The following is a 57,271-nucleotide window of genomic DNA, read 5'->3' as shown; positions in this document are numbered from 1 at the left end:
AGTGAACGGGCCTTTGAAGAAGAAGTGCCAGTTCAATTTGTTCAGGGAAATATGCTAGATTTATCTGAAGTGGGACAATACCAAGCCATCACTTGTTTTTCTGATTCACTGTGCTATATGGCTAATCGCCAAGAAGTACAACAAGTGTTCGATGAAGTTTATCAAGCGTTAGAAGAGGAAGGAACGTTCATTTTTGATGTTCATTCTACTTACAAAATTGATTCAGTTTTTCCAGAATATAGCTATCATTATCAAACAGAAGAATTTGCTTTTCTATGGGATAGTTACGCTGGTGAAAAAGAACACAGCATCGAACATTTCTTAACATTTTTTGTGAAAGAACAGGAAACAGATGAGCACTTTGTTCGGTATGATGAATTGCATCAAGAACGAACCTATTCGTTAGATAACTATTTACGAATGTTAGAAAGTGCTGGTTTCATGAATGTCAAAGTTTATGCAGACTTTACAGATGAAGCACCAACTGAAACAAGTGAACGCTGGTTCTTTGTTTGTCAAAGAGATTAATAAGATTTGGCTTATGAGCTTGGGACAGCGCTTAAAAACGTTTGTCTCTTTGCTGATAAGTCCATTTTTTTATAACGGAGGTGGCTAGAGTGAAAGCCTGTGGCATTATCGTGGAATATAATCCCTTTCATAATGGACATCGCTATCATGCCCAACAAGCTCGCCAACAAAGCGGAGCTGAAGTAGTGATTGCTATAATGAGTGGAAATTTTTTACAAAGAGGAGAACCAGCCTTACTAGATAAGTGGGCCAGAGCAGAAGAAGCTTTGCAAAATGGTGTGGATTTAGTCATTGAATTGCCGACAGCTTGGTCGGTACAGTCTGCGGATTACTTTGCCAAAGGCGGTATAAAGTTATTGCAGGCGTTGCAATGTGAGAGCTTATGTTTTGGAACAGATAGTACAAGCGCAATTGATTATGCGGCTTTCGGCCAGTTTGTCCAAGAAAATCAATCCTTAATTGATCAAACGTTCCACGCATTGACAGACAAACAATTGAGTTATCCACAAAAAATGACTGCTGTTTTTCGTCAAGTATATCCTGAAAGCAGGTTCGATTTTTCTTCGCCTAATCATATTTTGGGGATGAGTTATGCAAAGGAAAATGCCACGTATCCAACCCCGATGACGCTCTACCCAATTGCTAGAAAACAAGCGGGCTTTCATGATGCAACGATTTCTGGGAAAGTTGCTAGCGCCACGGCGATTAGGCAAAGTGTTTTTCAACAAGAAATAACGCAAGTGCTGCCAACGGTTCCTTCTATAACCGCACAACATTTACAAACACAGACAATGATTTCATGGGAAAACTACTGGCCCTTCCTAAAGTATAAAATTGTTCAATCCTCGTTAGAAGAGTTACAATCCATTTACCAAATGACGGAAGGACTTGAATATCGACTAAAAGATCAAATCCAAGCAGCAGGTTCTTTTCACGAATTAATGGAACGTATGAAAACGAAGCGTTATACTTGGACAAGATTGCAACGATTAGCAACCTATATATTGTTAAATATGACCAAAGAAGAAGTTGAAACTGTTTGGCAAAACAGTTATCTCCATGTGCTAGGATTTACGCCAAAGGGACAAGCTTATCTAAAAGAAACCAAAGCACAGATTCAATTGCCGGTAATTTCCAAAGTATCTAAAGAAAACCGCGCAATGCTTTCGTTAGATATTCGCGCCAATCAACTATACCAGATGGGAGATTCTTCTTTAAAAGAACAAAATTTTGGTCGGTTTCCCTTACGATTTTCGCCAGATACCTAAAAAATACTTAACAAAAATCAGTTTCCCCAGTATAATAAACAAGGGATAAGATACTAACAACAAATCAGAGAAAGCGAAGTGAGAATATGGGCCGTAAATGGGCAAATATTAAAGAGAAAAAAGCTGCCAAAGACGCAAACAATAGCCGTGTTTATGCAAAATTCGGGATTGAAATTTACGTAGCAGCGAAGTCAGGAGACCCTGATCCTCATGCAAACCAAAAATTACGGTTTGTAATCGAACGCGCCAAAACATACAATGTACCAAAACATATTATTGATCGCGCTATTGAAAAAGCAAAAGGTTCAGCAGATGAACAATATTCTGAATTACGCTATGAAGGATTTGGGCCAAATGGTTCAATGGTCATTGTTGATGCTTTAACAAACAACGTGAACCGAACAGCAGCAGATGTGCGGGCCGCATTTGGTAAAAACGGCGGAAACATGGGTGTCAGCGGTGCTGTTTCCTACATGTTTGATAATACAGGTATCATTGGCTTTGCTGGTGACGATGCGGATGAAATTTTAGAATACTTAATGGAAAAAGACATTGATGTTCGCGATGTTGTTGAAGAAGACGGTCAAATTATCGTTTACACAGAACCAGAAGATTTCCACCATGCACAAGAAGCGTTAAAAGAAAAAGGCATTGAAGAATTCACGGTTACTGAGTTAGAAATGGTTCCACAAAACGAAGTAACATTAGAAGGCGACGATTTAGCGAACTTTGAAAAAATGTTAGACGTTTTAGAAGATTTAGAAGATGTTCAAAAAGTTCATCATAATGTAGATTTACCTGAATAATCCATTTGTTCGTTTGTTTTAAGATTTAGAAAGTGAGCCATCGGTCATTTTGACTGATGGCTCACTTTTTTTCATATAATACATAGAAAAAAGAAAGTTGATTGATAGGTCCATGTGACACAAAGCATTCAATGACAGGTTCAACTTTTGTCTGTTCCATAAATATTTGTCTAAACAGTTGAATTAATAGTACAATAGTCTAGTAAGATAGATCATTGAACGGGGTGAATAGGCGTGAAAAAGGGAATGCTAGCGTTTTTTGTCGTGCTAGCGGTTTTATCATTAACTGCTTGTCGGGAACCAAAAGAAAAGAAAGTAACCGCTTCAACGGAGGCATCCTCTAAAGTTGAAGAGACGAATGAAAAAACGAGTGAAACAATTGATAAGACAAACGAACAAGCGAGCAGCAGTGTCGAGTCTAACGAATCAGTGAAAAATGAAGAGCCGACAGCTGATGGAAACAATAGTCAGCTAACTGTAGCTGATTTAGATACTACAGCGATTAATGCTGGCGATTTTACTACTTTAGTTGGAACATGGAAAAATGGTAAAGGAGAGAGTTTGATCATTCATTCTGATGGTAGTACAAATACCGGAGGAATGATTACGAAGGATTCACCTACTGATGAGTCGCGACCAATTACAAGCTTAAGTATTAGGTGGGGGCCTACTGGTGCTGCGTTATTATTATATAAAATTGGTGTTGAAAATCCTAACGGCGACCAATCGGATAAGACGAAACCGCGATTGTTAATTACTCAAGATAGTGGAAATTATCCTGCGGAAGAGTATTACTATCGTTCTTCTGAAGAGGAAATTCAAGACCAAAATGAAGAGGCAAAAATCATCGATACACAAGAAAAAGCAGAGGCATGTATCAGAAGTACACTGACTGATGCAGAAAATGATGATACGAACCTTGGATTTTTTGGTATGAATGGAAATGACTTCTTTTTTAGAGCCCAATCGAAACAGATGGTTGCAAATGGAGGGACTGGGACTGTCGGTTTTTTCAGAGTAACACCACAAGGAGCAGTCAGAATAACGGATGCACAAGGCAACTAAAGATAGTCTCGTGGCAATCTATTTAATTCCTATAAAAGTAGCAAAATAAGAATGAAATGATCACAAAATCTTCACATTTAGTTTGTAAGATATAAGCATATCAACAAACAACCTTAACAACACAAAACACTTTTTCATTTTTAACTCCTTTCCCGTCCTTACCCAAAGGGCGGGTCTTTTTTTGTGTAAAACTATTCGCTCAAGATACCAAAAAGCCAGCTTGTAGTAAGCTGGCTTTTAACTCTTTACATGTTGGCGCTTGTAGACACGAGATAATAATTAAGGTGTTGGAACAGTTGGTGAATAGTTCGTTTTTCGACCATAAAGCTCTTGTGTCGCCGCCGAGATATACGCAGATGAATCTTTTCCTGGGAGGTTATACATTAGATAAATACCATATTGCTCCGCTTTTGTACGTTTGGCATATTGCGCAGCTAGATTTTGATTGACACCAACTTCAACGGCAGAAGCACCTAAACGAGAAGCAGGCATACCTGCAATTTGTGGCGGATTCCAGGTACTATAATAAGGGTTCCAAGCATAATCAATTAAAGAACTCATTTGAGGATTAGCTGAAGAGTTCGCAGCCGCTGGTCCAATATTATAAAAAGTAATTAATTTATCATTGCCTAAGCGATTTCTTAAGGCTTGAAGTAACCAAATGAACGAAGAATTATTTGGTTGAGGCGTCCCATTTTTTCCGTATTCAGCATACTCATCATCAAAATCAATACCATCTAAATGATACGTATTAACGACTTGTTCTAATTGAGCTGCAAAGGCATCCGCACTTTCGTAAGTTGGGAAGTTAGCAAAGCCAGCGCCTTCATGGTTGCCTAAAATAGACAATAGGACTTTAGTGCCGCGTGCTTGAACTGGACGAATTTGTGTTTCAGCTTCGTTTAAAGTTTGTTGGACCCGTTCATTTAGATATAAGTAAGGTTTTTTATTGACCGTATCATAATTAATATTGGCTGCAAAAATAATCCCCATATCAAAAGCAGGTTGATTGGTTCCAGCTAAAGTATATTTTCCCACATTGTTAAAATCGTGGTTGTTTACTTCTACATACATGACTGTTTTAGGTGTAACAGTTGATGCTGCTTGTACTTCAAATGCAGGTAGTGCAAACAGTAACCCACCGACTAAAAGGATCAAACTTAAAAAAGTTGAAATAATCCCTGTTTTCTTGTTAAAAAAATGAGTGCTCAATTGATGCCCCATAACTTTCTCCTCCTATAAAATAAATATTATTTGTAAGCGCTAACAAAGATATGTTATCATTTTTATAATTTAAACACAAGAAGAAGAGAACAAAAGTGAGCAAATCCACAGAATATAAAAGCGTCCTTCGCAAAATGGTCTTGCGAAGGACGCTCTTTTACCAATCAAAGAGTAAGGCATAGCCTAAAGAAAGCAGCTCTCGACCAAAATTTTTGATATCTTTTGGAAAAGAAGAAGCCGCAGTGATGCCTGAAACATTTGAGATGCCTGCTCGCTTGGCTAAAAGTTGCGAGCGGTACATGTGAAAGTCACTAGTAACAATCACTAGCCGTTTAAAAGAAAGGAGTTTTTGTGAATTGACAATATTTTCTTTGGTGCGTGTGGCACGATTTTCTAAGAGAATCTGTTTTTCTGGAACACCTTTATTTAGCAAGTATTGTTTCATAACCGCGGCTTCCGTAGCCGGCTCATCTGCTCCTTGCCCTCCGCTAACAATAACGGGTGTCTCGGGGTGTTGTTTAATATAGGGGATAGCCACATCTAACCGAGCTTGCAAAACACGGCTGGGCAGTGCGGTTTCTTTAGACGTCCCTAAAACACGGGCCCCTAAAATTAAAATAGCATCTGGTTTATCGGTGGGTTGCGTATTTTTGCCAGTAAAAATAAGTAGACCTAAAATCAAAAGAATACAAAAGCCAAAACTGACAATGGATAAACTTGTTATTTTTAACCAATGCATGAAACATCCCTCCTTGTAATGTTAGTGTATACGAAGTACCATAGAAAAAGCGATAGAAAACAAAAGACTTATAAAAAAATCTATGTTTTAATAGAAACTTTTGAAGAGAGGGAGCGAATGCATGCGTACAGAAGAAGAAATGTTTCAACTTATTATGGATGTAGCAAAACAAGAAGAACACATTCGAGCTGTGGGAATGGTGGGTTCTCGCACGAATGTGAAAGCGCCAAAAGATAGTTTTCAAGATTTCGACATTGTTTATATTGTAGAACCATGTGCTGAGTTTTTTGAAACAGCAACGTGGATAGCAAAATTTGGACAACCATTAATTATGCAACGTCCCAAGGAAATGACCTTATTTCCCACAGAACCGAAGACGCGGGAAACATTTTTAATGTTATTTGAAGATGGCCAACGTATCGATTTAACATTGTGTCCTCTCGCAGAAAAAGATAATTGGCATGAAGGCGATTCTTTAGCAATTATCTTGTTAGACAAAGATGAAAATTTGCCGCCTTTACCTGTAGCATCTGATAAAAATTATACAGTAACAGTTCCGGATCAGCAGCAATTTAACGATTGTTGCAATGAATTTTGGTGGGTTAGTACGTATGTAGTTAAGGGGCTTTGTCGGAATGAACTATTTTACGCTGTCACACATCTCTATGAATATTGTCAGCAGGAACTGTTGCGCTTGCTTTCTTGGCAAGCGGCTTGGCAGGAACCGGAGCCAATTTCTGTTGGGAAACAATTTAAGTATCTGAAAAATTATGTCACTCCTGACACGATGGATCAATTAGCATCATTGCTGGATTTTTCTAGTAAAGAAGCTTGTTGGAACAGCTTAATAAAGACACAAGCCTTTTTTGACGTCGTCGCTCAGGATTTTGCTAAAATGGCCCAGTTTACGTATCATTTACAAGAAGCAAAAAAAGTCACAGAGTATACAAATTCTTTAAGATTAAAGGATTTACAAGGAAAATAAGCTGAAAACAACGTAAAAATAGTGTATAATTGAAAAAATTAATCTGCGAGAGAAAGGGAACCTTTTTTGATTGTAGATCACCGCAGTTGTTTGTTGCCTAGTCTCTAAGAAATAAACCTAAAATTATTGATATAAAGGATGAACAAATGAAAAAAGAAGAAATGCAAATGCGTAATACACGTCGTCAAAAATCAGGAAAAAATAATAAAAAGAAAGTAATTATTACTTCTTTGGTTGGACTAGCTCTGGTTGCTGGGGGCAGCTATGTTTATTTTCAAAGTCACTTTTTACCAACCACAAAAGTAAATGGAGTTTCTGTAGGCTGGTTAAATGTAAATGCAGCGGAAGAAAAATTAGCGCAAGTTAATCAAACCGAAGAAGTTGTGGTTCAAACGGGGACAAAAGAAGAAAAAATTCAACTTCCTAAAAAATACCAATTGGATCAAAAATTTTTAAAAGACCATTTACACAGTAGCAAGGTGAAGCTACCGTTAAACGAGGCATTCAAAAAAGAACTAGAAGCCAAATTAGCGACTTTAAGTTTTCCAGAGGGGAAACCAAGCAAAAATGCGAGTATCCGTAGAGGCAATGGCACTTTTGAAATTGTTCCCGAAGAACAAGGCACAGTAGTGGACACACAGCGCTTAAATCAGCAGATTATTGCGGATGTTGAAGCGGGAAAAGGCAACTATCAATACAATGCCAAAGATTTTTATAAAGCCCCTGAAATTACAAAAGAGGATCAAACGTTAAAGGCGACATTGACAACGCTCAATAACAAGTTAAATAAAACAATTACAGTTGATATTAATGGTGAAAAAGTAGCCTTTGATAAAACACAAATTCAAAACGTGCTGAATGATGATGGCACAATCAACAAAGAAAAACTAACTACTTGGGTGACACAATTAGAAACAACATATGGTTCTGCTAATCAACCAGTTTTATTTACAGATGTTCATGGCACGACACGTCGTTTTAAAAACAACGGAAGTTATGGCTGGTCGATTGATGGGGCCAAAACGCAAGAACTACTAGTAAACGCGCTGAATAGCCAAGAACAAACGAATGCAATCACTGCTCCGTTGGTTGGTGATACCAAAGAAAATAGTAAAATTGCCAATAATTACATTGAAATTGATTTGAAAGATCAAAAAATGTATTGTTTCATTGATGGCAAAAAAATAGTCACCACAGATGTCATTACTGGCAGATATAACAAAGGAACTGCAACAGTACCAGGATTCCATACAATTTTATATCGGACAACCGATGTGAATTTAGAAGGTCAAATGCTTGATGGTTCTCGATACAGTGTGCCAGTAAAATATTGGATGCCGTTATTAAGTCAAGGGGGCGTTGTCACACAAATCGGGATTCATGACTCCGACCATAAATTGGATAAGTATGGCGATAAAGAAGCCTTTAAAACCGATGCTGGTAGTAATGGCTGTATCAATACGCCAGGAACAGAAGTTTCAAAAATCTTTGATGTATCCTATGACGGAATGCCGGTAATTATTTATGGACATATCTATGATGATGCACCAGGTGAATTTGATAAACCTGTAGATTACGGCGAAGAAGTATAAAAAGAGATATTAGGCAAGACCGCACTTTGGTCCAACTATGTATCTGAAAAATAAAAATTGGAGACGTCAACCGTAACGACTGACGTCTCCAATTTTTTATTGACAAGCGTCATAACCCGCTCTATGATACAAACAGAACAAGCAATTTAAATTGGGGGAACGAAGATGCCATTTGTACATGTAGAATTAATTGAAGGCCGCACAGAAGAACAGTTAACTAATATGGTCAAAGATATTACAGAAGCTGTGTCAAAAAACGCTGGTGCACCAAAAGAGAATATCCATGTGATTGTCAATGAATTGAAAAAAGACCGCTATGCACAAGGCGGCGAATGGAAAAAATAAGTTTTCAGAGAATTTCTGTTGAATCACTTGCTTTTTCTGAAAATAAGTGGTTAAATAAGTGCATAAATGATTGATGAGAAAGACAACTGAACTTGCCCGCGATCTATTAGAGAGGAAAATCTTGGCTGAAAATTTTCCAGATTGGCACAAGGGATGACCACTTTCGAAACCTTTGTTGAAACAAAGGCGGTCGCACCGTTAACACGCTAGAGGAACACAGATTATTTGTGTTCAAAATTAGGTGGAACCACGATATTTTCGTCCTAGTATTCGTTAGAATACTAGGACTTTTTGTTTTTTAACAAGGGGAACAGGTGGCTGTTTCGTTTCATTGTGAAAAACAGGAACACAATGAAACGCTTCAAATCAAAAAAATTAAAAGGAGAGAATTTTATTATGTCTATTCACATTACTTTTCCAGATGGCGCTGTTAAACCGTTTGATTCTGGGGTTACAACATTTGATGTTGCTAAAAGTATTAGCAACAGTTTAGCCAAAAAAGCTTTAGCTGGTAAATTCAATGGTGTTTTAATCGATTTAGATCGTCCTATCGTAGAAGATGGTTCGCTTGAAATCGTGACACCTGATCATGAAGATGCTTTAGGAATTTTACGTCATTCATCAGCTCATTTAATGGCTAATGCCTTACGTCGTCTTTTCCCTAACATTAAATTTGGCGTAGGTCCTGCGATTGATTCTGGGTTCTACTATGATACAGATAATGGGGAATCCCCTGTGACAGCGGAAGATTTACCTGCAATTGAAGCCGAAATGATGAAAATTGTGAAGGAAAATAACCCAATCGTTCGTAAAGAAATCTCACGTGCAGAAGCGTTAGAATTATTTGCTGATGATCCTTACAAAGTTGAATTAATTACAGATTTGCCAGAGGATGAAATCATCACTATCTATGATCAAGGCGATTTTGTCGATTTATGTCGTGGTGTTCACGTCCCTTCAACAGGACGGATTCAAGTCTTTAAATTACTTTCAGTAGCTGGTGCTTATTGGCGCGGAAACTCTGACAATCACATGATGCAACGGATTTATGGCACTGCCTTTTTCGATAAAAAAGATTTAAAAGAATTTATCAAAATGCGCGAGGAAGCCAAAGAACGTGACCACCGTAAATTAGGAAAAGAATTAGATTTATTTATGGTTTCACAAGAAGTTGGTTCAGGGTTACCTTTCTGGTTACCAAAAGGCGCAACCATTCGTCGTACAATTGAACGTTATATTGTGGACAAAGAAATTAGCTTAGGTTACCAACATGTGTATACACCAATTATGGCAGATGTGGAATTATACAAAACATCTGGTCACTGGGATCATTACCATGAAGATATGTTCCCACCAATGGATATGGGCGATGGCGAAATGCTGGTATTACGTCCAATGAACTGTCCACACCATATGATGGTTTATAAAAATGACATTCATAGTTACCGCGAATTGCCAATTCGAATCGCTGAATTAGGGATGATGCACCGCTATGAAAAATCTGGCGCATTATCAGGGTTACAACGTGTTCGTGAAATGACTTTAAACGATGGCCATACTTTTGTTCGTCCTGACCAAATTAAAGACGAATTTAAACGTACTTTGGAGTTAATGGTGGCAGTCTACGCTGACTTTAACATTACGGATTATCGTTTCCGCTTAAGCTATCGTGATCCAAATAATACAGACAAATATTTTGATGATGATGCGATGTGGGAAAAAGCGCAAGCGATGTTAAAAGCTGCCATGGATGAATTAGAATTAGATTACTTTGAAGCAGAAGGCGAAGCTGCCTTTTACGGTCCGAAGTTAGATGTTCAAGTAAAAACAGCTTTAGGAATGGAAGAAACATTATCAACCATCCAATTAGACTTCTTATTACCAGAACGTTTTGACTTAACTTATGTTGGCGAAGATGGTGAAAATACACATCGCCCAGTTGTTATCCACCGTGGTATTGTCTCAACAATGGAACGATTTGTGGCTTACTTAACAGAAGTTTACAAAGGCGCTTTCCCTACTTGGTTAGCACCAATTCAAGCAACTATTATCCCAGTTTCTGTAGAAGCGCATTCTGAGTATGCTTATGAAATCAAAGAACGTTTACAAGCACAAGGCTTACGTGTTGAAGTCGATGATCGTAACGAAAAAATGGGCTACAAAATTCGGGCCTCTCAAACCCAAAAAGTACCTTATCAATTAGTGGTCGGGGACAAAGAAATGGAAGACGCAACGGTGAACGTCCGTCGTTATGGAAGCAAAGAAACGTCTGTCGAAGATTTATCAATTTTCATTGACAGCATGGCTGCTGAAGTTCACAATTACAGCCGTTAAAAAAAGGGAAAAAGTCAAAAGGACTTCTGAATTCAGAAGTCCTTTTGACTTTTTTCAACAACAAAATAATTAAATATTTCCTTAGAGCTGGGAATAATCCTGATTTTTTGACTATTTTTTGTTACAATGAGAATGCGAAACTTTTTAGTGAAGGGACTAGAGGTATGAAGAAAAACTCATTTATAGATAAAATAAAAAAAACAGATGCCGCAGCAAAGAGTCAACGAGGTAGAAAGCCACATATTCCTTTTCGATTGAACTTATTATTTTTTGTGATATTCACTTTATTTGTTTCATTAATTGTCCGTTTAGGGTATTTACAGATTGTAGAAGGAGAAGAGTTTAACAAAAAAATCACTGCCAATTCTTCACTACAAATCACGACACCATCCCCTCGAGGACAAATTTATGATTCACAAGGAAAAGTCTTGGTTTCTAACAAAGCCAATTTAGCAATCACTTACACACGAGGAAAAAATATTGAAGGAAAAGATATTTTACCGATTGCGAATAAAGTTAACGAACTTATTAACGTTCCAGTTGATCCAAACTTAACGGATCGTGACAAAAAAGATTATTGGTTAGCGAATCCTGAAAATTTAAAAGCAGCCCAAGCCCGTTTAACCGATCAAGATAAAGAAGATGAAAAAGGCAACAAAATTACGGACGAAGGCACATTATATGCCAAAGCAGTTGAAAAAGTCACCCCTGAAGAAATTGCGTTTGATGACCGAACCTTACAAGCAGTAACGATTTTTAAACGAATGAATGCAGCGTCACAAATGAACACGGTCTTCATCAAGAATGAAGGGGTAACAGAAGGTGAAATTGCGACAATTGGTGAACACACAGCGGAAATATCTGGTGTTTCAACAGGGACTGATTGGACGCGTGATTATTCTCAAAGTGGCGCATTACGTAGCCTGTTGGGCACCGTTTCAACTGAAAAACAAGGATTGCCAGCCGAAGAAGTCGATGAATATTTGAAAAAAGGCTATGCACGAAATGACCGTGTCGGGACTAGCTATTTAGAAAAACAATATGAAGACGTACTACAAGGTAAAAAAGCAAAATCAGAAGTCGTTTTAGACAATAACGGAAAGATTGTTTCACAAACCCCAATTTCCAAAGGGGAAAAAGGCTCCAACTTAAAATTAACGATTGATTCAAATTTCCAAAACAAAGTTGATGAAATTTTACAACGAAACTATTCACAAATAGTCAAAACCATTGGACCATACTCAGAAAATGCATATGTCGTTGCTATGAACCCTCAAACAGGTGCTATTTTAGCGATGTCCGGATTTCATCATGATTTAGCAACTGGAGAAGTCACACCTAATCCTTTAGCACCTATTTTGAATTCTGAAGTTCCTGGATCAGTTGTGAAAGCAGGTACTTTAACAGCTGGTTATGAAACAGGCGTCATTAAAGGCAATGACGTTTTAACAGATGAAGCTATTTTACTAGCAGGTAGTAATCCAAAAGCTTCTTGGTGGAATGCTTCTGGCGGAACAACCATGCAATTAACTGCGGAGCAAGCGTTAGAATATTCTTCGAATGCTTATATGATGAAATTAGTCTTTAAAATGATGGGTGTGAATTATTATCCCAATATGATTTTCCCTTATGAAGTAGGAGATGACACTGTCTTTAAAGAATTAAGAAAAGCTTTTGCAGAATATGGTATGGGAACGAAAACTGGAATTGATATACCAGGAGAAACAACAGGAATTCAAAACAAGGACTTTAAGGATTCGTCTTCTGCGCCACAAGGCGGTAATCTTCTTGACCTATCTTTTGGGCAATATGATACCTATAGCGCCTTACAATTAGCACAGTACGTTTCCACTGTCGCAAATAATGGTATCCGCGTGCAACCCCATGTGGTAGAAGGAATCTATGGCAATGATGAAAATGGAGCTTTAGGAAAAATTTTAAAAGAAATTGAACCAAAAGTTTTGAATAAGGTGAATATTTCTGAAGACCAGATAGGAATTCTTCAACAAGGTTTCTATAATGTAGTAAATGGAACTAGTCCTTTTACAACTGCACGTGGTTTAAAATCAGACAAGTTTTCGATTGCTGCTAAAACAGGGACCGCCGAAACGCAAGCAACAGATGCTAATGGAGTAAACCATACAACGGTTAATAGTAACTTGGTGGCTTATGCGCCGTACGAAAATCCTGAAATTGCAATTAGCGTTGTTTTACCACACTTAAATGATGAATCTTCCAAACCAAATCAAACGATTGCCAAAGAAGTTTTAGAAGCGTATATGGAAATGTACAAAAAATAAAATTTGTAAAGTAGAACTACTTTACAAATTTACCCAAAAGGGTAGTCAAATGACAAAAAAAATGGTATGATATTCAAGTCTAAGAAATCTCTTGGAAAGATCAATTATTAGTAGGAGGGGAAAACATGCGCGTAAACATCACTTTAGAGTGTACTTCTTGTAAAGAACGTAACTACTTAACAAATAAAAATAAACGTAACAATCCTGATCGTTTAGAAAAACAAAAATATTGCCCACGTGAAAGAAAAGTTACTTTACACCGTGAAACTAAATAATTTATTTAGATAGAGCCTAGAATCCTTGTTGTGTAAGGGTCTAGGCTTTTTATCTTTTGATTCATTACATGTTCATTTGTAGATGGAATGTAGAGGGAGGATTACCCAAGTTTGGCTGAAGGGGACGGTCTCGAAAACCGTTAGGCGAGTAACATCGTGCAAGGGTTCGAATCCCTTATCCTCCGTACTGAGAAGCAGTTGAGTTATTAGTTGCAAATAAAACGACAGAGACGTACACTTAAAGTAGAAAAATACTTAAGAAGAGGTGTCTATTATGTCAAACTATGAAGAAAAAGAAGCGCAAGCATTAGTAAAAATTGCCGACGTTTTGAACAAATTGGATGCAAGTTTAGAAGAGTTGGCCTCGCTAGATGAGGATACAAAAAAACATAGTATGAAGAAATGGATTGTTGAAAAAAAAGCCATTCATGAGATTAAAAAAATTGCACACGAAGCTGGTAAGTATGACAAGTATGATGAAAAAGAATTAGAAAAAGAAATGGATCTGTTGGAAAAGTTTATGTAAAAAAGCGCTAGCTTTTGTTCAACAGTTATTTAATTTTGAGTCTAGAATTAATCGTTTTGATTTTTTCTAGGCTTATTTTTTATGAAGTAAGCAAATCGTATCGTGAGAGGTATTGAATTAAGAAATAAAGCATGTATTGATTCAGAAAAAAAGTTGTAGTAAAATGTTCGTCACAACTACTTTTCTTCTGATTTCATAGAAGGAAAAGTTGGAATAATGAATTGAGAAGAGTCGATTTTTAGGAGATGATTTTAGGTGACTTTTTATCAATTATTGCAGTTAGATCCATTTATTTTAAAACAAAAAATTCATCAAGCGGATACTAAAAAACAGCGGAGATATTTTTGGCGCGCCTTGTTAATAAGGGATATCTTATTAGTTTCGTTTGCGATTTTATGGGTGTCGACGATTACTTTTTTCTTTGGAAAAGCTGTAGCGCCTTTTTCAATTGTATTATTTTGTTTGCTGTTGAGTATCCGTTTCGTCTCATATGGCTACAGGGAAAAACAGGCCTTGCTTAGTTTAGGAATCGTGTTAACAATTCTAGGTGTTAGTCCATTAATTTCACTGATTTCTGTATCATTTTTACAATTGGGCCTTCATTTTATCTGCTTGCTGGCATTGTTTTTCTTAACTGGTAAAAACCCTAAAATGGGTAATCCTGGCTTGTATACGTTCTCCTACTTATATTTAGTTGGCACGGTTCACTATCAATCGTTTCAGCAATTAGAACAAACTTTCTTTGTATTAGTGTTTGCTTATCTACTTTTAGCTTTTGTTTATCATGTGAAACATAAAAAATTGGATCAAGAGATTACTTTTATACAGATGGTTACAGAAAATGGTTTTTTTAATCAAAGAAATATTTGGTTTGGTTATTACGCTTTAGGCATTAGCTTATTACTTTTTATAGGAACGCACCTTCAGATTGACCGCTTTATGTGGGCAACATTTGCTAGTTCGTCATTATTTTCTGGGTATGATACGTTTAAATTGTCTGAACGAGCCAAAGAACGAATAATAGGGGTCGTTATTGGTTCTCTAGTATCGGCTATCTTGTTATTTTATATACCAACGAACCTACTTGGTATTTTAGGAGGACTTTGTTTAGGCTTATGCACATCTTATAAAAGTAAAACGATTTTTAATTGTGTTGGTGCTATCATGGCAGCTTCTATGATATTTGGGCTAGAAACAAGTCTTTACTTAAGAATTTTGTTAAATATGTTGGGGCTAGCTTACGGTTTGCTTTATCATTTTGTCTTTGTAAAAACTATGTCCTATTGCAATCGCAAGGAGTGGCTGAAATTGTCTGAATAAAAGGAGCCTAACATTCTTTCTTGAAAGAATGTTAGGCTCCTTAGACATTTTTGTGTATATTCCATATTATCAAATTATATGCATGCTGTTAATCAATGCCCAACTGCTATATCAAATGTCGCAATTTTTGCTGAGCCAGTAGGTACAAGGTCTAGTTCCACTTCGTCAAAACTATTGCCATCAACTGGTATCCCAAGTAAATGGTAGATGGTCCAGTTCTACTTTTATAGACTATTATCTATTAGTATACCTAAATTTCTATTTAATTCGTAATGACTGACCAGGATAAAAAACAGAAGTTTCAATGCCTGGATTTAACGCTAATAATTCTTCCAAGGTTAAACCATTTCTTTCGGCTAACTGTCGCCCACCTTCACCACTTCGTACCGTATCGTATATAGGTTGGTCTGATTTAGAATTTTGTATTTGTTCACTAGAATCAGAGTTTTGTGGTGGTTGCTGTTCAGATTGTTCAAAAACTTGTTGAGTTTGATTATTTCTTTCAATTAATTGTTCCAACGTAATATTACCTAGATAAGTGTATATTTGTCCATTAACAGTTAAAGTACCATCATTATTTTTCGTTACTGTTCGGGGCATATTATTCAAAAGAAACGTCATTGTTTGATTACCATTCTCATCCACAGAAAAACTTACATTTTGAAGAGGAACATTCGATTGAGTTATGCTAGTGAGTGTTCCGTCAGCATTTATAAAAAATAAGTTATCACTTTGAGGAATACCCCAACCGCCTATAAAATCAGCTAAGCTAACTTGTGGCAGCGGTTCTTTAGTAGTAGATGAAGAGGTAGATTGGTTTGTTTCAGATGAGACGTTTTGATAATTAGAGCTGGTTTCTTCCGTTTTATCTTTTTGAGTGGAAGAATCAATACTTTTCTTTGTGTAAGGTTTCAAAACTAGTTTTGTTTGGTTATCAGAATTGTTTGTCTTAGTAGGAGTGAAAAGTAGATTTTGCTTTTCTTTTTTTATCTTGTAAGCCACTTCTTTTCCTTCATTTTCCCAACGAATTTGATTGTTTTTTAGATGGTATTTGACTTTGTATTCTATTTTATTTGCAATTTGTTTACCTAATTCTTCGCCTGCTTTTTCCAACTCATTTTTTGCAGTTGATGTGTGTTCATCTGTATTGATTTTGAAAGTAGCGGTATCTTCGCTGAATGATACAATCATTACTACTTCATCAACGTTGGAGTTTACGGCCCACTCGTTTGCCATTAGCTCTTTTGTGGTCACTTTATTTCTGCAGGAAGTAAGGGTCAGTAAGGATAGAAAAACAATCAACCCCAGCAAACTTTTTTTCATTTTTAACTCAATCCTCTTTTCTATTTTACTATTTTTTTGTATCTTCGAATCTCTCTCAACCCCAGCCAACCACTCGCTGATAACAAGTACCAAAACGGCATAAACTGGATTAAATAGCGAGAGCGGCCGCCTTCAAAGAGCAATAAATACAGAATAGCTCCAATGAAAGCTAATTTTAAAATCGCGTAGTTATTTTTTGAATCTTTTAGAGGGATACTGAACAATAGACCTAGTAATGTGAGTAAATAGAAAAAATGCATATAAATTCGTAGATAGTTACTTTTTTGATTTTGCGGATAATACAGTGACCGCAAGTGTTCTTGCCAACGATTTTTAGAAGGTGTTTCTGGGATTAAATCACCGCCATCCCAACCCCAGTCAAAATCACCATTGGCAGTATTATGACGATTTTTTTGAGCCAGAAAACGAAGATAACCGAAGAATCCTTTATTTTTTAAACGGTCTTGAATCATTTTTATGGTATAAGCTTTTTTGGCTTCTTGTGTAGGCAACTGATTTACTGCTTGTGTATCTGCATCATTGTAACCGCCAGTTCCAGTCAAACCCATCATTACAAAAAGTGTCCAAGGTTTGGCTTGTTCTTTATCGATTTCCGTAATCGTTTGTTTTTCCACAAAAAATTGAAAACTATAATATGCGCTGGCGAAACCAGTCAGTAAAAAGAGAGCAACCACGGTTAATTTTACGATAGACTGTTTGTTCCGATTTACTAAAAGAAGTTGCAGCACTTTTATACAACTAAATGCAATAAAAAAGATAATAGACGAAGGTTTCATTAAAAAACACCAAGCTAGGCCAATTCCAATAAACAGTAATAAACAATATTTTACGAAGGGAGGGGAAACTTGGTCAAAAAGGCTATATGCAAAAAAGACTAGGTTGATGAACAATAAGACGGCCGTATCTGTATAAGGCGTGAGTAACCATGGAGACAATCCGAAAGAAAGAAAAAATAAACTATAAGCAACGAAGGCCGTTAATGGATTAAAGACACGCTTAGAGGCATGATAAAAGAGAAATAAACTGCTATTAATAAACAAGCAATTAACGACTTGCCAACTAAACCAAGTATTGCTCCAGCTCCCTGTTACATCAATGAAACGCAAAAATTTATTCAGGTAATACATCATGAAAAAGAAAAATTCGTTATTGGGGTTTAAAGAAAGTACGATTTTTGAATAATCCCTATTTTCAGTGGTAATACTATGAAAGTTGTCAAAAACATCCCAGCCAATCGGCACAGTAATCTGCGTCAGGAGTAAAAGTTGCAGTAAAAATAAACTGACCAAACTACCAATAATAACCACACGATCATGGGTTTTTATTAAGTGCCAGAGCGCTTGAATCTTAGTGTAAAGAAATTTTTTGTTTTTATAAATAATCAACAATAGAATAATTAATAGAGGAAGTAAAACAAGCAAGTGCTTAGGCTTTCCCAAAAGAATTTTTACCAGCGAATAGGGAGAGTTAATTGCGCCGTAAAAGACAAATAAAATAAAAAAAGTAAAAATATAATTTTCTAGATTCAGAATCCGTTTAAAAGTAGCCATATTTTCTCCTTCCATTTTTTTAGCTAGACTAGTTCTTATTTTATCATAAAGATTTTAAAATAAGAAAAAAGCCCTTCTTTTAAAAGAAAGGCTTAAAACTTTTCCTTACTTCACTTCTTTGTAACGGAAGAAGAAGCGTAAGACGCTATTTTGGCTAGTTGTTGTTAGTTTATCTGTCGGTAAGACTGTTAGTAAGAAGAAAAACAGACTAATCACAAGAGTGAAAAATAAGAAGACGGGACTGCCACCTGTTATCACAGTATCTGTTTGAACATCATATTTCAGTGTTGACATAACAGAGAAAACTTGTGTATAGCTACAGGCAATAGAAAGTAGATATAAAACAAGCACGCCCCAACCTGTCATCCCAGCATCACGATAACGACGGACACACATTGCCCACGTTGGTAATAATAAAGCTAACCATAAAACAAGTGCAAAAAGCATCAACGGTAATAAGTTCCCAAAATCATAGGTTTCAAAATATTCAGCTGCTAAAATTGCTGACACAGCTTTGCCGACAATGGCAATATAAAAAATAAGTGCTAAAATGCTTAATACCAATGTCATCCACCAATAACCAGCACGTGTGGTCCGACCTTTAAAATCAACATATCCACGAAAATAATCTTTAAAAGCTTGTCCAAATGTTACTTTACCTTTTTCCTCAATTTTAACCATAAAAACACCCCTTTGTATTTAATAAAATGATTATAACGGAAAGTAATAAAATAGGAAAATGCGAATTCGCATATTTTGTGATTTTTTTGATAAATCATATAAAGAGCAGGTTTTATCAAAAAACGGTAAAATAAGAGAAGATATTTTATAATGGAGGAATCATGAATGAAAATCAGTATTAGACATCGCTACATAGCAAAAATTCCAGCATTAGAAGTGACAACAGAAGAGCAAAAAAACGAAGCATTACCTTTAATTGTTTACTATCATGGTTGGCAATCAGCTAAAGAATTATCTTTAACACAAGCAAGAAAATTAGCACACGAGGGGTTTCGGGTCATTTTACCAGATGCCATGAACCATGGAGAAAGAAAAACAGGACCTATTTCCACGATTCCTTCGATTACATTTTGGAGTAGCATTCAATATAATTTAATTGAATTTCCAGTAATTATCCATCATTTTCATAAATTAGGGTTGATTAAAGAAAATTGGATTGGCGTGGGTGGTGTATCCATGGGCGGTATTACTACCAGCGCTCTTATGACCCAACATCCTGAGATTCAAGCTGCCGCTTGCTTAATGGGAACACCCTATCCGGCGCGCTATATTCAGCGAGTGATTCAACAGGCGAAAGAATTTGCTATTTTTGTACCTAAAGACTTGCCACTGTTGCTAAGTTGGGTACATCAATACGATTTATCACAAACGCCAGAAAGACTACAAGAACGACCGATGCTGTTTTGGCATGGAACGGAAGATGAAAAAATTCCCTATGAAGACATGGCTGATTTTGAACAATTAGTGTCTGGGAAAACGTATGCGAGAAATACGCAATTTATAACGGAAATCGGTGAGCGGCATTTAGTGAAAGGAGAAACAATGGATTTGGTTGTTGACTTTTTTAAAGAAGCGTCAAAAACGTTAGAAAAATAACGGGATTTTTCAAAGAGAAAAGGGGAATCAGCTTGTTTTTTAAGAACACTTTCTATAAACTTAACAGAAAAGGGGTTGAAGGTGTACATGGAGAAAAATAAGTTGAGAAAAGTGGGCTTAACTGCCCTGGAATGGCTAAAACAACATCCAGAAATTAAACAACATAAAGAATCAAGTCTCTATGAACAGTTGTTTGCTAGTCAGCAATGGCAACAAGCACAAACAATCGGAATGATTCGGTCGTTACCGCTAGAATTATCAACACAGCCAATTTTCGAACGGGCCATGCAAGAGGGCAAGCAAGTGGCGGTGCCGCGAACATTTAAAGGAGGCAAAATGCACTTTTATCAAGTTTTTCCAGAGACGGTTTATGACACCAGTGCATTTGGCGTGGAAGAACCTCCGTTAACAGCGGCAGAAATAACAGCTACAGCAATTGATTTATTGATTGTGCCAGGGATTGTTTTCAATCGTGCTGGCTATCGAATAGGCTTCGGCGGTGGTTTTTATGATCGTTATTTGGAACATTTTTCGGGCCATTCATGTAGTTTAGTTTTTAGTGAACAACTCCATGAACAATGGCAACCAGAAGCGTTTGATCAGCCAATCGAACAATTATTTATACAATAGGAGGAATGGAATGAATTATCAAACAGAAATGAAATTGAAACGGCTAAAAAATCAGCCGTTCATTACGTATGCCCTTTTAGGTATTTCAATCATTGTTTTCCTTGGATTGGAATTAACTGGAGGATCAGAAAATATTTTAAACTTAGTTAATTGGGGAGCAATGGTTCGTCCACTGGTAGCTCAAAATCATGAATACTGGCGGTTTATCACGCCAATGTTTCTTCACATTGGGTTTATGCATATTATTTTGAATATGGTTACTCTTTATTATATCGGCGCACAGGTTGAGGCAATTTATGGGCATTGGCGCTATTTGGGAATTTATTTATTGAGTGGGATTGCTGGAAATATCGCCAGTTTTGCCTTTGGGACACCCAACAGTGTCTCAGCGGGTGCTAGTACAGCGCTTTTTGGTTTGTTCGGCGCATTTGTTATTTTAGGACGCCATTTTAGAGACAATCCAGCGATTATGTATATGGTGCAACGCTATTCAATGTTTATTGTGATTAATTTGTTATTTAACTTGTTTAGTAGCTCTGTAGATATGATGGGTCATGTTGGCGGTCTAATCGGTGGACTATTAGTCGCGACGGCTTTTGCTGTTCCAAATCGTCAAGAAGCATTTAATAAGCACGAGCGAATTATGGCTACGTTAATTTTTATTTTTCTTGTCGTAATTTGTCTGTTATTGGGTTTTAAAAAATACGGTTTACCTGTATAATAAGGAAGTGTTTTCGTATGGAAACGTTATATGATGTACAACAACTTTTTAAACAGTTTGGGATGTATATTTATGTCGGTGCACGGATTTATGATATTGAGTTAATGATGATTGAATTAAAAAAATTGTATGAAGGTCAATTGGTAGACCGAGATACGTATTTACAGGCCCGGCATATTTTGCAAAGAGAGCATCGAATAGAAGAATCTAGAGGGAAGCAGAAAGGAATCGACTAAATGGATAAGAAGATTATTGGGATTGATTTAGGTGGAACGACCATCAAATTTGCTATTTTAACAACCGATGGCGTTGTTCAACAAAAATGGAGTATTGAAACGAATATTTTAGAAGATGGCAAGCATATTGTGCCATCAATTATTGAAAGTATTCGTCACCGTATAGATCTTTATAATATGAAAAAAGAAGATTTTGTGGGAATTGGTATGGGAACACCAGGAAGTGTCGACATTGAAAAAGGAACTGTTGTAGGTGCCTATAATTTAAACTGGACGACTGTACAGCCTGTCAAAGAACAAATCGAATCTGCTTTAGGAATTCCGTTTGCCTTAGATAATGATGCCAATGTTGCCGCTTTAGGTGAGCGTTGGAAGGGCGCGGGGGAAAACAATCCCGACGTGATTTTTATTACTTTAGGAACAGGTGTCGGCGGAGGCATTGTTGCAGCGGGAGAATTGCTCCACGGTGTTGCTGGCTGTGCTGGTGAAGTTGGGCATGTGACGGTTGATCCTAACGGCTTTGACTGTACCTGTGGGAAACGTGGCTGTTTAGAAACTGTTTCTAGCGCCACTGGTGTCGTTCGTGTTGCACGTCATTTATCAGAAGAGTTTGCAGGTGACTCTGAACTGAAACAAGCGATTGATGATGGACAAGATGTTTCGAGTAAAGACGTTTTTGAATTTGCCGAAAAAGGCGATCATTTTGCTTTAATGGTTGTGGATCGTGTTTGCTTCTATTTAGGCTTAGCCACAGGAAACTTAGGCAACACGTTAAATCCAGATAGCGTGGTTATCGGTGGAGGTGTTTCTGCAGCAGGAGAATTTTTACGTAGTCGTGTCGAAAAATATTTCCAAGAATTTACTTTCCCGCAAGTTCGAAATAGTACAAAAATCAAATTAGCAGAGCTAGGTAATGAGGCCGGCGTCATTGGTGCCGCTTCACTAGCATTACAATTTTCAAAAGAGAAATAGAGAGGGCTTTTTAGAATGAGTATTTTATGGGTAATCAATGGCATTTTGCTAGTTATTGTACTAGCGATGGTATTCAATGAATTATATTTGAAAATTATGGTGAAACGTTCAGCAAAAATGCTGACGGAAGAAGAATTTAAAGAAACAATGCGTAAAGCACAAGTGATTGACGTTCGTGAGAAAGATACATTTGATGCTGGGCATATTTTAGGGGCGCGCAGCATGCCATACAGCATGTTAAAAACAACAATTGGTTCTCTTCGTAAGGATCAACCTGTTTATCTTTATGATCAGAAGAAAGCTTTAAGTATCCGAGCAGCTAATTTATTACGCAAAAATGGCTATACTGATATTTATATTTTAAAAGGCGGCTATGATGGCTGGACTGGGAAAGTGAAAAAGAGAAATAGTTAATAACAAAAAGAGTTGGTCTTCATTGAGACCAACTCTTTTTGTATAGGAAAGCTTAACAGAGATGTTGCTTTTTGTCAGTCCTCACTTTTTGAGCTACAATAAAGAGAAGAGGTGAAGGCAGATGATTCAAATCAAGCGAGCATATGAAGCACCGACAGAGCAAGATGGCTACCGTGTTTTAGTTGACCGTGTTTGGCCACGAGGAAAATCCAAGGAATCTGAAAAGTTAGATGAATGGCTCAAAGAAGTAGCCCCAAGTACAGAGCTGCGGAAATGGTTTAATCATGAAGCAAATAAATATCCCAAGTTTAAACAAAAATACCAAGAAGAATTGAAACACGAGCCAACTGCCACAGCGTTTAAGCAGTTACAGACGATTGTAAAAAATCAGCCAGTAGTCACGCTGGTCTATGGGGCGAAAGATACAGTGCATAATCAAGCGGTTGTCTTAAAAGAATTATTAGAAAAATAGAGTAGGTGATTGGATGAAAATTGCAATTGTAGGTGCTGGACCCAGAGGCTTATCAGCTGCAGAACGAGTCATTGAATGGGCTCGTAAAACGGAAATAAATGTTCAGCTCACGTTGTTTGATCCATACGGTCCAGGTGGGAAAATTTGGCGAGCAGAGCAACCTAATTATTTATTAATGAACACCGTGATTAGTCAAGTCACTTTATTTACAGATGAATCTTTTAGTGGCGAAGGACCAATTGTCAAGGGCCCCACTCTCTATGAATGGACCCAAACAGAAGCTGCGCAGTACATTCAACAGCAACAACCCTATAATTATCTTGAGTTGTTGAAAGAATGTCATCGCCTTGGACCGAATGATCACTGCTCGAGGGCTTTTTATGGCATGTACCAAAAATGGTTTTATACGTATTTAGCCACGAGGTGTAACGAACAAACATCGCTGACGTTTTTTAAAGAGCCAGTAACTGCTGTGCGGGCAGGAGAGGATAACTATTATGTGTATACTCAATCCATTGAGTTTACGGCAGACAAAGTAATTTTAGCTTTGGGTCACCAAGAAAATGAATTAACGACTGTTGAACAAGAGCTGGCGGACTACGCCAAGGAGCATCGTTTGTTTTATTCTTCTCCTAAAAATGCGGCGGATGCTTTATTGGCACTTGCCAATATACCTGCAAAACAACCCGTTGTGTTAAAAGGCTTAGGTTTGGCATTTTTTGACTATTTATCTGCCTTGACGATTGGCCGCGGGGGTGTTTTTTCTCGTCAAAATGGCCGCTTACGTTATGAAACTTCTGGAAGAGAGCCTATTATTATTGCTGGTTCTGGTCGCGGTTTTCCTTCTCATCCTCGAGGGATTAATCAAAAAGGCTACGGGGAAGCCTATCAGCCTGTTTTTTTAACCGAAACGTATTTAGCTGAATGTCGTAAAAAAGGACAGGTTACAGGCGCAGAGTTTTTTGGGTATTTAAAAAAAGAAGTGGAATATGTGTATTACACTTGCTTAATCGAAGAAAAATATCCGCATCTTTCTAAAGAGGCCTTTCAACAGCTGTTTATTCAAACCAAGGGAGCGCCGGAAAGCTTAGCCCACTTTGAAAAACAAGATTGGTTTGATTGGCAAGCGTTAGAACATCCTGAAACAAAGAAAACCACTCATGAAAGTTTTCGTTCGTTTTTACTAGAGTATTTAAAATGGGATATTCAAGAAGCAGAGAAAGGCAATCTTAGCGGTCCTTTGACCACTGCTTTAGACAGTTTAAAAGATTTAAGAGATCAGATTCGCTTTGTTTTGGATGAGGGGTTATTAACGAATGACGAGAGTCAAAAGTGGTTGTGGCATTGGTTTACCCCGTTGAATACCTTTTTGTCAGTGGGACCTTCTGTTGAAAGAACAGAAGAGCTACAGGCGTTAGTTGAACTGGGATTAGTCACGATTCTGGGGCCAGAAATGCGTGTCGAAATGAAAGCGGGTCAATTTATTACTTATGCTAATTTGTTTCCGGAAAATCGGTATAATAGTCACTTTTTAATTGAAGCGCGCATTCCCAAAGTCAATAATGAAAAAAGTTTGAATCCTTTAACGAGGCAGTTGTTAGCCGATAAGCTAGCTACGCTCCATCAACTGGCATTAGCCGATGGTCAAATAGTCAAAACAGGTGCACTCTTGATTGTGCCTGCCACGAATCAAGTCATCACAAAAGATGGACAGGTGGCGACAGGCCTTTTTAGTTGTGGTATTCCAACAGAAGGGATTCATTGGTTAACAGCCGCTGCAGCTCGTCCTGGTGTGGATCCTTGGAATATGCGCGATATGGATCGGATTGCTGCCACTATTTTTAATAGTTAAGAAAAATAGTCAGCTCCTTTGGTAAAAAAAGAAAGCATAACAAGTGGTCATCCATCGCTTTGATGGATGACCACTTGTTATGCTTAAGAGAATCAACAGAGCCAGAAGCGCTTCTGTTGATTTCTTGGCGTTAGATTTTTTATCTCAACGTCACAGCTATTTTTTAACGTGCAATACGTTTACGCATCGCTTTTTTACGGTTTTCTTCAATCATATCTTCTTTTTCTTCAATTGGATCAATGACTGTTTTTTTAATAGTTGTAGCCACACCGGCTAAAGCAGCAACTGTGATAGCAGTACCGACTAACATACCTGATACAAATTTTTTCATCGTTCATTCCTTCTTTCAAATTGTATTTGTTTCTATTATGACGGAAAAAAGCAAAAAAATCCAATAGTTACAATGATTTTTCATAAACTCTACGACTAATTTAGAGATTTGTTAAAATTTACCAAGTCTTTTCTGTATTTTTATAGGAAAAATGAATAAGGAGAAATGGCCAAATTAAATCCTGTTTACAAAATGAAATAATTCAGAAGTAAACCTTATTTAATGGTACAATAGAAAAAGAAATTAGAGAGTAAAAGGAGCGTATTTATGTCTATTTTAGTATTAGGTGGCGCAGGCTACATTGGCTCACATGCCGTCGATCAATTAATTTCAAAAGGATATGCCGTTGTTGTTGTTGATAATTTATTAACGGGACATCGTTCAGCAGTTCATGAACAAGCGACTTTCTATGAAGGCGATATTCGTGATAAAGCTTTTTTACGTAGTGTCTTTGAAAAGGAATCAATTGAAGGGGTGTTGCACTTTGCGGCCAATTCTTTAGTAGGAGAATCCGTGGAGAAACCGTTAATGTATTTCAATAACAATGTTCACGGCACTCAAATTGCCTTGGAAGTCATGCAAGAATTCGGGGTGAAACACATTGTTTTTTCTTCCACAGCGGCCACTTATGGCGAACCAAAAGCAATGCCTATTACAGAAGAAACCCCAACGAATCCTAAAAACCCGTATGGGGAAAGTAAATTAATGATGGAAAAAATCATGAAATGGTGCGACAACGCTTATGGAATGAAATATGTTGCTTTGCGTTATTTTAATGTTGCAGGAGCAAAAAAAGATGCCTCAATTGGTGAGAATCACACGCCAGAAACGCATATTGTGCCAATTATTTTACAAGTGGCATTGGGCCAACGATCAGAGCTAAGTATTTTTGGGGATGACTATGACACACCAGATGGCACGTGCATTCGAGATTATGTTTACATTGAAGACTTGATTGCAGCACATATTTTGGCTTTAGAATATTTGAAAAATGGCGGCGAAAGTGACGTCTTTAACCTGGGTAGCAACAACGGCTATTCTGTTAAAGAAATGTTAGATGCTGCACGCGAAGTGACAGGTCAAGAAATTCCTGCGACAATCGCGCCACGCCGAGCAGGGGATCCTAGTACGTTAATTGCTTCTAGTGAAAAAGCCAAACGAGTTTTAGGCTGGCAACCAGAAGTAACTGAGGTCAAGGACATTATCGCCACCGCTTGGCAATGGCACCAAGCTCATCCACATGGGTATCAAGAAAAGTAATAGGAGGAATGAATCGATGACCACGAGTCAAATGATTGCCGATTTTACCACACTTGCTATTCAAGCAGGTGGTTGGATGGAATTGGATCGCTTATATCTTCAGAACCGTTTATTATCAATGATTGGTGAACAAGAATTAGGCGAAGTAGACATACGGCCTGTGGCAACACCCGCCGCTGATTTGGCGGAACAATTGTGTCAAATTGCGAGTGCCAACCAACTTGTAAAAACAGAGCAACAAAAAGAACAGTTCATGGTGCAATTGATGGATTTGTTGACACCGCCACCTTCTGTGGTTAATGCTTTTTTTGCACAACATTATGCCAAAGAGCCACAAGAGGCTACCGAGTATTTTTACCAACTTTGTCAAAAAAACGGTACGGTCATTGAACAGGAAGAACCTGTTGTTTTTTCAACAGTCTATGGTGATTTTTTAGCAAATAAGGTCCACAGTGAGGCGTCAAAAGCAACGCTCTCTGCACAAAGCTATCCCCGCTGTGAATGGTGCATGGCAACAGAAGGCTACCAGGGAAGTCAGCAATTTCCTGCGACTACGAACCATCGAGTGATTCGAATGAACTTAGATGGCGAAAGCTGGGGGTTTTCCTTTGTAAAACAGGCACAATATCAGCAACAAGGTGTGATTGCGTTTGAAAAACATCAGTCAGCGAAACGTTCAATTAAGACTTTTCAGCAATTGTTGAAAATTGTTGAGGTCTTTCCTCATTATTTTGCTGGGATTGATGCTGACTTTGAACAAAATGAGCATGTCTATTATCAAACGGGTTTGCAACAATTTCCATTAGCCGAAGCGAGCATTTCAGAATATGTTGAGTTAGCTAACTATCCTTTAATCAACGCAGGAATGGTGAATTGGCCAGTTGCGACATTTCGCTTAGAGGGACCGAATGCGTCAGAAGTTGCCCAAGCCGCAAATGAGATTTTTGAGCAATGGCAAATTCTGAAACTGCCCACGGATGAGATACAAATCGTTGCCCGACGAAAAGAACTTTTATATGTCATGGACTTAATTTTTAGTCGACCTCAAGCAAAGCCTTCGTTAACGTTAGCAGAAGTCCAAGGTTTAACGACTTGGAACAACCAGAAAACGCAGGCACTTGAAACGGTCGCTTCAGCGTATCAACAGCGATTAAAAGAAGCCAGTGCGTTTGCAGAAACAAGTGAAGGAAAAGCGGCTTTTTTAGCAATGGTTGCGCCAGTGACTCATTAAAAGAAAAAAGATGCCGAATGACTAAAAATCACGTATAATAGATAAGAATGAAAAATAAGGGAGGGTAAAAAATGGCTTATCAAGCACTTTATCGGGTCTGGCGTTCACAACGTTTCGATGACGTAGTAGGACAAAAAGCAATTACTCAGACACTGAAAAATGCGATAGTGCAAAAGAAAACATCTCATGCCTATTTATTTACTGGCCCTCGTGGTACAGGTAAAACCAGTGCCGCAAAAATTTTCGCTAAAGCGATTAACTGTAAACATAGTCAAGATGGTGAACCTTGTAATGTTTGTGAAACCTGTGTAGCCATTACGGAAGGTCGTTTAAATGATGTCATTGAAATTGATGCGGCGAGTAATAATGGCGTGGAAGAAATCCGTGATATTCGTGATAAAGCAAAGTATGCACCGACACAAGCCGAGTACAAAGTTTATATTATTGATGAAGTTCATATGCTATCAACAGGCGCGTTCAATGCACTTTTAAAAACTTTGGAAGAACCGCCACAAAATGTTATTTTTATCTTAGCAACGACTGAACCACACAAGATTCCGTTAACGATTATCTCACGGACGCAACGCTTTGATTTTAAGCGAATTAGTACGCAAGATATCGTCGATCATATGGCCCATATCATGCAGGAAATGGCTCTCGATTATGAGGAACAAGCCCTTTATGTGATTGGGCGTGCTGCGGAAGGTGGGATGCGAGATGCCTTGAGTATCTTGGATCAAACGATTTCCTTTAGTGATGAAAAAGTAACACTGGAAGATGCAATGCAAGTGACAGGCAGCCTAACCTATGAAATGATGGATCATTATATTCAGTGTTGTGTCGCCGGTGATGTTGAACGAGCATTAGAAGGCTTGGAAAGTATTTTAGGCGAAGGTAAAGAAGCGCGCCGTTTCTTAGAAGATTTGTTATTATATTGTCGAGATTTGCTGATGTATCAGCAAGCACCGAAGTTATTAGCAGAAAAAGCAGGAACTTTGACAGAAGCATTTAAGGAACTAGCTACACAAACACCTGCTGAAAAAATCTACCAACTAATCCAAATTTTAAGTGACACACAAAATGAGATCCGCTTTACCAACAATGCGAATATCTATCTGGAAGTAGCCACTGTCAAATTAGCTAAAACGGTGCAACCCAATAAACACAACACGCCAGAAACAGCTAATCAAGATGGTAGTGCAGAGGGAAATCCAGAATTAGCAGATTTACAAAATCAAATCGGGCAACTGAAGAAAGAACTGGCTGAATTAAAGAAACACGGTGTAGCTGCCAAAGAAGCAGATGCGCCACGTCAACAAGCACGACCACAAGCGCCAAAAAGTTCGTTCCGTGTACCCACAGAACGGGTATATCAAGTCTTAAACGAAGCGACTAGAACACATTTAATGAATGTGAAAAATGTCTGGGAAGACTTACTGCAAACATTATCTGTGACTCAACGAGCGATGCTCAAAGCTAGTGAACCTGTCGCAGCGAGTCCTAAGGGCATCGTGGTGGCATTTGACTATGAGATTGTTTGTGCTCGTGCAACAGATGATGAAGAGATGCAGTTAGCTTTCAATAATAATTTAAGCCGTTTGATGGACTATACACCAGAGATGGTCTGCATTACTAGAGAAAGCTGGCCAAAACTAAGACAAAGTTTTATTAACCAAAATCAGGGCAGTTTGAATCATTCTGAACCTGAAAATGAAATGGCTCGTCTAGCGGACGAACCGCCTGTAACAAATGAACATTCACAAGAAAATCCAGTAGTAGATGAAGCAATCGCTATGTTTGGTGAAGAGCTTGTCGAAGTACTAGATGATTAATATGAAGGAGTCGAGGAATTATGATGCGAGGAATGGGCAACATGCAAGGCATGATGAAACAAGTACAAAAAATGCAAAAAGAAATGGCCAAAGCGCAAGAAGCGCTAAATGAAAAAGAATTTATCGGTGAAGCCACCAATCAACTTGTGACAGCGACATTTACTGGTGATCGCACAATGAAAGATTTGACCATTAAAGAAGACGTGGTTGATCCTGAAGACGTTGATATGCTACAAGATTTAGTCATTATGGCTGTCAACGATGCGTTAGTAAAAATTGAAAAAGAAACCGAAGCAACTTTAGGTAAATACACCAAAGGAATGCCAGGATTCTAAATAATAAGACCAACGAAAGTATGAAAAACGTCATGCCAAAAAAATCGAACTTTTTGGGCATGACGTTTTTTCTGTTTTTGTGGGAAAACTCTTTGGCAATTTTAGTAGTCGCTTCCAAAAAACTATGCTATACTAAAGCCAATTGAAGAGAAACATTTGGGGTGCTATTAGCTGAGATTATACCCATGGAACCTGAAACAGTTAGGACTGGCGCAGGGAAATGTCTTGAAATTTTGACCGATTATTGCACCCAACTACGTTTATTTGTGGTTGGGTTTTTCTGTCTTTTTCAGTCGCGCCTCCTTTTGCTTCTCGCAGAAAGGAGTTTTTTTACGTGGAAAAAAATCGAATCCACAGAGTTACGTTACTGGCTTTAATGATTGCGATGGACGTTGTATTATCGCCGTTAATGCGAATTGAGGGAATGGCCCCTATGTCCAGTGTCATGAACATTATTGCCGGAGTTTTATTAGGTCCTCTTTACGGAACGCTCATGGCACTTGTCTGCGGCTTAATCCGTATGACATTCTTAGGTATTCCGCCATTAGCGTTAACAGGTGCCGTTTTTGGCGCGTTTTTTGCTGGTTTATTTTATCAATGGGGACAAAAATTAGGCTGGTCGATGCTAGGGGAAATTTTTGGTACAGGCATCATTGGCTCGTTATTGTCCTATCCTGTAATGGTTTGGTTTACTGGCAGTAAGCAGAATTTTTATTGGTTCATTTATACACCACGATTTATTGGTGCCACACTGATTGGTTCAGTGATTGCTTGGCTTGTCTTAGTAAAACTGAAAGAAACTCGGGTATTTAAACAAACACAGGAATTATTTTTAGGAGGGTACTTTTATGAAAACAAGCGTTAAGTTTGAAACGATTTTTCCACTGACAACGGCACCATTAATTCAGTGCATTACGAATGAAATTACGTGTGAATCTATGGCGAATGCATTACTTTATATTGATGCTAAGCCCATTATGGCAGATGATCCCCGGGAATTTCCGCAGTTGTTTCAGCAAACCAGTGCTTTGGTTTTGAATTTAGGCCATTTATCACAAGAACGAGAGCAAAGCTTGTTAGCAGCTAGTGATTATGCTCGGCAAGTGAATAAACCGACCGTAGTCGATTTAGTCGGTTATGGCGCCAGTGATATTCGGAGTGAAGTCGGGGAAAAGCTGGTGCACAATCAGCCAACCGTTGTGAAAGGGAATCTTTCAGAAATGCGGACTTTTTGCCAGTTGGTGAGTCATGGCCGAGGAGTGGATGGCAGCCCTTTGGATCAAAGTGAAGAAGCAATTGAGGAGCTGATTCAAGCTTTACGTCAACAAACACAAAAGTTTCCCCAGACGGTATTTTTAGCAACAGGGATTCAAGATGTTTTGGTTAACCAAGAGCAAGTGATTGTCTTACAAAATGGCGTGCCTGAGTTGGATTGTTTCACTGGCACGGGCGATTTAGTCGGCGCATTAGTTGCCGCTTTATTAGGTGAAGGCAACGCGCCAATGACTGCGGCAGTAGCCGCAGTGAGCTATTTTAATCTTTGCGGAGAAAAAGCCAAGACTAAGAGCCAAGGGCTGGCCGATTTTCGCCAAAATACGTTAAATCAGTTATCTCTTTTAATGAAGGAGAAGGATTGGTTTGAGGCGGTGAAAGGACGAGTGCTATGAGAGAACAATTGAAAGTTTATTTGGTGACAGGTCGGTATGATTTTAGTGATACTGAATTTTTAAAACGAATTGAAACTGCTTGTCGCAGTGGAGTGACATTGGTCCAACTGCGCGAAAAGGAAGTGTCAACACGGCGCTTTTACGAATTAGCAGTGAAAGTTAAAGTGGTAACAGATGCGTATCAGATTCCGTTGATTATTAATGATCGTGTCGATATTTGCTTGGCAGTGGATGCAGCAGGTGTGCATATAGGGGATGATGAATTACCGGTTGCTCTTGTGCGAAAACTGGTTGGGTCCACAAAAATCGTAGGTGTTTCAGCCAAAACGGTGGCACGAGGAGTTGAAGCGGAAAACGAGGGCGCCGATTATTTAGGCGTGGGCGCAATTTTCCCCACAACGACTAAGGACAGTCCGTTAACTTCTTTGCAGACACTTTCTGAAATTGCCGCAGCAGTCACGATTCCTGTTGTAGCGATTGGTGGAATCAAAGAAGAAAATATAGAACAACTTATGGGAACGGGAGTGGCTGGTGTTTCACTGGTCAGTGAAATTATGCTGGCTGAACAGATAACCGAGAAAGTCCAAGGGTTGATGCGTGTAACGGAGCGAATGTTGGAGGCGAGAAAATGACCGAATATAATTTGACCCCACAAGTAGTCACGATTGCTGGTTCTGATTCTGGTGGGGGAGCTGGCATGCAAGCAGATTTAAAAACATTTCAAGCACGGCAGGCATTTGGCTTAAATATTGTCATTGCATTGACGGCACAAAATACGTATGGCGTGCAAGATAGCTTACCGATTCCTAGTTCATTTATTGATGCACAATTTCAATCACTGGCGGCTGATTTTAAAATTGGGGCAGCGAAAACGGGGATGTTAGCAGATAGTGAGCGTGTCGAAGATGTTGTTCGCAATTTGCAGAAAGTTGATTTTGGTCCGTTGATTGTCGATCCTGTAATGGTGGCTAAAGGTGGACATCATTTGTTAGAAGCCGAGGCAGTTCAAACGATTAAAGAGAAACTGTTGCCATTAGCAACGGTCGTGACACCTAATTTACCAGAAGCGGAAGTTTTACTAGAGACGACCATCAAGACAGAACAAGAAATGCAGACCGCAGCAAAAAAATTACAGCAATTGGGCACAAAAAATATTATTATGAAAGGCGGACATAGCACAAATCAACAAGCGGCTGATTATGTGTTAATGGAAGACGGTTCGAGCTTTTGGCTAAGTGCACCACGAATTGTAACGAAAAATACTCATGGAACAGGAGATACTTTTTCAGCGTGTATCGCAGCCGAATTAGCAAAAGGTACGCCGTTAGAAGCGGCGATTGTGATTGGCAAACAGTTTATACAAGGGGCCATTAGCCAAGCAATTTCTGTTGGACATGGCCACGGACCCACTAATCATTGGGCCCAATTAACGCAAGATATTCAAGTTATTAAAGCATAAGAAGAGCCTGGGGAAAAATCTAAAATGATTTTTCCCCAGGCTCTAAATAGCTTAAAGCTCCCTCTTAATATAGTTTATAAACGTTTTGTTCACTAATCTTCACATTTTAAATAAATTTCTTGGCCTTGTTCTTGCAAATGAGCCACGTGGGATTCTCCCCAATTACATAAGTTATCTAAGACAGCAGAGAGGCTTTGACCATAATCGCTTAAATAATATTCGACTTTTGGTGGAACTTGGTTGTAAACTTTCCGCTCGATAATGTTGTCTTCTTCGAGTTCCCGTAATTGTTGTGTCAGCATTTTTTGACTAATGCCAGTAATGCCGCGTTTTAAATCGCTGGGGCGCATGGCGCCGTGCCGTAAATTACACAGAATAATTGGTTTCCATTTACCGCCAATAACATCCATCGTTGCTTCGACACCAATCGCATATGTACGAGTTTCCAAAAAACATTCCTCCTTAATAGATTGATAATAAACAAAAGTTACTAAAAGGTACCTATGATACAAAAAAGTAGGTACTTATCAAAATTTCAATCTTAGTATATAGTAATTTTTGTTGAAATTCAAATGTTTTTTAGGAGGAAGAGAATGGAAAAGAAAATTTCACCAAATTTAACGCTCTTTGCATTAGCTATCAATGCTTTCGCAATCGGTTCAACAGAATTTATTAGTGTGGGTTTATTACCAATGATTGTTAAAAGTTTTCATATTAGTCTTTCCCAAGCAGGTTTGACTGTTTCTTTGTACGCTTTAGGTGTGACGATTGGGGCGCCGTTATTAACAATTTTGACAGGAAAATGGAATCGTCGCTCATTAATGCTGGGGATTATGCTTCTTTTCATTAGTGGGAATTTAATTGCTGCGTTTGCGCCAACGTTTATTATTTTATTAGTAGGGCGGATACTTTCTGCATTGGCGCATGGCATTTTCATGTCTGTTTCGACTGTCATCGCCGCAGATGTTGTGCCGCCATCACGTCGTGCCAGCGCCATTGCTATTATGTTTACGGGCTTAACGGTTGCAACAGTGACTGGCGTACCTTTAGGGACGTTTATTGGGCAACAAACAGCTTGGCATATGTCCTTTCTTTTTATAGCCAGTATTGGCTTGGTGGGACTGATTGCTAGTTATTTTTTAGTTCCCAAAAATTTACCGATACCAGGGAAGGTTGACATAAAAGGAATCACGCGGATTTTTACGAACAAACCCCTCGTTTTCTCTTTTCTAATTACTGCTTTTGGTTATGGTGGAACGTTTGCTGCATATACGTACTTGTCACCGTTATTGGAAAATTTAGGCTTTTCAGCCAACGCGGTAGTGATTATTTTAGTTGTTTATGGCGTAATGGTCGCAATTGGCAATACAGTAGGTGGTCACTGGGCAAATAAAAAACCTTTAGATTCGTTAGTAAAAATGTTTAGCTTATTAATTCTGTCCTTAGTCTTTTTATTCATTACTGTTTTAATGGATAACAGTCTTCTAGGCTTATTAGCAAGTTTGATGTTGGGCCTATTTGCCTTTATGAATGTACCTGGTTTACAACTATATGTTGTAGAATTAGCGGAAAAGTATGTTCCAGAAGATATCACTTTGGCCTCAGCTTTTAATATTGCAGCCTTTAATATTGGGATTACCGTCGGCTCAATGACAGGTGGGGTGGTCACAGATCATTTATCAGTAACATATACACCGATTTTTGGTGGTTTTATCGTGCTAATTGCTGTCTTGTTCGTACTTTATATTCGGAAGCAAGAAGAACAAAAAAACAACTATCTTTAGAAAACTAAAAAAAGCAGCTGGTCACTATGGAACTGACCAGCTGCTTTTTTTTAAGCTTTTTTGCGGAAATAATTCCAGCAAGCAATTAAAACAATTACTAATAAGGTTAACAAGAAAATCAGAGAAATGAGGGAGCCCATCGTTGTCCCCTGAGCAAAATTATCTGCGTGGTCTTGAGCGATATTAATAATCGTCGCTACAATGGCCGTCGCAATAGCGCCAGAAAATTGTTGAAGTGTATTAAATAACGTATTGCCGTCGCCAAAATCTTTCTCCTCTAACAAGCTCATACCAGTCGTCATCATATTACTGTATGCAAAACCTAGACCAATCATATAGGTAACATGTCCAGCGACGAATCCTAATAAAACAGGCATCTCTAATAAAATTGTTAAAGCTAGCCAACCGATTGTCGCCAAACTTAAGCCAAATAATATAGGTTTTTTAGCGCCGTATTGATCCAACACTCGTCCAGAAAGTGGTGCCAAAATGGCCCCGACTGTAGCACCTGGCAGCATGACTAGCCCAGCTACAAACGCATTTTTTCCAAGGACGATTTGAACAAAGTTTGGTAAGACAAAGGAAATACCTAACAATAAGAATTGACAAACTAAAAAGCCACATAAAAATAAAACGAAGGCGGGATTTTTTAAAATTGTCAAACGAACTAGTGGCTGTTCAGCGGTTGTTGCTCGTTTATAAAAAATAACAAAGCCAATAACGGCTGCCAGAAGTGAAAGCCAGCCAAACAATGTACCAATTTTACTTAAAAACATCAACAAACCACTAAATAACAGGGCAATACCAATTAAACTAACCAAATCAAGAGTGGTGGTTTTTTTAACAGGTATTTCTGGAATAGCAGATAATCCCATAAACAAAGAAAGCAGTAAAACAGGAATTAAGAATAAAAAGATGGCGTGCCAAGATAGGGAAGATGTTAAAATTCCACCATACGTTGGACCAATGGCTGGAGCAATTGAAGTGGTCAATGTGCCTACCCCCATCATCGTTCCCCGTTTTTCCAGCGGGGTAAAGTTCAAAATAATATGAAACATCAGTGGCAAAGCAATCCCAGTGCTAGCCCCTTGGAAGAGTCGGCCTAATAACAAGATACTGAAAGATGGCGAATAGACATCAATCGCTAAACCAATCAAAAAGAAAAGATTCGCAACAATAAATAAGCGTCTTAACGAATAGGTTTTTAATAAATAATTGGATAAGGGCACCATGATAGAAATAACTAATAAATAAATCGTTGTCACCCACTGCACGGTACCGGTGGAAACACCAAATTCCTTTGTTAATGTCGGAAAGGTTACATTCATTGCTGTTTCAATTAATACGCCAGCAAAAGACATAATTCCTGTCGCTAAAACGGCAGGGAATAATCGTACGTTTTTTTGTTCCATTTAATCACCTCTATAGTTTTCATTTTTTCGTAAAAAAATAGAAGCAGTTTCTATAAGAATAGAAACCGCCTCTCTCTCGACACGCAACTTGCGTGTTATCTGTACGATTTGTTTACATGTTGCATTGTAAACAGTTTTTAGGCAATCGTCAAGCAGAAAATAATTAACGTTGCATGAAGAAACTAATAATTGCAAAAATAGCAATGTGAGCTGGATAGAAAATATAAAAGAAATTCCGCATGCCACGGCCTTTTTCACCATTATAAAGAACAATTGGAATCGCTGCTAAAATCATCATCCATTGGTGGTTCACCCCGAATAGTTCTTGGAAATTATAGCTGGCTGCTGAAATCAACGCAACAACGCCAATTGCTGAAATTTGTAACCACTTTTTGCCATGGAATAAATAAAAAGCCACGGCCAAGAGAACAAATAAAAACCCACCTTCTGTCATCATTAGTGATGGCACAATCAGATTGAAAAGTTGGAAACCAATTAAGATAGCAGGGTTGCTTAATATGTCTGGAGAACTAAAAACAACGAGAGGTAGAGCACTGATTAATAAAGGCACAATAAACCAAAGAAGCCCTTTACCAATTTGTTTTTGTTTAAAATAGTCCATAGACTGCATGTAGACCGTACCTAAAAATAACGTCCCAAAAATATTATTGATAATTAAGCCACCTGTTGAAAAATACGCATTTAAAATGCCGTTCAGAATCCCCATAATCCAGAAGCCTAACAATAACCGGAACATGTATTTTCGCCGATTGCTTGTGTGAATGAAGCCTTCAGAACTTTCAAATAAGAAAATAGGTGCAGCAATTCGTCCAATCCATCCGAACCAACCAGGCACGCCTAAAAAACTAAAAAATTGCAATAGATGGTCAAAGACCATTGAAATAACCCCAATGACTTTCAAGTGAAAGCCAGTTAATGTTTTACCCATAGTATAAACGCCTCTCTTTCATAAAGAACAATATAACAAAGTCCAGAAAAACCAACCATTTATTTGCCTAACAGTTATCTTACAAAATTGTTTGATTTCTTCAGCTTTTGATGAAAGAAAAAAGTGCCAAGACTAGTTTTTATAATTATTCTATGCTATAGTAAAAGTACATTTTAATAAAAAACATTTGGGGTGCTGTTATGGCTGAGATGATACCCATTGAACCTGATGCAGTTAGTACTGTCGCAGGGAAATGCCGATTTACTTTGATTTTTCACGCACTCATTCTGTCCTAGGATGAGTGTGTTTTCTTTTATCAGGGTTTATTTAAGTCACTCCTTTTGCTTTTTGTTAAGAGAAAGGAGTTTTTTTATTGAAAAAATGGTCATTGCAACAAGTCGTCTTACTCGCTTTTTTAGCCTTTTTGTTTGGCGGTGTTTTTATGGGGGCAGGGTTCCTCTATGCGTTATTGAATGCTGCGCTGTTACCATTAGGCCTGAGTCCATTTGCCAATGAGCTTTTATTTGGAATGTGGACCATGGTGGCACCAATTGCAGCGATGCTGATTCCACGAGCGGGAAGTGCTGTTTTGGCGGAAGTTTTAGCCGCTTTGGCAGAAATGCTTTATGGTTCGTATTTCGGACCTAGTGTATTAATTTCTGGTGTGATTCAAGGCCTAGGTAGTGAAAGTGGCTTTTTTGTGACACGCTACAAACGGTACGATACACTAACGTTATTTTATAGTGCGATTGGGACGACTATTTTTAGTTATGTGTATGAATACTTTAAGTTTGGTTATGGCAATTACGGTCTGGGGATGAACATTGCTTTAATTAGCGTTCGGTTCGTTTCTATTTGTTTCTTTGGTATTTTCTTAACGAAAGTTATTTTACGAATGTATCAGTCTGCGCAAGGGTTAGCTGTGAAGGCAAAATGAATAGTATCCAATTAAAAGCTGTGTCCTTTTCACGAGAACAACCCTTGTTTGAAAAGACAAATTTAGCAATTCCTCAAGGAACGTTTTCCTTATTAATTGGCGATAGTGGTAGTGGAAAATCAACGCTCTTACGATTGATTGCCGGATTTGCTCCGCTTGATTACCAAGGAGAAATTTTGATTGAAGGAATGGAACGTCGACAATTATCAACTCGTGAAAAGGCGCAAAAAATTGGCATGCTGTTTCAAAACCCCAGTCAACAATTTACAATGAAAACCTTGGAACGAGAACTGATTTTTGCTTTAGAAAATTTAGGAATCCCGCCTGAAGAAATGAACCGGAAAATCCAAACAGCGCTTCAACTTGTTCAGACTCAAACCTTATTCACACGAGAATTAGCGACGTTATCTGGTGGTGAAAAACAAAAAGCGGCGTTGACAGTTCTGCTAGCAATGAACCCAGATATTCTTTTATTAGATGAACCTTTTGCAAGTATTGATCCAACCTCTCGAAAACAATTTATTCAAATATTAGCAAGACTCCATCAAGCAGGCAAAACGATTTTGGTGTGCGACCACGATTTCAGCGATTACGCTGATGTTGTGGACCAAGTCGTCACGTTGAAAAATGGCCAGTTTGAAAAGCAACCGTTGACGTTTATCAAAACAAAACCACAGACATTTCAGCTTACAACTTCTGTGGTAAAACAACCAATGCTCCAATTGAAAAATTTTCGTTTGTCTCAGGGAAAACGAGTGCTACTTGAAGAAAAAGAAGCGCTTTTGTTTAAAGGAATTACCACGTTGACGGGGCCAAATGGGGCGGGAAAATCCACCTTATTAAAAGCCATCGTTCAGAGACAAAAATATCAAGGGAAAATGTTCTTGGCAGGCCGCCGCTTGCGGGCTTCAAAAAAATTGTATCAACACATGACATTAGCGGTGCAACAAGCCAATCGTCAGTTTGTCACGTTGACTTTACGAGAAGAGCTTTTGTTTGGTCAGAACATGACAGCAGAAAAAAGAAGAAAACAAGAGGAAGCCTTAACTTTTTTAGGTTTAAAAGAAAAACTAGAGCACAGTGTTTTTCAACTAAGTGAAGGGCAAAAAAAGATGGTGCAATTAATTAGTTTGCTGAGCTTAGATTTGGACTGTTTACTTTTAGATGAACCTTTTGCTGGATTAGATGAGCGAGCATGCAATTATTTTGTTGAATGGATCAAAGAAAAAAGTGCGCAACAAGATTTTCTAATCGTCACGCATCGGCTAGAACCTCTCTCTGGCGTGAGCAATTATCGAATAGAATTGCTGCAGCAACAACTGATTATCTGGCAGGAGGGAACCACATGCAAATAAAGCAAACAAATGCAGCAATTTATGCTTCTTTGATTCTTATTTTGACCTTTGAATTATCTTTTTCTCAGTCAATTTTGGCAAATTTGGCGGTTTTTATGGGTTGTATCATTTTTTTAATAGGCCAGCGAAAATCCCGCTTACTGCTTTGGTTATTTTTCTTGCCACTTTTACCAGCAATCGGGACGTTTTGGTCTATTTATTTGCATGGTACGAGTAGTCAACAAGCCTGGCTTTTGTTTAGTCGAACGTATGCCTTTGCCGGTTTAGGACTAGCTTTTGCTGTAGGCGTTGATTTTGAAGAATTATTGTTGTTATTGGAACAAAAGGGGCTAGCACCAAACTTTGTTTATGGAATTTTAGTGGTGGTTCACGCCTTACCGGAAGTGAAAAGAGAAATTAATGATTTAAAAGAAGCAAGCCTACTCCGTGGCAAAACGTTTCATTTTTGGTCGCCGATGCTTTATGTTAAAACACTGCTCGTTGCTGTTTCTTGGCGAGATAAATATACGGAAGCAATGTCTGCCCATGGCTATGAAGAAGGAGCCACTAGAAGTCGAAAAGAGCATTTTGTGTCAGCAAAAGTCAGTCTTGGGCTTGCTATTTTGATCATCATTTTTACCAATTTGTTTATTTTTCTAACGTAAAGGAGAAACCTATGACATTTACAGAACAAGCCAAAGAACAAGCGCAAGCTTCTTGGCAAGGAAGTTTTCAGCATCCTTTTATCACAGAGTTACATGAAGGAACCTTGAGTCCAACGATTTTTCGCTACTATTTAATTCAAGATCATTACTATTTAAAACACTTTAGTCAACTTTATCGCTTGATTGCGGCACAAACGCAACAACCTCGATTGAAAAAATTACTCTTAACAAATGCGGAAAATCTCGCGTTGGGCGAATTAGCTATTCGTGAAACTTTTTTTGAAGAACTAGCGATTACGGAAGAAGAAGCTGCAGCGACACCGATTGCACCAACCGCGTATCACTATGTTTCTCATATGTATCGCCAACTTATTGAAGGAACGCCTAAGACGGCCGCAGCAAGTATGTTGCCTTGTTCTTGGCTCTATCAAGAAATTGGTGCACAGTTAGTCAAACAACACTCACCAGAGCCACTGTACCAACGTTGGATTGAAACCTATGCTGGGGAGGAAGCGTACCAACACGTCCAAGAGGAACGCCAACTGTTAGACCAATTATATGAAGAAAGTTCACCACAAGAACAAGCAGCTATGATCACCGCTTTTGTTATCAGCAGTGAGATGGAATACGCTTTTTGGGAAATGGCCTATACACACGAAACCTGGATTGGTTAATACAAAAACAAGTCGTTTAGTGCTCGTAACTAACGACTTGTTTTTGTATTAGAAAGCAGTAATTGTCAGTTGCTTTTTTGACAGGGCGTGATAAGATATTCAGTGACGCAAAATCTGTTGTAACTCGCTCAGTAATAACAGAAACGCCTTGCTAAGAAAGGACTGTAGAAGCCTCATGAATTATCCAGAACCGATTGCAAAATTGATTGAAAGTTATATGAAATTACCAGGAATTGGTCAAAAAACAGCGACACGGCTTGCTTTTTATACAATTGATATGAAAGAAGAAGATGCTAATGCTTTTGCAAAAGCGCTAATTAGTGTCAAGAGAGATCTCCATTTCTGTAGTATTTGCGGAAATATTACTGAAGAAGATCCTTGTGAAATTTGCCAAGATAAAAATCGTGACCGTAGTATTATTTTAGTAGTGGAAGAACCAAAAGACGTTATGGCAATGGAAAAAATGCGTGAATATCAAGGCTTGTATCACGTACTCCACGGGGTGCTTTCACCGATGGAAGGAACAGGACCAGAAGATATTAATATTGCCTCTTTGATCAAACGATTGCACGATGATGAAGTGAAAGAGGTCATTATAGCAACCAACGCTACCACTGAAGGAGAAGCGACGGCGATGTATTTATCACGGCTCATTAAACCAGCTGGAATCACCGTTACTCGTTTGGCACACGGCTTGTCTGTCGGCAGCGATATTGAATATGCAGACGAAATAACCTTGCTGAAAGCAGTCGAAGGACGTCGAGAAATTTAAAAGAAACATCGTTGGAAAAAGAGGTTAAAATCGAAGTAGGTCGTTTCTGTGAGAAAATGTCGCAGTTCAAGCTTTTCCGTACTTCTTTTTCAGTTTCTTTTTTTCAGCAGATGCATCACTTTAAATAGGACATAAGGATTTCAATTAGACTGATAGAGCAAGATGAAGTATAATAGATACAAGTAAAAATTGATTGGAGTTTTCGCACGTGCAGGGTATTTTTATCACATTTGAAGGTCCAGATGGCGCTGGTAAAACCAGTGTTTTGAAGGAAGTTTCTGAAAGATTAGCTAAAGAGTCAAAACGAAAAATTGTCACTACAAGAGAACCAGGCGGCATACCGATTGCCGAAAAGATTCGAACAGTTATTTTAGATCCAAGAAATGACAGAATGGATGAGCGAACAGAAGCTTTACTTTACGCAGCTGCTCGTCGTCAACATTTAGTGGAAAAAATCTTGCCAGCTTTGGAAGCAGGTCATTTAGTCCTATGTGATCGTTTTGTTGACAGCTCATTAGCCTACCAAGGCGCTGGGCGTAGAATTGGGATTGCACCAATTGCTTCAATTAATGCGTTTGCGACAGAAGGTGTCTCACCAGATTTTACAATTTATTTAGACGTTGACTCAGATACTGGCTTACGGCGGATTCAAGAAAATCGAACACAGCAAATTGATCGCTTAGATTCAGAAGGATTAGAATTTCATCAACGTGTTCGTCATGAATATTTGAAATTAGCAGAAGAAAATCCACAACGTATCAAAAAGATTGATGCACGGATGAGTTTAGAACTTGTCGTAGAAGCAACGTATCAGGCGATTATTGAACGTTATCCAGAAAACTTTTAATTATAGGAAGGTGTAGACCATGAAGATTATTTTAGCCATTGTACAAGACAAAGATAGTAACCGATTAGCCAACGAATTTATTGATGCCAATATTCGTGCTACAAAATTATCCTCAACAGGTGGGTTCTTAAAAGCGGGAAACAGCACATTTATTATTGGGATTGATGATGAACGTGTCGACGAAACATTAGCTTTAATTAAAGAAACATGTCAATCAAGAAAACAATATGTTTCAACACCTGTGACTTTAGATATCACAATGGATGGCCAAATTCCTTACCCTGTGGAAGTTGAAGTAGGCGGCGCTACTTGCTTCGTCTTACCAGTTGAAGGATTCCATCAATATTAAGATGAATGAAGCACAACAGCTACAGCAAATGCAACCTTTGCTGTACAAGCAACTCCAAAAAAGTTTTGAGCATGGTCGTCTTGCCCATGCTTATCTTTTTGAAGGAGATACAGGAACTGGAAAACAAGAATTTGGCTTATGGATGGCGAAACATGTCTTTTGTACGAATTTAGTAAATCAACAGCCTTGTAACGAATGCCATAATTGTGTGCGGATTAATGAAAATGAACATCCAGATGTTTTAAGAATTGCGCCAGATGGGCAAACCATCAAAGTGAACCAAATCCGTGAATTAAAAGCGGAGTTTTCTAAAAGTGGGGTCGAGACTGCTAAAAAAGTTTTCTTAATTCAAGAAGCAGATAAAATGAGTACCGGCGCAGCCAATAGTCTCTTAAAATTTTTAGAAGAACCAGAAGGACAAATTTTAGCTATTTTAGAAACCACTTCGCTTTCTCGAATTTTACCAACGATTCAATCACGATGCCAAACCTTACATTTTCAACCATTAGTCAAAAAAACATTAATTGATCGCTTAATCAAACAGGGGATTGGTGAAAAGACTGCAACCCTTTTAGCTGAGCTGACAAATAGTTTTGAGAAAGCAGTTGAAATCTCTCAAGATGAATGGTTTAATGAAGCTAGGGAAATCATTTTGCAATGGTTTAATTATCTAAAAAGTAATGATTTACAGGCATTTATCTACGTTCAGAAGAAAATGGTCAAAGTATTTAAGGAAAAAGAACAACAAGCGCTTAGCTTTGACTTGCTCATGGTTTATTACCGTCAATTATTGGAAGAAAGTGTTGCGACACAGCAAGCCAAAAAAGTAACGGAAGAGCAGGCGGAACGGTTGGCGCTAATTTTGAAAGCACGCCAAAAATGGACTGCCAATGTTAGTTGGCAAAATGTTTGTGAACAATTAGTTATCCAAATGATTCACCCTAAATCATAAAGGAAAAAAGTGCCAAGTGGCATTCAGTTTCATAATATAGTAGGAACTTAGTTGTTTCAGCAAGTTCCTTAACCGATTGAAGCGACGTTCACTTGAACTAGATTAGGAGGAATAAAATGGTAGAAGTAGTAGGAGTTCGCTTCCGTGAAGCCGGTCATATCTATTATTTTGCTCCTGGAAAATCTGAGTATATTTATAATGAGAAAGTACTCGTTGAATCTCAACAGTCAAAACAATTAGCTACTGTTGCTATTCCTAAAAAAACAGTCGATTCAGACGATTTACCAGAGGACCTAAAACCCATTTTAAATAAAGCAACAGCCAATGATTTAGAAAAAGAACAAAAAAATTTGGCTGATGCAGAAGCTGCCAAAAGCATTGCCAATGAAAAAATTCGAGCTCATGACTTAAAAATGAAATTAGTGCGAGTAGAATATACCTTCGATCGTAGCAAAATGATTTTTTACTTTACGGCAGATGGGCGAATTGATTTTCGTGAATTAGTCAAAGACTTAGCGGCTATTTTCCGGACGCGAATTGAGTTACGTCAAATTGGTGTCCGAGATGAAGCGAAAATATTAGGTGGCATTGGCCCTTGTGGCAGACAACTATGTTGCTCAACATTTCTAGGAGATTTTATGCCAGTTTCAATCAAAATGGCTAAAGATCAAGGGTTATCTTTAAATCCTGTCAAAATTTCGGGATTATGTGGCCGCTTAATGTGTTGTTTGAAATACGAAAACGACGAATATGAAGCCGCTAAAAAAGAATTACCAGATTATGGAAAAGAAGTAATAACACCAGATGGCAAAGGCAAAGTCGTCGGGTTGAATCTATTAAGTCGGATTGTCAAAGTTCGTCTGCATGGTCGTGAAATCGCAGCGGATTATGATTACGAAGAAATCAAAGAAGCTACTGCGAAAGTTGCTGCTGAAAAAGGTGATCAAAATGGATAAACGTTTGCTCTATGATGGATTAAATTCGTTGGAAACTGATTTAGACAGTTCAGTGACACAATTAAGAGAAATTAAAGCAGCACTCCATGAGTTGGTAGAAAAAAATACCACGTTGGAAATCGAAAACCAACGCTTACGAGAGCATCTCCAAGAACTGAATAAGTTAGCAGGAAATACAACTGAAACTGAAAAACAAGAGCTATCAAAATCACGTATGAATTTGGAAAAACTTTATGAAGAGGGCTTCCATGTCTGCAATATTTTATATGGTTCAAGACGTGAAAATGATGAAGAATGTGCCTTTTGTCTTGATGTTATTTATGGGGAACGTACGCGTTAAGTCTAGTGGACACTGCAAATAAAAAGGAAAGGTTTGGTTTGACAGTCAATCGATTGTCAAATCAAACCTTTATCTATTTATAGAACGAAAAAGGAAAATGAGGGATGCGCTATGCAAAAACAGAAAAGTTTTGATAAGCAAACAACAAAAGGAAAATTGTATCTTGTCCCAACACCGATCGGCAATTTAGAAGATATGAGTATTCGTTGTTTAAACATATTGAAAGAAGCAACGGTAATTGCTAGTGAGGACACAAGAAACACACAAAAATTGCTAAATCATTTTGAGATTACAACACCACAAATTAGTTTACACGAACATAATTACAAAGAGCGAATTCCTCAACTGATTACACGATTGCTGAGTGGTGAAACGATTGCCCAAGTTAGCGATGCAGGTATGCCTTCAATTAGTGATCCTGGTCATGAATTGGTTACAGCATGTCTTGAAGAAGAACTGGCAGTGATTGCCTTGCCAGGACCTACGGCAGGAATGACCGCCTTGATTGCCTCGGGTCTTTTACCACAGCCATTTACGTTTTATGGTTTTTTACCAAGAAAGAAAAAAGAACAGAAAGACGTGTTATCAGCATTAAAAGAAGAACGGCCGACACAGATTTTTTATGAGTCCCCCTATCGGATTGCTAAAACGGTAGCAACGTTTGCTGAAGTCTATGGTCAAGAACGCCCCGCTGTGATTTGTCGAGAATTAACGAAACTTCATGAAGAGTATTTGCGTGGTACCTTAGGAGAACTAACAGAATATTTAGCAGAAAATACGCTAAAAGGCGAGTGTTGTTTATTAGTTAGCGGATTTACTGGTGAGAAAGAGACAATAGCAGCAATGCCAGCTATTTCCCTCAAGGAACATGTGCAAGTTTTAATGGAGGAAGAGGGACGGAGTTCAAAAGAGGCAATCAAAGAAGTGGCCAAATTGAGAAATGTAAAAAAACAAGAAGTATATAAAGAATATCATTCCATTTAAAAAAGGAGAGAAACATGAGTAATTTATTGCGAGCAGAAGGCGTGTCTTATCAAGTAAATGGTCGTAGCATTCTTTCTGATATTGATTTGTCATTTGAAACAGGCAGCAATACAACAATTGTTGGTCCTTCAGGTAGCGGGAAAAGTACATTTTTAAAAATTTTATCTTCATTATTAAGTCCTACAGAAGGCGAAATTTTTTATCAAGAAGCGCCAATTACTACAATACCAATCGAAACATACCGCCAAAAGGTTTCTTATTGTTTTCAGCAGCCAACTTTATTTGGTGAAACCGTGTATGATAATTTATTATTTCCATTTACCGTCAGACAAGAAGCGTTTAATCAGGAAAAAGTCGTGGCATTGCTCCAACAAGTGAAATTGCCCGCTGCCTATCTTGAAAAGAAAATAGCCGAACTCTCTGGTGGTGAGCGACAACGGGTTGCTTTGCTACGAAACATTATTTTTGTACCAGATGTTTTATTATTAGACGAAGTTACAACGGGATTAGATGAAGAAAGCAAACAGATTGTCAATCAATTGTTAAACCAATTAAACAAAGAGCAAGGAGTCACGCTGGTTCGTGTCACGCATGATACCGAAGAAATTCAGCAAGCACAGCAAGTGATTCGTATTGTAGCAGGAAAGGTGGCGCCGACAGATGGATTTAGCAGTTAATAATTTATCCTTATTTTTTTCAGCCATGCTAGTGGTGGTCGCATTAATTATTAGTACTAAAGAAAAATTAGGTTTTACCAAAGATATTATTATTAGTGTGATTCGAGCAGTCATTCAATTAGTCGCAGTCGGCTATTTATTAAAATATGTTTTTCAAGTCAATAACCTTATTTTAACGCTCATCATGGTTTTGGTGATTGTTTCCAACGCAGCCTTTAATGCAAAAAAACGCAGCCAGCAATTACAAAAGGGCTTTTTGATTTCTTTCATTGCAATTGGTTGTAGCACAGGAATTACCATTGGTATTTTGATTTTTTCTGGTTCTATCAAATTTATTCCTTCTCAAATCATTCCTATCAGTGGGATGATTGCCAGCAATTCGATGGTGGCAATTGGTTTATGCTATCGCAATTTAGATACTCTTTTTCAAAACCAACGGCAAGCGGTAATGGAGAAACTAGCATTAGGTGCAACTATCAAACTCGCCTCTTTACCAATTATCCAACAAAGTGTGAAAACCGGGATGGCGCCGACGATTGATTCTGCCAAAACTGTCGGAATTGTTAGTTTGCCTGGGATGATGTCAGGCTTGATTTTTGCGGGCGTTGATCCGGTCCATGCGATAAAATATCAGATTATGGTGACTTTTATGTTGCTATCAGCAACAAGTATTGGTTCAGTGATTGCAACTTATCTTGCCTATAAAGGCTACTATAATCAACAAAAACAATTGGTTGTTTAATTAAAAAGCTGGAAATCTGTGTTTATAACTTCACGGATTTTCAGCTTTTTCTGGTTGAAATAAAGAAGTTTCAATTTGAAAAAGAACGGACGTTCGTATATAATGGAGGGAGGAGGCGAATCAAAATGATGAGCGAATTACGTTTTCCCTTAAAAAAAGATACGTCGAGAAAAATTATACATATAGATATGGATGCGTTTTTTGCTTCAGTTGAAGAACGAGATCATCCAGAGTTAGTAGGACATCCGTTAGTTATTGCGCGCCATCCAAGTGATACTGGGGGCAAAGGAGTGGTGACTACAGCGAATTATATTGCTCGACAGTACGGTATTCACTCGGCTATGAGTGCTCAAAAGGCGTATGAACTATGTCCAAGTGCCATTTTTAAGCCAGGTAATTATCAGAAATATAGTGAAATTTCTCAAGAAATCCGTGAAATTTTTCGCCGCTATACAGATGTGATTGAACCAGTATCTATTGACGAAGCGTATTTAGATGTAACTGAAAATAAGGTCAACAGTAAGTCGGCTATTAAAATTGCGAAAATGATCCAATATGATATTTGGCATGAATTGCAGTTAACTTGCTCGGCAGGTGTTAGTTACAATAAGTTTTTAGCCAAGTTAGCATCAGATTTCCAGAAACCAAAGGGCCTGACGGTTGTCTTACCAGAAGAGGCCGAAGATTTTTTGAAAGCATTACCGATTGAAGATTTCCACGGAATCGGGAAAAAAACAGTGCCTAAAATGCATGAACTAGGGATTTTTACTGGAGCAGATTTATACAAGCAAGATGAGATGACGTTGATTCGGTTATTCGGTAAAATGGGTTATTCATTGTATCGTAAAGTCCGTGGTATCCATGATGCGCCAGTTCAAGTGACTAGAGATCGTAAGTCGGTAGGCAAGGAACATACTTACGGCACCCCTTTAACGACGGAAGAGCAGGTTACGGCTCAATTGAGACAATTAGCAGCAGGTGTTGAGCGTGCATTGCAACGAGTGCAAAAACATGGCAAAACAGTAGTCCTAAAAGTTCGTTATACTGACTATACGACGATTACGAAACGTGTGACATTACCTGAATATATTTCTAAAAAAGAAGAACTTTTCTATCAAGCGAATTTAATTTGGGAAGATATTTTAGGTTTAGAACAAGGAATCCGTTTATTAGGCATTACTTTAACGAATTTAGATCCACTAGCGTATGAAAACATTGTTTTACCTTTATGGGAAAAAAGTTAGCCCTTTAGACACATCCTCAAGAGATGGCTAAAGGGCTAACTTTTTTAAATTGATTTTTTGATTTGTTCATAAGACGTTTCGGCGTCATGACATTTTTCCCAAATAACAGCTTTGCCAGCAGCAAGTGATTTGGGTACATCAATAATCCGTTGATTACTACTGCCACGAAATTGTAAATTTAAATTACGTTTTGCCAGTTCAAAGCGCCCATCAACTAAAATGTCAATTGAATGGAGTAGTTCAAGCTTATCAGGCGTTTCTAAAAGTAGTTCTTCAAAGGTATACCCAGACCAAGACCAGATATCTTTGGCTGAGCCAAATGTTTCCCGCACACGTTTGACTACACTAAGACAAACATCTGTATTCAGAAAAGGTTCACCACCCAAAAGAGTCAAACCTTGGACATAGTCATGGGACAAATCTTCAATAATTTGATTCATTAAAGATTCTGTAAACGGCGTACCGTAATTGAAATTTTGGACAGCTTTGTTAAAACAACCTTCACAAGCAAAGAGACAGCCACTCACATATAAACTATTGCGTACACCTTCGCCATCAACAAAGTTGAACGCTTTGTAATCGGCAATCTTTTTTTGGCTGTAGTCTTCGGTTTTCCATTCTTGTGGTTTCGGATTACGCATCAGCAAAACTTCTTTCTATAGAATAATCGAGTTTAATTTTTTAAATGTTTCACACGAGAGGAAATTTCTTTGTGACGACCATGTACCATTGGGCGAGCTTGCGGGTTACCTAAATAACCACAAGTCCGTTTAACGACATCACAAGTCTTAGGATCATGATTGCCACATTCTGGACATTCAAAGCCACGTTCAGTTGGATGGAAGTCCCCTTCAAAACCACAGGCATAACAATGATCAATTGGCGTATTGGTTCCTAAATAGCCAACTTTGTCATAAGCGTAATCCCAGACAGCTTCAAGTGCTTTGGGATTTTGCTGTAACATGGGGTATTCACAGTAGTGGATAAAACCACCAGAACAGTATTTTGGATAATCCTTTTCAAAATCAAGTTTTTCAAAAGGCGTTGGATTTTTGCGTACATCATAATGGAAACTATTTGTGTAATATTCTTTATCTGTAATATTTTCGACGATGCCAAATTTTTCAGTATCTAAACGGCAAAAACGGTCAGTCAAGCTTTCGCTCGGTGTAGAGTAGACACTAAAATGATAGCCGTATTCGTTGCCCCAGTTGTCGGCATTTTTTTTCAGTTCTTTTAAAATATCCAGTGTAAAGTTTTTGGCCTCTTGATTGTCCTCCCAAGCACCGCCGTAAAAGGCAGAAGCCACTTCATACAAGCCAATATAGCCAAGTGAAACCGTGGCACGTTTGTTTTTAAACAGTTCATCTACGGCATCCTGTGTAGCTAAACGTTTTCCAAATGCACCATACATGTATAAAATCGGTGCATTCGCTGGTTTAGCTTCTTTAACACGTTCAACCCGATAAACCAAAGCATCTTTAACGATCGCTAAACGTTCATTTAAAATTTGCCAGAACTTTTCTTGGCTTCCTTGCGCTTCTAAAGCGATTCTTGGTAAGTTCAAGGTCACAACGCCTAAATTCATTCGGCCAACATTTACTTCTTCACCTTGTTCGTCTTTCCAGCCTTGTAAAAAGGAACGACAGCCCATTGGTACCTTAAAACTACCTGTTAGTTCAACGATTTTATCATAGTTTAAAACATCAGGATACATGCGTTTCGTTGCGCATTCCAGTGCCAGCTGTTTAATATCGTAGTTTGGATCAGTAGGTTGCGCATTGACGCCGCGTTTAATTGTGAAAATCAGTTTTGGGAAAATAGCTGTTCGTTTTTCAATCCCTAAGCCATTAATTCGGATTTGTAAAATCGCCCGTTGAATTTCTCGCTCAAACCAGTTGGTACCTAAACCAAATCCCAGAGAAGTAAAAGGGGTTTGTCCATTGGAAGTAAATAAAGTATTAATTTCATACTCAAGACTTTGCATGGCATCAAAAATATCTTTTTTCGTTTTCTTCCGAGCGAATGCTTTTTGGCGTTCTTCTCCTTCAATCCATTCTTGCGCATCTGCTAAATGTTTTTCATAATTACGTTCCGCAAAAGGCGCTAATAATTCATCAATCCGATCGGCAGAGCAACCACCATATTGACTGGAAGCTACATTGGCAATAATTTGAGAAATTTGTGCAGTGGCCGTTTGAATTGATTTTGGTGATTCGACATCAGCGTTCCCAATTTTAAAGCCATTGTTTAGCATGCCTTTAAAATCAATTAAACAGCAGTTTGTCATGGGCGTATATGGATGATAATCTAAATCGTGGTAATGAATGTCGCCTTTTTGATGGGCATTAGCCACGTGTGAAGGCAACATCTTTAAACCAATTGATTTTCCAACAATCCCAGCGGTTAGATCACGTTGCGTATTAAAAACGTCACTGTCTTTGTTGGCATTTTCGTTCACGACAGTCTGATCTTTATTAATTAATTTGCCGATAGATACATTAATATCAGTCGCTTTACTACGCTCAAAATCACGTTGGGTTCTGTAATGAATGTATTCTTCGGCTAAGGCATATTCGTTGTTGGATAGCAGAGTATGTTCCACAATATTTTGAATTTCATAAATTTTTACGTTATTGGTAAAACGTTCGGCAATTTCTCGATTGACATCGGCAACAATCGATTGGACTTTTTGATGTGTCAAAGGAGTGACTTGGTCATGTATTTTTTGTTCAGCTTTGATCAAAGCATCGTATATTTTTTGATCATCGAAAGTCACTAAACGACCATCCCGTTTGACGACTTTAATTGTTGAGAGATTAACATCCTCGGCTTTTTCATCAGTAATCTTCATCATTTTATCCAGCTCCTTATATCTCGTTAGTAACTATCCTAATACAAAGGTCGGCTAAATTCAATCGATATATTGCGTATTTTTAGTAAAATATCACTAGACAAACACTATATATTGTGCTTGCACTGTTTTGAAAAAACATGAAAACAAATGAAGAAAAGGATTGAGCAAATTTTTTTGCGTGAAAAAAATTCTTTGTCCAAATTAAAAAACAGCAAAGATTTTTTTGCCAAATTGCTAAAAGCAACACTAAAAAATAACAATTATTAAATAATAATTGTTTGCGGATTTATTCACGAAATGCCAATTATTCTTTGACTACCGAACGATATTGTAAGATAAAACGATGTTCATTCAGATTTTTTCTTGGTAAAATAAGAGTAATAACAAAACGTTGGAGCGAGAAAAATGAAAAAAATTGTAGAAGTAAACCATGTCAGCAAGACATATGGTCGTTTAAATAATAAAACAGAAGTATTAGATAATATTTCGTTTACCGTTGATGAAGGCGAATTTGTGGGGATTATGGGTCCCAGTGGTGCTGGGAAATCGACACTGTTGAATGTCTTATCCTCGATTATTTTGCCAACCGCAGGAATCGTGCGCATCGCCGGACAAGATATTTTAAAAATGCGAGATAATCAATTAAGTGATTTTCGAAGAAACGAAATGGGGTTTATTTTTCAATCGTTTAACCTAATTGATACGTTAAATGTGAAGGACAATATTCTGTTGCCTTTAGCTGTAGAAAAAGTTTCATTAGAAGAAATGGATAAACGTTTGTTACATGTGACTTCGATTTTGGGGATTCAGGAGCTTTTATCTGCTTATCCACCAGAGATATCTGTGGGACAAAAACAACGGGTAGCAGCTGCTCGTGCTTTGATTACGAACCCTAAAATTATTTTTGCAGATGAACCAACTGGCTCGCTGGATTCAAAATCAGCAACAGAATTGTTGAAATATTTAGCTGAAATTAATCTACATGATGATGCCACAATTTTGATGGTGACACATGACCCGTACACGGCCAGTTTTTGCAATCGCATCTTATTCATTAAAGACGGTGCGATTTTCTCAGAAGTTGTTCGTCAAGGATCACGTAAGGAATTTTTTAATCGTGTGATAGATATGCAAGCAACGATTGGTGGAGGCGGGCGCGCAAATGATTTTTAAACTATCATTAAAAAATTTAAAAGCTCATGTACCTAATTATCTGGTTTATTACATTAGTATGACTTTTGCAGCGGTCGTTTATTATTGTTTCCGTGCGATTGCTTACAACCAGCCTCTTGTCGCAGGTGCAGGCCGTGATATCGAAATTAAGCGATCTTTAGGACTCGGTAGTACCTTAGTCACCATTATTATTTTGGGCTTTATGTTGGCAGCAAATCGTTTTTTTATAGGAAAACGTAGCCAAGAAATTGGCTTGTATCGATTAATTGGCTTGAGAAAGAGCCAAGTTTCACTAATTTTTTTAGTAGAAAATTTAGTTTTAGGCTTTGTTTCACTAATTAATGGAATTATTTTAGGAGTGATTTTCACCAAGTTGTTTTCAATGATTTTAGCCAAAGTTATGTTTTTAGAAGTCCCCAGTTTCTTCTATATTTCTTGGCGTTCCGTTATTGAAACCGGTGTAGCTTTTGCATTTATGATTTTGATTGTCTGCTTAAGAAGTATTTGGATGATTTATCGTTATCCATTGTCGCAGCTTATGCACCAAGAAAAAATTGGTCAAATTAATTATAGTCGTTTAACGAAACGGCGGCAGTTTCTAGGTATTTTAGGACCTATTTGTTTACTGGCTGGTTATTTTATTGCGTTTGATTTTCGGAATTTAGCGACAGGTATTGTGTATAAACAATTAAATGATTCATTGGATATCTCGATTCCGATGATTATTACATTGACGCCTTTTATCATTTTGGGTCTATGTGTGGTGGGAACTTATTTATTTTTCCGTTATACCATGTATTTTATCATTCGCTTATTTAATCATAGAAAAAAATGGTATTACCAATATTTACGTATGATTACTTTAGGCAATGCCAAACGCTACTTATTTAAAAGTAGCAAAACACTCACTGGTTTGACCTTATTAATTGCGACAGCCTTGAGTGGGATTGGCGTGATGGTTTTTGTGTATACGATTAGTATGCACACGGTCAACAGTGATGGTCCCGTGGACTTTTTAGTTTCACAGGAAAGCTATCCTAAATTGAAGAAAGTTCTCGATGAAGCGAAGGACACCAAAATAAAAAATGAAGTGATACTTTCTTATAAAATTACTGGAATTGAACGCAGTTTGCGAATTGGTCAAGCGCAAGAGGAACAAGAAACGATTGAAGCAGTTAATGTTTTATCCTTCTCCAACTACCGCAACTATCAAAAAATTAATCCTTATTTAAACGATTTACATTTAAAAAATGACCAAAGTGTTATCTATATGGATAGCTTTACCAATATTTTAAGTGGTATGTCTCGTTATGAATCGAAACTGCAATTTGTTGAAGGAGAGAAGGCACAACTGCAACAAGTGCTGCCTAACTATCTAGGTAATTTTTTATTGCAATATTCCTTACCAACGATTGTCGTTTCCGATGCCCTTTATCAGAAAGTGACAAAAAATTCCATTCAGTATCAGATTAACGCCGTAAATGTTGACACGAAAAGCCGTGAAAAACTTTATGAAGCCGTAAATAAACAGATTGCCACAGAATGGCAAGCGCCAATTTTGTATAAGTATGAAAAAAATAACCAGCAGTTGAGTGGTTTTGCCAAACAAATGCCTAACGAAGAGGCAAAGAATACGCAAGATGATGTCACAGAAACTTGGCGGCTAAATATGAATGATCGCTACGCCTCTTTACGCTATGAACGAAAAATTAACGGCTTGACTTTATATGTCTCCATGTTTGTGGCAATTTTAGCGTTGTTTATTACGGGCAGTATTTTGATGTTACGACAACTCTTTTCAGCTGTAAGTGAGCGTCAAGATTACGTGACTTTAAAACGGATGGGTGTTTCTAGTAAAGCGATAACTAAGCAAATTTATCGACAGAATAGTTTGATTTTCTTTCCGCCGATGGTCATTGGGATTTTGCATACCACCTTTGCCATTTATTTGTTAAGCCAATTTATTAAGAGTCCAGGATATTTGTTAGTATATCTTTCTTGTGGAATCTTAATAATTGTTTATCTAATTTTTTATATTTTAACGTCTGCCATTTATGCGCGGATGATTCGACACATCCATTTTTAAAAAACTGTAAAAGCCGTTGTGAAGCGGTTTTTACAGTTTCTTTATGCGAAAAAATTATGAGAGTTCCGTTTATGAAAATCATGAAAATTTAAGAAGTGACGAAATTGTTAGTTTTTTTATTAAATTGTAAGAAATTTCAATGGACTTTGCTGAAATATAGCATAAAATAATGGATAGCGATTAACCTTAGGAGGTGAATGATAATGAAAACAACTTTTCAGAAAATTCTCAATAACGAAAGTCTTAAATTCATCGGTAAAACGTTATTTTATTCTTTCATTGTCATTGCATTAATTTATCTTTATCATTACAAGAATATCAATGGAGGAACCTTCATTTATAACGAGTTTTAAGGAGGCGGCTATACATGGAAAAAGTAATTAATATGATTCAAACGATTGATGAATGGGCACGTAAAGAACCCCAACGGCCTGTTTATTTAACCGAAGAAAAAGTCTCTACGTATGGAGAGTTAAAAGAAAAGTCAGACAATCTAGCCGCTTATTTAGCTGAGCTGAAAACGGACAAGTCAGCGATTGTCGTATATGGAGAATTAGATTTTGAAATGATTGTGAGTTTTTTAGGCGCATCGAAAGCTGGTTTTAGCTATATCCCCATTGATGCACATACACCAAAAGAACGCATTGAACTAATTCTAAACGTAGCCAAACCAACCGCAGTGATTGCTGTGCATGAATGGCCTGAGTTAGCCACCGAAGTGCCAGTAATTACGGCGGAAGAATTAACAGAAATGATGATGCATGCACCTCGACATGCGCCTGCGTTGACGCCTGTCACAGGAGCAAGTAATTACTATATCATTTTCACTTCAGGGACAACTGGCGTACCAAAGGGTGTGCAAATCAGCCATGATAATTTAGTTAGCTTTACGAATTGGTTGTTGCAAGATTTTGGTTTAGAAGAAGGGGCCCGCTTTTTAGCACAGGCACCTTATTCGTTTGATTTATCGGTGATGTCTATTTATCCCGCATTGGCGTTAGGCGGCTCATTAACTCCGTTACCCAATGAAATCATTAACGATTTTAAACAATTATTTACGCGTTTGCCACAATTAACAATCGACGTCTGGGTTTCAACACCGTCCTTTATTGAATTGTGTCTAATGGAACCAAGCTTCGATGGTGAACATCTACCAGCACTGCGCACGTTTTTATTCTGTGGAGAAGAATTACCAAAACCAACGGCTGAGAAATTAGCCGCTCGTTTCCCAACTGCGCATATTTATAATACGTATGGGCCGACAGAAGCGACTGTAGCGATTAGTGCCATTGAAATCACTCAAGAAGTTTTAAAAAGTGTTCAACGTTTACCAATCGGGTATGTGAAAGAGGATACGCAAATTTATATTATGGAAGGCATGTCAAAATTACCTGCAGGTGAAATTGGTGAAATCGTCATTGCTGGACCAAGTGTTTCCAAAGGCTATCTAAATAATCCTGCGAAAACAGCTGAAGCTTTTTTCCAATTAGATGGCGTACCAGCTTATCGCACAGGCGATGCTGGAAAGTTAGTCGATAACCTATTGCAGTATGAGGGACGCTTAGATTTTCAAATTAAATTGCATGGCTACCGCATTGAGTTAGAAGAAGTGGATCATCACTTAACGAATGTTTCCTACGTGAAACAAGCAGTCGTTGTGCCGAAATATCAAGGAAATAAAGTCCAACAATTAATTGCCTATGTCGTTCCGCAAGCACATGAATTTTCAAGTGATTTTCAATTAACTAAGGCAATTAAACAAGAATTAGCCACGTTGACAATGGACTATATGATTCCGCAAAAATTTGTATATGTTGAACAATTACCTTTGACAAGTAATGGTAAAATTGATCGGAAAGGGTTGATGAATGAGGTGAATGCCACATGATGAATTTTCCTCATATGATTCCCTATAATGCACCGTATTACTTTGTTCTGCTAATTGCGGCCTTGTTGCCGATGATTTTAACTTTAGCCATTAAAGGGACACGTTGGCCTTGGTACCAAACACTCGTGACACTGGTCTTTCTATATATCAGTTTTGGTGGCGAATTTTGGCAACAAGGAGTCGCTCTGATTGTATATGTTATTTATCAAACGTTACTAACGTGGGGCTATGCGGCTTATCGAAAAAATAAAAATGCAGGTTGGGTCTTTTATCTGGCTGTCTTTTTAGCTATATTACCGCTTGTTTGGGTGAAAGTTTCTCCCTTCATGACAGGCAAAACAACCTTACTTGGCTTTTTAGGGATTTCTTATTTAACCTTTAAAGCGGTCCAAGTGGTCATGGATTTACGGGATGGCGTA

The 57,271-nt window shown here is 38.0% G+C and carries 59 protein-coding genes, 1 tRNA gene and 2 riboswitches (2 of these 62 running past the window's edge); of the genes, 49 read left to right on the top strand and 11 right to left on the bottom strand.

Annotated elements, in window-relative coordinates:
• From IGL37_RS11200 to IGL37_RS11185, 4 genes are all read left to right on the top strand, one after another.
• On the top strand, positions 1 to 528 hold the 3' portion of the coding sequence (locus IGL37_RS11200) for a class I SAM-dependent DNA methyltransferase (protein WP_002356302.1). 213 nt of this gene lie to the left of the window's left edge; the window shows 528 of its 741 coding nt (coding positions 214-741); the start codon falls outside the window, past its left edge; the stop codon is at positions 526 to 528.
• Between the two features lie 80 nt (positions 529 to 608).
• A complete protein-coding gene (locus tag IGL37_RS11195) occupies positions 609 to 1,796 on the top strand; it encodes a nucleotidyltransferase (RefSeq protein ID WP_195757634.1) in 1,188 nt (395 codons plus the stop codon).
• Positions 1,797 to 1,882: 86 nt separating this feature from the next.
• Complete coding sequence (locus tag IGL37_RS11190; RefSeq protein WP_002356305.1) at positions 1,883 to 2,602, top strand: YebC/PmpR family DNA-binding transcriptional regulator; 720 nt, start codon at positions 1,883 to 1,885, stop codon at positions 2,600 to 2,602.
• Between the two features lie 234 nt (positions 2,603 to 2,836).
• Complete coding sequence (locus IGL37_RS11185; RefSeq protein ID WP_033917824.1) at positions 2,837 to 3,667, top strand: DUF6287 domain-containing protein; 831 nt, start codon at positions 2,837 to 2,839, stop codon at positions 3,665 to 3,667.
• A 279-nt stretch (positions 3,668 to 3,946) separates the two neighbouring features.
• On the opposite strand, the gene IGL37_RS11180 is transcribed toward IGL37_RS11185, so the two are convergent.
• Together IGL37_RS11180 and IGL37_RS11175 are read right to left on the bottom strand one after the other, a co-directional pair.
• The gene (locus tag IGL37_RS11180) at positions 3,947 to 4,891 is read right to left on the bottom strand and encodes an endo-beta-N-acetylglucosaminidase (RefSeq protein ID WP_002382461.1); all 945 of its coding nucleotides are present in this window, start codon (positions 4,889 to 4,891) and stop codon (positions 3,947 to 3,949) included.
• A gap of 157 nt (positions 4,892 to 5,048) precedes the next feature.
• Entirely contained in the window at positions 5,049 to 5,630 is a 582-nt protein-coding gene (locus IGL37_RS11175) for a YdcF family protein (RefSeq protein WP_002359392.1), read from the bottom strand.
• Between the two features lie 121 nt (positions 5,631 to 5,751).
• Between IGL37_RS11175 and IGL37_RS11170 the strand changes: the two genes are divergently transcribed.
• The 9 genes from IGL37_RS11170 (at position 5,752) to IGL37_RS11130 (ending at position 15,307) form a co-directional block, all read left to right on the top strand.
• The gene (locus IGL37_RS11170) at positions 5,752 to 6,615 is read left to right on the top strand and encodes an aminoglycoside 6-adenylyltransferase (protein WP_002381386.1); all 864 of its coding nucleotides are present in this window, start codon (positions 5,752 to 5,754) and stop codon (positions 6,613 to 6,615) included.
• Between the two features lie 146 nt (positions 6,616 to 6,761).
• On the top strand, positions 6,762 to 8,207 hold the full coding sequence (locus IGL37_RS11165; protein WP_002370561.1) for a L,D-transpeptidase family protein: 1,446 nt from the start codon (positions 6,762 to 6,764) through the stop codon (positions 8,205 to 8,207).
• A gap of 165 nt (positions 8,208 to 8,372) precedes the next feature.
• Positions 8,373 to 8,552, top strand: a complete 180-nt coding sequence (locus IGL37_RS11160) for a 2-hydroxymuconate tautomerase (protein WP_002356318.1) — start codon at positions 8,373 to 8,375, stop codon at positions 8,550 to 8,552.
• Positions 8,553 to 8,948: 396 nt separating this feature from the next.
• Entirely contained in the window at positions 8,949 to 10,886 is a 1,938-nt protein-coding gene (gene thrS, locus IGL37_RS11155) for a threonine--tRNA ligase (protein ID WP_002414409.1), read from the top strand.
• Positions 10,887 to 11,050: 164 nt separating this feature from the next.
• Complete coding sequence (locus tag IGL37_RS11150; RefSeq protein ID WP_002359399.1) at positions 11,051 to 13,186, top strand: peptidoglycan D,D-transpeptidase FtsI family protein; 2,136 nt, start codon at positions 11,051 to 11,053, stop codon at positions 13,184 to 13,186.
• 125 nt (positions 13,187 to 13,311) lie between these two features.
• The gene (gene rpmG, locus IGL37_RS11145; RefSeq protein ID WP_002356321.1) at positions 13,312 to 13,461 is read left to right on the top strand and encodes a 50S ribosomal protein L33; all 150 of its coding nucleotides are present in this window, start codon (positions 13,312 to 13,314) and stop codon (positions 13,459 to 13,461) included.
• Positions 13,462 to 13,556: 95 nt separating this feature from the next.
• Positions 13,557 to 13,646 (top strand) — tRNA-Ser (locus IGL37_RS11140).
• Positions 13,647 to 13,735: 89 nt separating this feature from the next.
• Positions 13,736 to 13,987: a hypothetical protein gene (locus tag IGL37_RS11135; protein ID WP_002389274.1), complete on the top strand. Its 252-nt coding sequence runs from the start codon at positions 13,736 to 13,738 to the stop codon at positions 13,985 to 13,987.
• A gap of 255 nt (positions 13,988 to 14,242) precedes the next feature.
• A complete protein-coding gene (locus IGL37_RS11130) occupies positions 14,243 to 15,307 on the top strand; it encodes an FUSC family protein (protein WP_002356323.1) in 1,065 nt (354 codons plus the stop codon).
• A gap of 258 nt (positions 15,308 to 15,565) precedes the next feature.
• Here the strand turns inward: IGL37_RS11130 and IGL37_RS11125 are convergent, their stop codons facing one another.
• From IGL37_RS11125 to IGL37_RS11115, 3 genes are all read right to left on the bottom strand, one after another.
• Complete coding sequence (locus IGL37_RS11125; RefSeq protein WP_411146543.1) at positions 15,566 to 16,297, bottom strand: DUF4950 domain-containing protein; 732 nt, start codon at positions 16,295 to 16,297, stop codon at positions 15,566 to 15,568.
• A gap of 353 nt (positions 16,298 to 16,650) precedes the next feature.
• Positions 16,651 to 18,216 carry a membrane protein gene (locus IGL37_RS11120; protein WP_033917825.1) on the bottom strand — a complete coding sequence of 522 codons (1,566 nt, stop codon included), beginning with the start codon at positions 18,214 to 18,216 and terminating at the stop codon, positions 16,651 to 16,653.
• A 90-nt stretch (positions 18,217 to 18,306) separates the two neighbouring features.
• Positions 18,307 to 18,882 (bottom strand): DUF805 domain-containing protein, encoded by a 576-nt coding sequence (locus tag IGL37_RS11115; protein ID WP_002356327.1) that lies wholly within the window; start codon positions 18,880 to 18,882, stop codon positions 18,307 to 18,309.
• A 165-nt stretch (positions 18,883 to 19,047) separates the two neighbouring features.
• Here IGL37_RS11115 and IGL37_RS11110 point away from each other — a divergent pair, with 165 nt between their 5' ends.
• The 8 genes from IGL37_RS11110 (at position 19,048) to IGL37_RS11075 (ending at position 25,115) form a co-directional block, all read left to right on the top strand.
• Complete coding sequence (locus tag IGL37_RS11110; protein WP_033917826.1) at positions 19,048 to 19,818, top strand: alpha/beta fold hydrolase; 771 nt, start codon at positions 19,048 to 19,050, stop codon at positions 19,816 to 19,818.
• Positions 19,819 to 19,905: 87 nt separating this feature from the next.
• Complete coding sequence (locus tag IGL37_RS11105; protein WP_002394065.1) at positions 19,906 to 20,448, top strand: 5-formyltetrahydrofolate cyclo-ligase; 543 nt, start codon at positions 19,906 to 19,908, stop codon at positions 20,446 to 20,448.
• A gap of 10 nt (positions 20,449 to 20,458) precedes the next feature.
• Positions 20,459 to 21,169 (top strand): rhomboid family intramembrane serine protease, encoded by a 711-nt coding sequence (locus IGL37_RS11100; RefSeq protein ID WP_002367232.1) that lies wholly within the window; start codon positions 20,459 to 20,461, stop codon positions 21,167 to 21,169.
• A 17-nt stretch (positions 21,170 to 21,186) separates the two neighbouring features.
• Positions 21,187 to 21,405 carry a YqgQ family protein gene (locus tag IGL37_RS11095; protein WP_002356332.1) on the top strand — a complete coding sequence of 73 codons (219 nt, stop codon included), beginning with the start codon at positions 21,187 to 21,189 and terminating at the stop codon, positions 21,403 to 21,405.
• Positions 21,406 to 22,377, top strand: a complete 972-nt coding sequence (locus IGL37_RS11090) for an ROK family glucokinase (RefSeq protein ID WP_002356333.1) — start codon at positions 21,406 to 21,408, stop codon at positions 22,375 to 22,377.
• A gap of 15 nt (positions 22,378 to 22,392) precedes the next feature.
• Entirely contained in the window at positions 22,393 to 22,791 is a 399-nt protein-coding gene (locus tag IGL37_RS11085) for a rhodanese-like domain-containing protein (protein ID WP_002356334.1), read from the top strand.
• A gap of 121 nt (positions 22,792 to 22,912) precedes the next feature.
• Positions 22,913 to 23,263 (top strand): DUF488 domain-containing protein, encoded by a 351-nt coding sequence (locus IGL37_RS11080; protein ID WP_002379785.1) that lies wholly within the window; start codon positions 22,913 to 22,915, stop codon positions 23,261 to 23,263.
• 13 nt (positions 23,264 to 23,276) lie between these two features.
• Positions 23,277 to 25,115, top strand: a complete 1,839-nt coding sequence (locus IGL37_RS11075; RefSeq protein WP_002378650.1) for an FAD/NAD(P)-binding protein — start codon at positions 23,277 to 23,279, stop codon at positions 25,113 to 25,115.
• Between the two features lie 163 nt (positions 25,116 to 25,278).
• Here the strand turns inward: IGL37_RS11075 and IGL37_RS11070 are convergent, their stop codons facing one another.
• Entirely contained in the window at positions 25,279 to 25,446 is a 168-nt protein-coding gene (locus tag IGL37_RS11070) for a DUF3042 family protein (RefSeq protein ID WP_002356337.1), read from the bottom strand.
• 267 nt (positions 25,447 to 25,713) lie between these two features.
• On the opposite strand from IGL37_RS11070, the gene galE reads away from it, so the two are divergent.
• From galE to thiD, 8 genes are all read left to right on the top strand, one after another.
• A complete protein-coding gene (gene galE, locus IGL37_RS11065) occupies positions 25,714 to 26,706 on the top strand; it encodes a UDP-glucose 4-epimerase GalE (RefSeq protein ID WP_202583890.1) in 993 nt (330 codons plus the stop codon).
• The gene (locus IGL37_RS11060; RefSeq protein ID WP_033917828.1) at positions 26,687 to 27,937 is read left to right on the top strand and encodes a UDP-glucose--hexose-1-phosphate uridylyltransferase; all 1,251 of its coding nucleotides are present in this window, start codon (positions 26,687 to 26,689) and stop codon (positions 27,935 to 27,937) included. The genes galE and IGL37_RS11060 overlap by 20 nt, the downstream gene beginning before the upstream one ends.
• Positions 27,938 to 28,008: 71 nt before the next feature.
• The gene (dnaX, locus tag IGL37_RS11055) at positions 28,009 to 29,769 is read left to right on the top strand and encodes a DNA polymerase III subunit gamma/tau (protein ID WP_002356340.1); all 1,761 of its coding nucleotides are present in this window, start codon (positions 28,009 to 28,011) and stop codon (positions 29,767 to 29,769) included.
• 20 nt (positions 29,770 to 29,789) lie between these two features.
• The gene (locus tag IGL37_RS11050; protein ID WP_002382484.1) at positions 29,790 to 30,104 is read left to right on the top strand and encodes a YbaB/EbfC family nucleoid-associated protein; all 315 of its coding nucleotides are present in this window, start codon (positions 29,790 to 29,792) and stop codon (positions 30,102 to 30,104) included.
• Positions 30,105 to 30,251: 147 nt separating this feature from the next.
• Positions 30,252 to 30,340, top strand: a riboswitch (TPP riboswitch).
• Between the two features lie 140 nt (positions 30,341 to 30,480).
• Positions 30,481 to 30,969, top strand: a complete 489-nt coding sequence (thiW, locus tag IGL37_RS11045; RefSeq protein WP_002356342.1) for an energy coupling factor transporter S component ThiW — start codon at positions 30,481 to 30,483, stop codon at positions 30,967 to 30,969.
• Positions 30,953 to 31,771: a hydroxyethylthiazole kinase gene (locus IGL37_RS11040; protein ID WP_002362338.1), complete on the top strand. Its 819-nt coding sequence runs from the start codon at positions 30,953 to 30,955 to the stop codon at positions 31,769 to 31,771. Before thiW ends, IGL37_RS11040 begins: the two co-directional genes overlap by 17 nt.
• Positions 31,768 to 32,403, top strand: coding sequence for a thiamine phosphate synthase (gene thiE, locus IGL37_RS11035; RefSeq protein ID WP_002387208.1), 636 nt, complete (start codon positions 31,768 to 31,770; stop codon positions 32,401 to 32,403). Before IGL37_RS11040 ends, thiE begins: the two co-directional genes overlap by 4 nt.
• Positions 32,400 to 33,230, top strand: coding sequence for a bifunctional hydroxymethylpyrimidine kinase/phosphomethylpyrimidine kinase (thiD, locus tag IGL37_RS11030; RefSeq protein ID WP_002397056.1), 831 nt, complete (start codon positions 32,400 to 32,402; stop codon positions 33,228 to 33,230). The genes thiE and thiD overlap by 4 nt, the downstream gene beginning before the upstream one ends.
• Positions 33,231 to 33,322: 92 nt before the next feature.
• Here the strand turns inward: thiD and IGL37_RS11025 are convergent, their stop codons facing one another.
• The gene (locus IGL37_RS11025) at positions 33,323 to 33,679 is read right to left on the bottom strand and encodes a winged helix-turn-helix transcriptional regulator (RefSeq protein ID WP_002356348.1); all 357 of its coding nucleotides are present in this window, start codon (positions 33,677 to 33,679) and stop codon (positions 33,323 to 33,325) included.
• A 144-nt stretch (positions 33,680 to 33,823) separates the two neighbouring features.
• Between IGL37_RS11025 and IGL37_RS11020 the strand changes: the two genes are divergently transcribed.
• Positions 33,824 to 35,014 carry an MFS transporter gene (locus IGL37_RS11020; RefSeq protein ID WP_010706833.1) on the top strand — a complete coding sequence of 397 codons (1,191 nt, stop codon included), beginning with the start codon at positions 33,824 to 33,826 and terminating at the stop codon, positions 35,012 to 35,014.
• A 50-nt stretch (positions 35,015 to 35,064) separates the two neighbouring features.
• Here the strand turns inward: IGL37_RS11020 and IGL37_RS11015 are convergent, their stop codons facing one another.
• Both IGL37_RS11015 and IGL37_RS11010 read right to left on the bottom strand, forming a co-directional pair.
• Complete coding sequence (locus IGL37_RS11015; protein WP_002362334.1) at positions 35,065 to 36,426, bottom strand: MFS transporter; 1,362 nt, start codon at positions 36,424 to 36,426, stop codon at positions 35,065 to 35,067.
• Positions 36,427 to 36,589: 163 nt separating this feature from the next.
• Positions 36,590 to 37,375, bottom strand: a complete 786-nt coding sequence (locus IGL37_RS11010) for a TraX family protein (protein ID WP_002362333.1) — start codon at positions 37,373 to 37,375, stop codon at positions 36,590 to 36,592.
• Positions 37,376 to 37,553: 178 nt separating this feature from the next.
• Positions 37,554 to 37,644, top strand: a riboswitch (TPP riboswitch).
• Between the two features lie 104 nt (positions 37,645 to 37,748).
• Between IGL37_RS11010 and IGL37_RS11005 the strand changes: the two genes are divergently transcribed.
• From IGL37_RS11005 to dinB, 14 genes are all read left to right on the top strand, one after another.
• Positions 37,749 to 38,312 (top strand): ECF transporter S component, encoded by a 564-nt coding sequence (locus IGL37_RS11005; RefSeq protein WP_002359429.1) that lies wholly within the window; start codon positions 37,749 to 37,751, stop codon positions 38,310 to 38,312.
• A complete protein-coding gene (locus IGL37_RS11000; RefSeq protein ID WP_002365067.1) occupies positions 38,309 to 39,667 on the top strand; it encodes an ABC transporter ATP-binding protein in 1,359 nt (452 codons plus the stop codon). Before IGL37_RS11005 ends, IGL37_RS11000 begins: the two co-directional genes overlap by 4 nt.
• Positions 39,658 to 40,311, top strand: coding sequence for a CbiQ family ECF transporter T component (locus IGL37_RS10995; protein ID WP_002359432.1), 654 nt, complete (start codon positions 39,658 to 39,660; stop codon positions 40,309 to 40,311). The genes IGL37_RS11000 and IGL37_RS10995 overlap by 10 nt, the downstream gene beginning before the upstream one ends.
• Positions 40,312 to 40,322: 11 nt before the next feature.
• The gene (gene tenA / locus IGL37_RS10990; protein WP_002370541.1) at positions 40,323 to 40,985 is read left to right on the top strand and encodes a thiaminase II; all 663 of its coding nucleotides are present in this window, start codon (positions 40,323 to 40,325) and stop codon (positions 40,983 to 40,985) included.
• A 175-nt stretch (positions 40,986 to 41,160) separates the two neighbouring features.
• Positions 41,161 to 41,757, top strand: a complete 597-nt coding sequence (recR, locus tag IGL37_RS10985; RefSeq protein WP_002356363.1) for a recombination mediator RecR — start codon at positions 41,161 to 41,163, stop codon at positions 41,755 to 41,757.
• 208 nt (positions 41,758 to 41,965) lie between these two features.
• Positions 41,966 to 42,604 (top strand): dTMP kinase, encoded by a 639-nt coding sequence (gene tmk, locus IGL37_RS10980; RefSeq protein ID WP_002356366.1) that lies wholly within the window; start codon positions 41,966 to 41,968, stop codon positions 42,602 to 42,604.
• Positions 42,605 to 42,623: 19 nt separating this feature from the next.
• Positions 42,624 to 42,953, top strand: coding sequence for a cyclic-di-AMP receptor (locus IGL37_RS10975; RefSeq protein WP_002356367.1), 330 nt, complete (start codon positions 42,624 to 42,626; stop codon positions 42,951 to 42,953).
• A gap of 1 nt (position 42,954) precedes the next feature.
• Positions 42,955 to 43,905 carry a DNA polymerase III subunit delta' gene (gene holB, locus IGL37_RS10970; RefSeq protein ID WP_002384059.1) on the top strand — a complete coding sequence of 317 codons (951 nt, stop codon included), beginning with the start codon at positions 42,955 to 42,957 and terminating at the stop codon, positions 43,903 to 43,905.
• 116 nt (positions 43,906 to 44,021) lie between these two features.
• Positions 44,022 to 44,861, top strand: coding sequence for a PSP1 domain-containing protein (locus IGL37_RS10965; RefSeq protein ID WP_002356371.1), 840 nt, complete (start codon positions 44,022 to 44,024; stop codon positions 44,859 to 44,861).
• Positions 44,854 to 45,201, top strand: a complete 348-nt coding sequence (locus IGL37_RS10960; protein WP_141415440.1) for a DNA replication initiation control protein YabA — start codon at positions 44,854 to 44,856, stop codon at positions 45,199 to 45,201. The genes IGL37_RS10965 and IGL37_RS10960 overlap by 8 nt, the downstream gene beginning before the upstream one ends.
• 111 nt (positions 45,202 to 45,312) lie before the next feature.
• Entirely contained in the window at positions 45,313 to 46,185 is an 873-nt protein-coding gene (gene rsmI, locus IGL37_RS10955; RefSeq protein ID WP_002356373.1) for a 16S rRNA (cytidine(1402)-2'-O)-methyltransferase, read from the top strand.
• A 14-nt stretch (positions 46,186 to 46,199) separates the two neighbouring features.
• Entirely contained in the window at positions 46,200 to 46,862 is a 663-nt protein-coding gene (locus IGL37_RS10950; protein WP_002378641.1) for an ABC transporter ATP-binding protein, read from the top strand.
• Complete coding sequence (locus IGL37_RS10945; protein WP_002356377.1) at positions 46,846 to 47,604, top strand: ABC transporter permease; 759 nt, start codon at positions 46,846 to 46,848, stop codon at positions 47,602 to 47,604. The genes IGL37_RS10950 and IGL37_RS10945 overlap by 17 nt, the downstream gene beginning before the upstream one ends.
• A gap of 128 nt (positions 47,605 to 47,732) precedes the next feature.
• Positions 47,733 to 48,848, top strand: coding sequence for a DNA polymerase IV (gene dinB / locus IGL37_RS10940; protein WP_023894966.1), 1,116 nt, complete (start codon positions 47,733 to 47,735; stop codon positions 48,846 to 48,848).
• Between the two features lie 44 nt (positions 48,849 to 48,892).
• Here dinB and nrdG read toward each other — a convergent pair whose 3' ends face one another.
• Together nrdG and nrdD are read right to left on the bottom strand one after the other, a co-directional pair.
• Positions 48,893 to 49,489, bottom strand: a complete 597-nt coding sequence (nrdG, locus tag IGL37_RS10935) for an anaerobic ribonucleoside-triphosphate reductase activating protein (protein WP_002356379.1) — start codon at positions 49,487 to 49,489, stop codon at positions 48,893 to 48,895.
• Positions 49,490 to 49,521: 32 nt separating this feature from the next.
• Positions 49,522 to 51,705: an anaerobic ribonucleoside-triphosphate reductase gene (gene nrdD, locus IGL37_RS10930; RefSeq protein WP_002385686.1), complete on the bottom strand. Its 2,184-nt coding sequence runs from the start codon at positions 51,703 to 51,705 to the stop codon at positions 49,522 to 49,524.
• A 405-nt stretch (positions 51,706 to 52,110) separates the two neighbouring features.
• Between nrdD and IGL37_RS10925 the strand changes: the two genes are divergently transcribed.
• The 5 genes from IGL37_RS10925 to dltB form a co-directional block, all read left to right on the top strand.
• On the top strand, positions 52,111 to 52,878 hold the full coding sequence (locus IGL37_RS10925) for an ABC transporter ATP-binding protein (RefSeq protein WP_002356382.1): 768 nt from the start codon (positions 52,111 to 52,113) through the stop codon (positions 52,876 to 52,878).
• Positions 52,868 to 54,964, top strand: a complete 2,097-nt coding sequence (locus IGL37_RS10920; protein ID WP_033917829.1) for an ABC transporter permease — start codon at positions 52,868 to 52,870, stop codon at positions 54,962 to 54,964. The genes IGL37_RS10925 and IGL37_RS10920 overlap by 11 nt, the downstream gene beginning before the upstream one ends.
• Before the next feature lie 203 nt (positions 54,965 to 55,167).
• On the top strand, positions 55,168 to 55,317 hold the full coding sequence (locus tag IGL37_RS10915; RefSeq protein ID WP_002356384.1) for a teichoic acid D-Ala incorporation-associated protein DltX: 150 nt from the start codon (positions 55,168 to 55,170) through the stop codon (positions 55,315 to 55,317).
• Between the two features lie 14 nt (positions 55,318 to 55,331).
• A complete protein-coding gene (gene dltA / locus IGL37_RS10910) occupies positions 55,332 to 56,852 on the top strand; it encodes a D-alanine--poly(phosphoribitol) ligase subunit DltA (protein ID WP_002368807.1) in 1,521 nt (506 codons plus the stop codon).
• Positions 56,849 to 57,271, top strand: partial view of a D-alanyl-lipoteichoic acid biosynthesis protein DltB gene (dltB, locus tag IGL37_RS10905; protein ID WP_002372329.1) — the 5' end (the start) only. The gene runs 783 nt beyond the window's last position; the window shows 423 of its 1,206 coding nt (coding positions 1-423); it begins with the start codon at positions 56,849 to 56,851; the stop codon falls past the right edge of the window. The genes dltA and dltB overlap by 4 nt, the downstream gene beginning before the upstream one ends.

This window comes from Enterococcus sp. AZ119, assembly GCF_050546175.1.
Classification (GTDB): Bacteria; Bacillota; Bacilli; order Lactobacillales; family Enterococcaceae; genus Enterococcus; species Enterococcus faecalis.
Note: the sequence above shows the minus strand (reverse complement) of the source record. Positions and strands in the feature narration are given on the sequence as shown.

What these genes read in the sequence shown, in the direction of transcription:
- IGL37_RS11190 (WP_002356305.1), top strand. Translation starts at nt 1,883, where the DNA reads ATGGGCCGTAAATGGGCAAATATTAAAGAGAAAAAAGCTGCCAAAGAC.
- IGL37_RS11180 (WP_002382461.1), bottom strand. Translation starts at nt 4,891, where the DNA reads ATGGGGCATCAATTGAGCACTCATTTTTTTAACAAGAAAACAGGGATT.
- IGL37_RS11175 (WP_002359392.1), bottom strand. Translation starts at nt 5,630, where the DNA reads ATGCATTGGTTAAAAATAACAAGTTTATCCATTGTCAGTTTTGGCTTT.
- IGL37_RS11170 (WP_002381386.1), top strand. Translation starts at nt 5,752, where the DNA reads ATGCGTACAGAAGAAGAAATGTTTCAACTTATTATGGATGTAGCAAAA.
- IGL37_RS11165 (WP_002370561.1), top strand. Translation starts at nt 6,762, where the DNA reads ATGAAAAAAGAAGAAATGCAAATGCGTAATACACGTCGTCAAAAATCA.
- IGL37_RS11160 (WP_002356318.1), top strand. Translation starts at nt 8,373, where the DNA reads ATGCCATTTGTACATGTAGAATTAATTGAAGGCCGCACAGAAGAACAG.
- thrS (WP_002414409.1), top strand. Translation starts at nt 8,949, where the DNA reads ATGTCTATTCACATTACTTTTCCAGATGGCGCTGTTAAACCGTTTGAT.
- IGL37_RS11150 (WP_002359399.1), top strand. Translation starts at nt 11,051, where the DNA reads ATGAAGAAAAACTCATTTATAGATAAAATAAAAAAAACAGATGCCGCA.
- rpmG (WP_002356321.1), top strand. Translation starts at nt 13,312, where the DNA reads ATGCGCGTAAACATCACTTTAGAGTGTACTTCTTGTAAAGAACGTAAC.
- IGL37_RS11135 (WP_002389274.1), top strand. Translation starts at nt 13,736, where the DNA reads ATGTCAAACTATGAAGAAAAAGAAGCGCAAGCATTAGTAAAAATTGCC.
- IGL37_RS11120 (WP_033917825.1), bottom strand. Translation starts at nt 18,216, where the DNA reads ATGGAAGGAGAAAATATGGCTACTTTTAAACGGATTCTGAATCTAGAA.
- IGL37_RS11115 (WP_002356327.1), bottom strand. Translation starts at nt 18,882, where the DNA reads ATGGTTAAAATTGAGGAAAAAGGTAAAGTAACATTTGGACAAGCTTTT.
- IGL37_RS11110 (WP_033917826.1), top strand. Translation starts at nt 19,048, where the DNA reads ATGAAAATCAGTATTAGACATCGCTACATAGCAAAAATTCCAGCATTA.
- IGL37_RS11105 (WP_002394065.1), top strand. Translation starts at nt 19,906, where the DNA reads ATGGAGAAAAATAAGTTGAGAAAAGTGGGCTTAACTGCCCTGGAATGG.
- IGL37_RS11100 (WP_002367232.1), top strand. Translation starts at nt 20,459, where the DNA reads ATGAATTATCAAACAGAAATGAAATTGAAACGGCTAAAAAATCAGCCG.
- IGL37_RS11095 (WP_002356332.1), top strand. Translation starts at nt 21,187, where the DNA reads ATGGAAACGTTATATGATGTACAACAACTTTTTAAACAGTTTGGGATG.
- IGL37_RS11090 (WP_002356333.1), top strand. Translation starts at nt 21,406, where the DNA reads ATGGATAAGAAGATTATTGGGATTGATTTAGGTGGAACGACCATCAAA.
- IGL37_RS11085 (WP_002356334.1), top strand. Translation starts at nt 22,393, where the DNA reads ATGAGTATTTTATGGGTAATCAATGGCATTTTGCTAGTTATTGTACTA.
- IGL37_RS11080 (WP_002379785.1), top strand. Translation starts at nt 22,913, where the DNA reads ATGATTCAAATCAAGCGAGCATATGAAGCACCGACAGAGCAAGATGGC.
- IGL37_RS11075 (WP_002378650.1), top strand. Translation starts at nt 23,277, where the DNA reads ATGAAAATTGCAATTGTAGGTGCTGGACCCAGAGGCTTATCAGCTGCA.
- IGL37_RS11070 (WP_002356337.1), bottom strand. Translation starts at nt 25,446, where the DNA reads ATGAAAAAATTTGTATCAGGTATGTTAGTCGGTACTGCTATCACAGTT.
- galE (WP_202583890.1), top strand. Translation starts at nt 25,714, where the DNA reads ATGTCTATTTTAGTATTAGGTGGCGCAGGCTACATTGGCTCACATGCC.
- IGL37_RS11060 (WP_033917828.1), top strand. Translation starts at nt 26,687, where the DNA reads ATGGGTATCAAGAAAAGTAATAGGAGGAATGAATCGATGACCACGAGT.
- dnaX (WP_002356340.1), top strand. Translation starts at nt 28,009, where the DNA reads ATGGCTTATCAAGCACTTTATCGGGTCTGGCGTTCACAACGTTTCGAT.
- IGL37_RS11050 (WP_002382484.1), top strand. Translation starts at nt 29,790, where the DNA reads ATGATGCGAGGAATGGGCAACATGCAAGGCATGATGAAACAAGTACAA.
- thiW (WP_002356342.1), top strand. Translation starts at nt 30,481, where the DNA reads ATGATTGCGATGGACGTTGTATTATCGCCGTTAATGCGAATTGAGGGA.
- IGL37_RS11040 (WP_002362338.1), top strand. Translation starts at nt 30,953, where the DNA reads ATGAAAACAAGCGTTAAGTTTGAAACGATTTTTCCACTGACAACGGCA.
- thiE (WP_002387208.1), top strand. Translation starts at nt 31,768, where the DNA reads ATGAGAGAACAATTGAAAGTTTATTTGGTGACAGGTCGGTATGATTTT.
- thiD (WP_002397056.1), top strand. Translation starts at nt 32,400, where the DNA reads ATGACCGAATATAATTTGACCCCACAAGTAGTCACGATTGCTGGTTCT.
- IGL37_RS11020 (WP_010706833.1), top strand. Translation starts at nt 33,824, where the DNA reads ATGGAAAAGAAAATTTCACCAAATTTAACGCTCTTTGCATTAGCTATC.
- IGL37_RS11015 (WP_002362334.1), bottom strand. Translation starts at nt 36,426, where the DNA reads ATGGAACAAAAAAACGTACGATTATTCCCTGCCGTTTTAGCGACAGGA.
- IGL37_RS11010 (WP_002362333.1), bottom strand. Translation starts at nt 37,375, where the DNA reads ATGGGTAAAACATTAACTGGCTTTCACTTGAAAGTCATTGGGGTTATT.
- IGL37_RS11000 (WP_002365067.1), top strand. Translation starts at nt 38,309, where the DNA reads ATGAATAGTATCCAATTAAAAGCTGTGTCCTTTTCACGAGAACAACCC.
- IGL37_RS10995 (WP_002359432.1), top strand. Translation starts at nt 39,658, where the DNA reads ATGCAAATAAAGCAAACAAATGCAGCAATTTATGCTTCTTTGATTCTT.
- tenA (WP_002370541.1), top strand. Translation starts at nt 40,323, where the DNA reads ATGACATTTACAGAACAAGCCAAAGAACAAGCGCAAGCTTCTTGGCAA.
- recR (WP_002356363.1), top strand. Translation starts at nt 41,161, where the DNA reads ATGAATTATCCAGAACCGATTGCAAAATTGATTGAAAGTTATATGAAA.
- IGL37_RS10975 (WP_002356367.1), top strand. Translation starts at nt 42,624, where the DNA reads ATGAAGATTATTTTAGCCATTGTACAAGACAAAGATAGTAACCGATTA.
- holB (WP_002384059.1), top strand. Translation starts at nt 42,955, where the DNA reads ATGAATGAAGCACAACAGCTACAGCAAATGCAACCTTTGCTGTACAAG.
- IGL37_RS10965 (WP_002356371.1), top strand. Translation starts at nt 44,022, where the DNA reads ATGGTAGAAGTAGTAGGAGTTCGCTTCCGTGAAGCCGGTCATATCTAT.
- IGL37_RS10960 (WP_141415440.1), top strand. Translation starts at nt 44,854, where the DNA reads ATGGATAAACGTTTGCTCTATGATGGATTAAATTCGTTGGAAACTGAT.
- rsmI (WP_002356373.1), top strand. Translation starts at nt 45,313, where the DNA reads ATGCAAAAACAGAAAAGTTTTGATAAGCAAACAACAAAAGGAAAATTG.
- IGL37_RS10950 (WP_002378641.1), top strand. Translation starts at nt 46,200, where the DNA reads ATGAGTAATTTATTGCGAGCAGAAGGCGTGTCTTATCAAGTAAATGGT.
- IGL37_RS10945 (WP_002356377.1), top strand. Translation starts at nt 46,846, where the DNA reads ATGGATTTAGCAGTTAATAATTTATCCTTATTTTTTTCAGCCATGCTA.
- dinB (WP_023894966.1), top strand. Translation starts at nt 47,733, where the DNA reads ATGAGCGAATTACGTTTTCCCTTAAAAAAAGATACGTCGAGAAAAATT.
- nrdG (WP_002356379.1), bottom strand. Translation starts at nt 49,489, where the DNA reads ATGCGTAATCCGAAACCACAAGAATGGAAAACCGAAGACTACAGCCAA.
- nrdD (WP_002385686.1), bottom strand. Translation starts at nt 51,705, where the DNA reads ATGATGAAGATTACTGATGAAAAAGCCGAGGATGTTAATCTCTCAACA.
- IGL37_RS10925 (WP_002356382.1), top strand. Translation starts at nt 52,111, where the DNA reads ATGAAAAAAATTGTAGAAGTAAACCATGTCAGCAAGACATATGGTCGT.
- IGL37_RS10920 (WP_033917829.1), top strand. Translation starts at nt 52,868, where the DNA reads ATGATTTTTAAACTATCATTAAAAAATTTAAAAGCTCATGTACCTAAT.
- IGL37_RS10915 (WP_002356384.1), top strand. Translation starts at nt 55,168, where the DNA reads ATGAAAACAACTTTTCAGAAAATTCTCAATAACGAAAGTCTTAAATTC.
- dltA (WP_002368807.1), top strand. Translation starts at nt 55,332, where the DNA reads ATGGAAAAAGTAATTAATATGATTCAAACGATTGATGAATGGGCACGT.